Below are 56,382 nucleotides of genomic sequence, written 5' to 3'. Positions count from 1 at the left end.
CGTTTCCGCTCGACTTGCATGTGTTAGGCCTGCCGCCAGCGTTCAATCTGAGCCATGATCAAACTCTTCAATTAAAATTTGATTGCTACATCTAAGTAGCTAAGGTCTCAATGAATACTAGCTTAACCTTCATCTAAATTCGAAAACCTAAATGATGTTACGCTTATCATAACTACAAGTTATTGCTAACTTGTTCGTGTAGACATATTCAATTAAGTACCTTGATACTCAACTTCAAATGCCCACACAGTTTATTTGAATACTAATTGTTAAAGAACGTTTTAGCTCGATTAACCTAAGGTTAAGAGCAGCGCCTCAAACCTTGTGGTTTGTTGCGTCTAGGGCTGCGCATTCTACGCAATCCTGATTTGAAGTCAACAGTTAATTTTAAAAAATTTAAAACTCTTTAAAATAACCTTGTTTTCTTCTCTAACCCTTACCAACGTTACTTCTAAGAAGCTCGTTGTCCGTGTCAGTGGTTGCGCATTATAGGGAGTTCAGAATCAGTTGCAAGCGCTTTTTTAACTTTTATTACTAAGCGGTCAAAAAACACTCTTAGTAAGTTTATCTTTACGATAAAGAGCCAAAAAGCAGCCATAATGGCTGCTTTTTATACTGTAGCGCGATAATACATACTAGAAGTCTTTATTATCTAGTTTAATACTATATTTCGTTAAAGAAGCGTGACTCTTCTTTAACGGTAACTCTTTCACCGGAAGGTAATATTGTAGTTGCGCTAAACTCAACCTTTGCAATGTGCTTTTTAAGATTATACGGATCAATAGAAATACTCATCGGTAAAGTAAGCACTTCACCAGCTTTCACAGGTACGTTCTTTGGCCCATTCCATTGATAACCTTCAATTCCGTCAAAATCTAATTGATAGACGAGGTCTTGCTCAGTTTTGTTAAGGACCTTTAATGTATATACGTTTTCAACTAAGCCCTCACTACTAATCCGATAGAGCTGATTACGATCTCTAATAATATCTAACTTTGCAGGTTGGATGCTCATTAAGAAATAAACAAATACACCACACATTACTAGTAATACAGCACTGTAACCTAAAAGCTTAGAACGGACGATGTGAGTTTTTTTGCCTTCCAATTGTCGTTCTGTAGTATAGCTAATTAGCTTTTTATCATAACCCATTTTAACCATGACATCATCACAAGCATCGACACATGCACCGCAATTAATACATTCATATTGTAGGCCGTCCCTAATATCTATCCCCGTCGGACAAACTTGAACACACAAATTACAATCTATACAGTCACCTAAACCTAACTCTTTTGGGTCTTTCTTCCTTGAGCGGGGACCTCGATCTTCACCTCGGCCTGCATCATAAGCAACAGTATAAGTGTCCTTATCAAACATCGCAGACTGGAAACGAGCATATGGACACATATGTAAACACATAATTTCACGCATCCACCCTGCATTGCCATATGTGCAAAATGTAAAGAATAATACCCAAAAGACAATTATCCCACTTGAGTTCCAGGTGAAGAAATCAATATACAACTGTTGCACAGGGACAAAAAACGCAACGAAAGTTAATGACGTAATCAATGAGATAAACAACCATACGGTGTGTTTAAGTGTTTTCTTCCAAAACTTTTCTAACGTCAGTGGCTGCTGATCTAACTTTTTTCGCTTATTAAACTTACCTTCTATTTTTTCCTCAAACCAAATAAAGATAAAGGTCCAAATGGTTTGCGGGCAAGTATAGCCACACCATACCCGGCCAATAAAGGTGGTAACAAGGAATAGTGCATAAGCAGATATCATTAACAGTGCAGCAAATAACACTAAATCTTGCGGCCAGATTATTAAGCCAAAGATATGAAACTTCTGCTCAACCAGATCAAAAAGTATAGCCTGTCGATCGCCATAAGGTATCCATGGGAGAATGAAAAAACCTAGCATTAAGATCCAATTAATACGTTGCCTAATCTGAGTGAAAAAACCATCCACTGCACGCACATAAATTTTTCGTCCAACGCGATTATCTTCAGGTGGTTTATTTTTGCCCTTCCTATCACTTTTTTTGGGGTCGATCACTTTTACCGCGATTTTATTGTCCATCGAACTTCCTAAATTAGCTATTGCTTTGCGAACTATGTAATATTGGTCTATGAACCCAATAACTTAACCGATGATTAAAATTATATCAGTTCAACTTTGTTATAAATACATTTAAAGGCTGTCGCTTTGATGTGGGATAAATATGAAAAAACTATTTATTTTTATTTTATTACTAATGCTTCTTTTTCAATTTCGAACACACCCGCTTGTGGAACCACACTTGTCTACAGTGAAGCAATTAGTCTTAAATAAAGCTGAATTCACTATGGGTATTGATAACTTCAATCATTTACAGACTGATCTTCGTAAATTGAATAGTAAAATATCGAGTTATGAAGTTGATTACATCGTACAACATATTACCAATTATGAGTCTGCCAACCAATTTTGGGACGCTAGATGCAGTGACCACACATTATCACATTCTGTGTTAACCGGTTATGCCATCGAAAATATATGTCAGGTCTTAGAAAAGCACCTGCAATAAAAAAGCCGATAACTAAATTATCGGCTTCATATCTATTACCTTTCAGGTCCTACTTACTCAACAGTCACCGACTTAGCGAGGTTTCTTGGCTGGTCAACGTCCGTCCCTTTGATAATTGCTACATAATATGACAATAACTGTAATGGTATTGTGTATAGAATTGGGGCAACTATTTCTTCAATAGCAGGAACATCAACAACACGCATTGTGTCGTCACTAATAAATTCACTAGCCGCGTCAGCGAAGACATACAAGATACCGCCACGAGCACGTACTTCTTCAACGTTGGACTGCAGCTTTTCAAGTAACTCATTATTTGGAGCAACAACTATAATCGGCATTTCTGCATCAATTAACGCCAAGGGTCCATGCTTAAGCTCACCGGCAGCATAAGCTTCAGCATGAATATAGGAAATTTCTTTAAGCTTTAAAGCACCTTCCATTGCAATTGGATACTGATCTCCTCGACCCAAGAATAAAGAATGATTCTTATCGGCAAACTCAGGTGCAAGCGCTTCAATTGAATCACTAAGAGATAAGCTTTCTTCAATCTTCGCTGGCAGAGCATTTAAGCCATCCACAATAGCTTTTTGCGTTTCATCACTCATACCACGCTTCTGACCGATAGCTAGTACCATCAGCAAAAGACCAACTAACTGAGTAGTGAACGCTTTTGTTGATGCAACACCAATTTCTGCGCCAGCTTTAGTCATAAACGCTAAATCAGACTCACGAACCAGCGACGAACCATCAACGTTACATAGCACCAACGATGACATGTAGCCAATGTCTTGCGCTAAGCGTAATGCTGCTAATGTATCTGCTGTTTCACCAGATTGAGATATGGTTACAAGCAAACTATTTGGCTGAACAAATGAACGACGGTATCTAAACTCAGAGGCAATTTCTACATTACATGAGATACCTGCTAAACCTTCTAGCCAATAACGAGCAACCATTGCTGCATGGTAACTAGTACCACAAGCGATAATTTGAATATGCTCAACTTTTTCAAAAACAGTTGATGAACCAGCACCAAATGTATCTTCGACAACAACACCATCGGTAAGACGTCCAGCTAGAGTATTACGTACTGCTAGAGGCTGCTCGTAAATTTCTTTCAACATGTAATGGCGATACTCACCTTTACCGTCGGACTCAACAGAAATATCAGTTACTTTTGCTTCTCGCTCAACCGGGTTGCCTTTGTTATCAAAAACATTTATCTCAAAGCGAGAAACCTCAGCGACATCCCCTTCTTCAAGGTACATAAAGTTATGTGTTACTGGGAGCAAAGCACGTAAGTCAGATGCTATAAAGTTTTCACCAAGACCCAAGCCAATCACTAAAGGGCTACCAGAACGAGCAACAACCACTTTCTCTGGTTGTTTGACATCCATTATTACCGTGCCATATGCACCGCGCACCATTTTAGTGGTTGCTTGAACAGCCTCTAATAAGCTATCAGCGCTCTTGAGGTTTTCAGCAACAAGGTGAGTTAGTACTTCTGTATCTGTATCAGAAAGAAATACATAACCTTTTGCCGTCAGCTCTTGACGTAATTCAGCATGATTTTCAATAATGCCATTGTGTACTACAACAATATCACTACCAGAAGCATGAGGGTGGGCATTAGCTTCCGTTACACCGCCATGTGTCGCCCAACGTGTATGAGCTATACCAGTGCCGCCAGTCACGTCATAGTCACGAACTTTATTTTGTAATGACTGTACTTTACCAACACTACGAACTCGTGAAAACGTTCCTGGTTGAGCAACAACAGCTAAACCTGCAGAGTCATAGCCACGATATTCAAGACGCTTTAGGCCTTCGAGTAAAATTTCACTAACATCACGCTGTGCAACAGCGCCAACAATCCCACACATTACTTATTCCTTTCTATTTGATCTTCTGTGGACGCGGCCAATTTTTAATATGACGTTGTTTAACACGTGTGATAACCAATTCACCATCAGCAACTTCACTTGTTACTGTAGAGCCAGCACCCACAGTGACATCACGGCCAATTTTAACAGGAGCAACCAATTGACTATCAGAGCCAATAAAGGCGTTATCACCAATTTCAGTTAAATGCTTATTCGCACCATCATAATTGCAAGTTATAGTGCCCGCACCAATGTTCACTTCGGTACCTATAACAGCATCGCCAAGATAAGCTAGGTGACCAGCTTTTGAACCTCGACCTAGTTGCACTTTCTTCATCTCAACAAAATTACCAACATGAGAATCATCAGCCATTTGACTCTGCGGTCTTAGGCGGGCAAATGGTCCAACTGAACAGCCTTTACCAACAATCGATTGTTCAATAATTGAATTTGGCTTAATTTCAGTGTTATCAGCGATAGTACAATCTTGTAAAATGCAATTAGCGCCAATTGTCACGTTATTACCTAAAATGACTTTACCTTCAACAATGAGGTTTACATCAATCTCAACATCTTGACCCACCGTTAAACTACCACGAATATCAACACGAGAAGGATCACGCAAGGTTGCGCCCGCAACCATTAAGGCATGCGCTTGTTCTAATTGATACGCGCGCTCTAATTGAGCTAGTTGCAGTTTATTATTGACCCCTTCAACTTCAATCGCCGATGCAGGGTGCGCAGCAATAATCTCTTTACCTTGCTGGTGAGCCATCTCGATAATATCAGTTAGGTAGTATTCTTTTTGCGCATTATCGTTGCTCAAGTTACTTAACCAATACTTCAAGTCAGTTGCATCAGCAACCAAAATACCCGTATTAATCTCTTTAATAGATAATTGCTCAGGGAGTGCATCTTTTTGTTCAACAATACCGACAATCTTACCTTGCTCTCTCACAATTCGTCCGTATCCAGTAGGATCAGGAAGAGAGACCGTTAATAATCCAATACCGCCTTGTGGCTGTGCTGCAATTAAACGCTCAAGGGTTGCGGTATGAATAAGCGGAACATCACCATATAGAATTAACACTTTGCCACTATCAGGTAACTCAGGCATTGCTTGAGCGACGGCATGACCAGTACCTAACTGCTCAGCTTGAAGAGCCCAACTAACATCTCTGTGAGCTAATGCTTGTTGCATTTGATCACCGCCATGACCATACACTAACTGGGTGCTTGAAATGTTTGGCAGCTGTACTGCCGCATCGATCACATGCTCAACCATTGGTTTAGCAGCTATTTTATGAAGAACTTTTGGCAAAGCAGAACGCATTCGGGTGCCTTTGCCCGCTGCCAATATAACAAGATGTAATTCCATATAGATATGTTATGTAAAATTTTTGGAAACTGCATTGTAGTCAAAATAACCAGCAGTGTCGAGGTAAGGATTTAAAATGAAATGTGCTTCATGTAACAAAGTTCGTTAACTTTCATCCTTTATTACAATACTACCGTTAGAACGTTCAAAGAGCTCTTTTGTAAAATTTTCAACTTCTCTAATATCTAGCTCAACTTGATATTGAATGAGAGCCCCATATTCACTTTCACATCTAACAACATCATATTGCTTAACGAGTTGTTCAATTAAACGAGTCCACTGATAATCGGTTGAAAAGCTCAACCTTTGACAAACTACCTTCTCTATCGTAGTTGCCTGTGCAAGCGCTGCATTAACAGCCGCGCCATAAGCACGTGCCATACCACCAGTACCCAACTTTATTCCTCCGAAATAACGGCTGACAACCACCGTAATCTCCCCAATATCACTACCTTGTAACACATTGAGCATTGGACGCCCTGCACACCCCGAAGGCTCGCCATCATCAGAGAAGCCAATGTCGATCGAATTGTCAGGACGGCCAGCAACAAATGCCCAGCAATTATGATTTGCATCGGGGTGCAACTTTTTGACGCTCGCAATAAACTCCTTAGCTTGTTTAACACCAGATGTAGGCGCTAGATACGCTAAGAATTTACTGCGCTTAACTTCTGTCTGCACCATTAACGGCGCAGACAGCGTCTGATAAGGACTATCTTTCATTGAGGTGACTAGCTCAGCCCATTATCTCGTGTCATATTCTCAACATGTGTCGCATGCACAATGACATTATCTTCAATTCGAATACCACCGAACGGTTTAAACTGTGCAACTTTCTCCCAGTTAACATACTGTCCATTCTCAGTAGCTTTTAGTTCAGCTAATAAGCTCTCGATAAAATATAGACCAGGTTCAATAGTCATTACTTGTCGTGCTTCAATGGTTCTTGTACAGCGTAAAAACGGGTGGTCATCAGGAGCAGCGATATGGGTACCTCGTTCGTCAGCCATGAAGCCCCCCATGTCATGTACTTGCAAACCAATGAAGTGACCTAAACCGTGAGGAAAGAATGTGTTGGTAATTTTCTTATCAAAAATATCAGTAGCAGGAAGATTAACAATATTGAAGTCCGATAATACTTCGGCTAGCATTTTGTGCATTTCAATATGCAAGTCGATGTAACTCACTCCTGGCTTGATTTGTTCAATAATAGCTAGCTGTTTTTGATCAACCGCAGCAATCAGTTCAGCAAACTCATCATCAGCAAACGAATAGGTCCGGGTAATGTCAGAAGCGAAGCCATTGCAGTTGGCCCCAGCATCAATCAAAAATGATTTAAACTGTTGCGGCACTTGCTGCTCAAGAATCGTGTAATGCAAAATTGCAGCATTTTCATTTAGGGCAACAATGTTGCCATATGGCACTTCATTTTCTGTATGCTGTATAGCTTTAAGGTAACTCAGTTGAATACCATATTCAGATTTCTGTGCCATAAATGCTTGTTTAGCGGCTTGATGCCCTTTCACTGCAAGCTTATTGGCCTCTCGTAAACAATACATTTCATAATCTGTCTTATAAGCACGATGATAATGGAAGTATGATAAGACTTCTTCTGGGTTTAAAATCCCAATATTAAGTACTTCAGCAACGTCAATATGCTCACCTAAATAGGCAGCCCGTTCAAGTGATTTTGGTAAATGGTCAGCAATTTGATCGGCTTTTTTAAGTAAAATAATATCAAAAGCATCAGTCCAAAAATCATTAGGCTCATCAGGAACTTTATGCCAAAAGTCTACTGGTCGATAAAAAACTAACTTTGGTTTTGACTCTCCATCGACGATCACCCAACAGTTCGGGTTATCAGTCACCGGTACCCATGCTTTGAAATGAGGATTTACTTTAAATGGATAATCCATATCATCCAAAAACTGGCGATGAGCTTGACCAGAATGAATGATTAGGCTCTCAATATTTTCACGCGCTAATATTGTTTTAGCTCGTGCATTTAGTTCACTAATATGTTGCGCGAACAAGGTGTTTAATTGAGTCATGAGTACTCCGAAAGAATGATTTACATGCATCATACCCCACCGCACTCTATATTAAAAAACTCTTACTTTAAAAACTTACTAAGCCGACTTCAAATAATGGTCACTTTACTGCTTTAGCATGAAAAAAGAACTATTCGATATTTATTAAAAAACAGCAAGAAACAACCTAAGCAATTTATTTTAAAGAATAAAAAAACAAACCACCCAACAAAACAAACACTAGGTTAAAACATTTGTTTGAATTATTGGTTGATATTTCGTTCAACACAAGCGAAACTTAGAAGTTGCTGTAAACAAACAATTACATGATCAGCCATTTTAATCCTACACTAAGTGATGGGTTAACCAATGTTATCGACGAGGGAACAAACAAATGATTTATCAATCTAGCACCCTCTCTGTAAGCTTCATAAAAGAGGGTATTGCAGAGTTAAAATTTGACGCAACTGATGGTTCTGTTAATAAATTTGACCAACAAACGTTAAAATCATTCGAAGAAGCAGTAAATGCACTTAGTAACCAAGATGGTTTACAAGGTGTTGTAATGACCAGCGGTAAATCTGCATTTATAGTTGGCGCAGATATTACTGAGTTTATGACCCATTTTGATGCACCTGAGCAACAATTAAGTGAATGGTTAACTCAGGTCAATTCAACATTTAATGCTTTTGAAGATCTCCCTTGCCCTACCATCTCAGCGATTAATGGCTATGCCCTCGGTGGTGGTTGCGAGGTTGTCCTCTCAAGTGATTATCGTATAGCCGATACAACTGCTGTCATTGGCTTACCGGAAACTAAGCTGGGTATCATGCCAGGCTGGGGTGGTTCAGTTCGTTTACCAAGATTAATTGGTTGCGATAATGCACTCATGTGGATAACAGCAGCAACAACTAACAAAGCCGAAAAAGCATTAAAAGATGGTGCAATCGATGCCGTTGTAGCGCCAGAGAAATTAAAACAAGCAGCAATTGAAATGCTTGAAGATGCAATTGCCGGTAAATTCGACTGGCAAGCACGCCGCGCAGAGAAATTAGCCCCTCTAACACTCTCGCCAATTGAAAGCATGATGTCATTTACTACGGCTAAAGGTATGGTCGCTTCTAAAGCAGGCAAACATTATCCAGCACCGATGATGGCTTTGAAATGTATCGAAAAAAGTGCAGCGATGACACGTGATGACGCGCTAAAAGTTGAAACGGCAGGTTTTGTAAAACTAGCGAAAACAGATGTTGCTCGCTCATTAGTTGGTATCTTTCTAAATGACCAGTTAATCAAAAGCAATGCAAAAAAAGCATCAAAACAAGCACAGCCAATTAACCAAGCAGCAGTATTAGGCGCTGGTATCATGGGTGGTGGTATAGCTTACCAATCGGCAAGTAAAGGTACGCCGATTGTGATGAAAGATATTGCACAATCAGCATTAGACTTAGGCTTGAATGAAGCGTCAGGCATTTTAAATAAGCAGCTGAAACGCGGTCGTATTGACGGTAAAAAGTTAGCCAAAGTATTAAATAATATTACTCCAACGCTAAACTACGAATCAGTTAAAGATGTTGATATTGTCGTTGAAGCAGTTGTTGAAAATCCAAAAGTTAAAGCGATGGTATTAGCAGAAGTAGAAAACCACGTTACTGAAGACGCAATTGTAACTTCAAATACCTCAACTATTTCAATTAATGAATTAGCAAAAAGCGTTAAGCGCCCAGAAAAGTTCTGTGGTATGCACTTCTTTAACCCTGTACATAGAATGCCTTTAGTTGAAATTATCCGTGGTGAAAAAACGTCAGATGAAACGATTGCAACCGTAGTCGCTTACGCTGCCAAAATGGGTAAGTCCCCTATCGTTGTTAACGACTGTCCAGGCTTCTTCATTAACCGCGTCTTATTCCCGTATTTCGGTGGCTTTGCAAAATTGATTAGCGATGGCGCAGACTTTGCCAAAGTTGATAAGGTAATGGAAAAAGAATTTGGCTGGCCAATGGGTCCAGCTTACTTACTTGATGTTGTTGGTATGGATACAGCACACCATGCTCAAGATGTAATGGCTCAGGGCTTCCCTGATCGCATGGCAAAAAATGGCAAAGACTCAATCGATGCTATGTTTGAAGCTGACCGTTACGGTCAGAAGAACGGTAAAGGTTTCTATAATCACAGTGTTGATCGCCGTGGTAAACCGAAAAAAGACGTGGCGCCTGAAGCACAAGAATTAATTGCTGCTATTAGTAGTGAGGCAAAAGACTTTAGCAGTGATGAAATCATTGCTCGCACGATGATTCCTATGGTTATTGAAACGGTTCGCTGTTTAGAAGAAGGAATTATTGCAACGCCAAACGAAGCTGATATGGGCTTAGTCTTTGGTTTAGGCTTCCCTCCATTCCGTGGTGGTGTATTCCAATATATTGATACCATGGGAGTTTCAGCCTTTGTAGAGTTAGCAGATAACTATGCTCACTTAGGTGAAATGTACAAAGTAACTGACGCTATGCGCGAAAAAGCCGCTGCTGGCACAACCTACTACAACGCTTAGGCAATTGGAGATTAATATTATGAAAGAAGTTGTCGTAATCGATTGTATTCGTACCCCTATGGGCCGTTCAAAAAATGGTGTTTTTCGTAACGTACGTGCCGAAGAACTTTCTGCACATTTAATGAAAGGGTTATTAGAACGTAACCCTAGCGTTGATCCTGAGCAAATCGAAGATGTGATTTGGGGCTGTGTACAACAAACATTAGAGCAAGGTTTTAATATTGCACGTAACGCATCAATTCTTGCTGGATTACCAAAAAGTATTGGCGCAACAACGGTTAATCGCCTTTGTGGTTCATCAATGCAAGCGTTACACGATGCCGCCCGTTCTATTCAAGTGGGTGATGGAGATATTTTTATTGTCGGGGGTGTTGAACATATGGGACACGTACCGATGAATCACGGTGTGGATTTTCACCCTGCAATGGCCAAAAAAATAGCTTCAGCCGCTGGTATGATGGGACTAACTGCAGAAATGCTAGGTCGCATGCACGGTATTACACGCGAACAACAAGATGAGTTTGGTGCTCGTTCACATCGCTTAGCGCATCAAGCAACAGTTGAGGGCCGCTTCAAAAGTGAGATATTACCAATCAATGGTCACGATGCTGACGGGAAACTCGTTCTAGTTGAAGATGATGAGGTTATTCGTCCTGAAACAACAGTTGAAACATTAAGCACACTGCGTCCTGTATTTGATCCAGTAAACGGAACCGTAACAGCAGGCACATCTTCAGCATTATCAGATGGAGCATCAGCAATGCTCGTAATGTCTGCGGAAAAAGCTCAAGAACTAGGCTTAACACCGCGAGCTAAGGTACGTTCTATGGCAATTGCTGGCTGTGATCCATCAATCATGGGTTATGGCCCCGTGCCAGCGACTCAAAAAGCGTTAGTTCGTGCTGGTATTACGATGGAAGATATCGATATTGTTGAGTTAAATGAAGCATTTGCTGCTCAGTCGCTACCGTGTGCAAAAGACCTTGGTCTACTCGATAATTTTGATGACCGTGTCAACCTTAATGGTGGTGCTATCGCACTGGGCCACCCGTTAGGTTGTTCTGGTACACGCATCTCAACGTCTCTGATCAATATAATGGAAGAAAAAGGTGCTAAATTAGGCTTAGCAACGATGTGTATTGGTTTAGGTCAGGGCATCGCAACAATCTTCGAACGTCCATAATACAACTAGTACTTTGCACGTTACTTACTTAAAGCCGATAAATTTTATTATCGGCTTATTTATTGGCTTATTTACATGGTCAAGATCAAATAAGTTATAATCTACTCTCTTGCTATTGGCAATCAAGTTACTGAGTCGCTAAAATAAGCCTTTTTAGATTTTGGAAATAACCATAGTGAGCAATTTTGAATCGCAACATCAACTTGATGCTATCGGCTTACGCTGTCCAGAGCCAGTGATGATGGTTAGGCAAGCAATCAGAAAAATTAACAGCGGCGAGACTCTTTTAGTTACTGCAGACGACCCTTCAACGACTCGCGACATTCCTAGCTTTTGCCGCTTTATGGACCACACATTAGTAAGCTCTGACATAGAGAAACCGCCGTTTCGATATTTAATAAAGAAAGGTTAACGAACTCTAACCCCCTATCAAGATATACCTGCATCTCGATTAATATGAATCGCGCACAAAATCCAGTTACAACTAATCGCTATATTTCAAAAAATATATGGGTATGATAGTGAATCGCACCATCATACCTAACAACAATTATAATCATTAGGAGATCAAATGAACTTCCGCCTAGCTAAACCACTCATCGTAGCCGGTTTATCTTTAGCGCTTTCTAGCCAAGCGTTAGCTAAAGAAACAACAGACAAGAAAGAGTGGGATGTAAACTCTCCTCAAGGTGTTTTTGAAACAATTAATATTAATGTTTCAGAAGGTACTTGGATGAATGTCGATGTGAGTCCAAATGGTAAAGAAATTGTTTTCGATCTTTTAGGTGACATCTATAAAATGTCAATCAAAGGCGGTGAAGCTATACCACTTGCTAAAGGGATTGCGTGGAATATGCAACCAAAATTCAGCCCCGATGGTAGACATATCGCTTTTACTTCGGATCAAGGTGGTGGTGATAATATTTGGATAATGAATAGCGATGGTTCTAACCAACGCGCTGTAACTAAAGAAACTTTTAGGCTTCTTAACAGTCCAGCATGGAGCCCTGATGGCAACTATATTGTCGCAAGAAAACACTTCACCTCATCTCGCTCTTTAGGTGCGGGTGAAGTATGGATGTACCATAAAACCGGTGGCAGTGGTGTAAAACTAACAAAGCGCCCAAATGACCAAAAAGATTTAGGTGAACCAGCATTTTCACCTGATGGTAAATACGTTTATTTTAGCCAAGATGCAACTCCAGGTAAGACCTTCCATTACAGCAAAGACTCCGTGAAGGGTATATACAAAATAAAACGTCTTGACCGCGAGTCAGGTGAGATAAAAACCATCATTAGTGGAATGGGTGGTGCTATTCGCCCTACGCCTAGCCCTGATGGTAAAAAGCTAGCTTACATTTCAAGAGATGACTTCCAGTCATCAATTTATATTTACGATTTAGAGACTGGCGAACACACAAAAGTGTATGGCAAGCTTGATCGTGATATGCAAGAAACTTGGGCTATTCATGGTGTATATCCAACCATTGATTGGACCCCTAACAATAAATCGTTAGTCTTTTGGGCTGGCGGTAAAATTAACAAGCTTGATTTAAAGAAGAGTGATAGCAAAGTAATTCCTTTCAGCATTACAACAACGAAACAAGTTCAACAAGCATTACGCTTTAAACAAAATATTGAACAGTCCGAATTTGATGTAAAAATGCTACGTAATGTTCAGGTTTCACCAAATGGCGAAAAAGTCATTTACGAAGCTCTAGGCAAATTATGGGTGAAATCATTACCTAATGGCAAACCAAAGCGCTTAACCAAACAAGATGACAATTTTGAACTAAACCCGCAATGGTCGCGAGATGGGAAAAAGATTGTTTATGCAACTTGGAATGATAAAGAACAAGGTAGTTTACGTGTAGTTTCATCTCGCAGCGGTAAAGGAAGAACTATCACGACAGAACCAGGAAAATATGTTGAGCCTACCTTTTCTCCAGATGGTAAGACCGTCGTTTTCCGCAAAGCTGGTAGTGGTAGGATTTTACCGCGAACATGGTCCTTAAACACGGGGTTATATCAAGTCGCTGTTAATGACGGTGAGCCGAAGCTGATTACCGAGTCTGGTTTTATGCCGCAATTTGGCGCTGACAATGACCGTGTATTCTTTATGGCTTATGGAAAAAACCAACAATTTCATAGTATCAAATTAGACGGTAGCCAGAAGCATAAGCATTATGAAAGTAAGCTCGCTACTGAGTTTAAAATCAGTCCAGACGGTGAATATGTTGCATTTGCAGAACGTTTCAAAGTTTATGTAACGCCATTCACGCCAACGGTTGAGCCTCTAACAATTGCGCCATCAGCAAAGAATTTGCCTGTAAAAGAGCTATCAAAGCGTGCTGGTGAGAATATTAGCTGGACTCAAGACAATCAAAATTTATATTGGTCTCTAGGCCCTGAACTCTACAGTCATAATGTTGGCAAGTTATTCGAATTATCGGCGTCGACTGAAGATAAGCCAACCGTCATGCCAACTGAAGATGGCATTAACATTGGTTTCACACAAAAAGTGGATGTTCCACGTGGAACAATTGCCTTTGTAGGTGGACAAGTGATCACCATGAAGGGTGAGCAGGTTATCAAAAATGGTACTGTCATTGTCGAAGGTAATGTCATTAAAGCTGTTGGAAGCGCTAACGTCATTGATGTACCTAAAAACGCTAAAGTTATAGACCTAAAAGGAAAATCAGTGATGCCTGGTCTAATTGATGTGCATCATCATAGTAGCCAAGGTAGTAATGAAATCATCCCACAACAAAACTGGGCTAACTACGCTGAGTTAACATTTGGTGTCACAACAACACATGACCCATCAAATGACACTACTGAGATATTCGCGGCCAGTGAATTACAAAAAGCAGGAGAAATAGTCGGACCTCGATTATTCTCAACAGGTACTATTGTCTACGGTGCGCATGGTGCAGGTTATACCTCTCACGTTGATAGTTTAGATGATGCTAAGTTTCATATCGAGCGGCTAAAGAAAGTGGGGGCATTTAGTATAAAGAGCTATAATCAACCACGACGTAATCAGCGCCAACAATTAGTTGAAGCGGCGAGACAGCTTGAAATGATGGTTGTTCCTGAAGGTGGCTCATTACTACAACATAATTTATCAATGGTGGCAGATGGTCATACAGGAATTGAACACTCAATTCCGCCAGCTAAAATCTATGATGATATAAAGCAATTATGGAGCCAAACTGATGTTGGTTATACACCAACATTGGTAGTTGCCTATGGCGGTATCTGGGGCGAAAACTATTGGTATGATAAAACCGATGTTTGGACGAATCAAAAATTAAACAGCTTTGTTCCAGGTGATGTATTTAAACCGCGTTCAATGCGACGTCCAAAAGCACCCGATCATCACTATAATCACATAAGTAGTGCAGCTGTAGCTAAAGAGTTACGCGATCTCGGTGTGAAGGCTAACATTGGTGCTCATGGACAACGTGAAGGTTTAGGTGCCCATTGGGAAATGTGGATGTTCGAGCAAGGTGGTATGTCTCCACTCGAAGCTATTCGTACCGCGACTATAGATCCGGCACATTACATTGGTATGGACCATGCGATTGGTTCGATTGAACAAGGTAAATTAGCGGACATTATCGTCATAGACGGTAATCCATTAGAAGATATCCGTGTTACAGAGAAAGTGATTTACACCATGGTTAATGGACGTTTATATAACGCTAATACTATGAATGAAGTTGGCCATGCTAATAAGAAGCGCCAACCATTTTTCTTTGAGGAAAAATAATATCTCTTAGTATCAGAGATTGAAATAGAAGCCAGCTTCTCTTATAGATAAGTTGGCTTTTTATTGAGAGCCAACGTTGCCTTCATAATAATCACAACCAACGAGGTGATCATTAACCATTCCTACTGCTTGCATAAATGCATAGCAAATTGTCGGACCAACAAAATTAAAGCCAAGTTTCTTTAATGCTTTTGACATAGCAACCGACTGCTCTGTTTGTGTTGGGACCTCATCCATTGTTTTGAATTGATTAACCTTAGGTTTCCCACCAACAAACTGCCACAAGAACTGGCTGAAATCTTCTCCTTGTTCGATAAACTTTACATAAGCCTGAGCATTTCTGACGATAGAGTTAATTTTAAGTTTGTTACGTATTATCTGTGAATTATCCAACTGACCATCTAAATACTCAGGGCTTAATTCGATGATCTTATAGGGATCAAAGTTACAAAATGCGTCGCGGTAGCCTTGCTTCTTTTTCAAAATAGTTATCCATGATAAACCCGCTTGCTGCCCATCGAGACACAACTTTTCAAACAATTCTAATGCGTCATATACGGGGCGCCCCCATTCCTCATTATGGTAATCGATATAAACCTGTTCGTGATTGACCCAAGGACAGATCGTTTCGTTAGACTTTGGCATAGTTATTTACTCAAGTTTTAATATTGTCGTTAAATTACCCTACTATCAAAGCACTTGTCGGTGCTATAATCAAAACCATTTTTCAATCATCGGCAAGAGTTATAATTTAAATTATGCCTAAATACGATACAAAGACATTCCAGGGTTTAATCCTTGCATTGCAAGACTACTGGTCACGCCAAGGCTGCGTTATAGTTCAGCCGTTAGATATGGAAGTAGGTGCTGGCACATTCCATCCTCAAACATTTTTACGTTCATTAGGTCCGGAACCAATGAGTAGTGCTTATGTTCAACCTTGTCGCCGTCCAACGGATGGTCGCTATGGCGAGAACCCTAATCGCCTTCAGCACTATTATCAATTTCAAGTTGTGCTAAAGCCAAACCCAGATAACATTCAGGAACTATACCTTGAGTCTCTAAAAGAGCTAGGGGTTGACCCGCTTGTTCACGATATTCGATTTGTTGAAGATAACTGGGAATCACCAACCTTAGGTGCTTGGGGTTTAGGCTGGGAGATCTGGCTTAACGGTATGGAAATATCTCAATTCACTTACTTCCAACAAGTTGGGGGATTAGAGTGTACTCCAGTAACTGGTGAAATCACTTACGGCCTAGAACGTCTAGCAATGTACATTCAAGGTGTGGATAGTATTTATGATTTAGTATGGACAGATGGTCCATTAGGCAAAGTATCTTACGGTGATGTTTTCCACCAAAATGAAGTTGAGCAATCGGCTTACAACTTTGAACATGCCGATGTTCCAGCTTTATTTGCACAATTTGATCAGTGCGAAAAAGATAGCCAAAAGTTAATTGAAGCGGGCCTAGCACTACCAGCTTACGAGCAAGTAATGAAAGCATCACATGCATTCAACCTGCTCGATGCTCGCCACGCTATATCAGTGACTGAGCGTCAGCGTTATATCCTTCGTGTGCGTACATTATCTAAAGCTGTTGCCGAGGCTTACTACGCCACACGTGAAGCTCTAGGCTTCCCTTTATGCAAGCAAGACAGTACAGAGGATAAATAAGCATGTCAGTTGAAAATTTAATTATTGAATTAGGTACTGAAGAGCTACCACCAAAATCATTACGTACTTTAGCCACAGCATTTAGCGATAGTATTCAAGCACAGTTAGAAAAAGCTGATATCGACTTTGACACAGTCAAGTTTCTTGCCTCACCGCGTCGTTTAGCCGTGTCAGTAACAGCATTAGCTACGGGCCAAGCAGATAAGATTGTTGAGAAGCGTGGGCCTGCAATTTCTTCTGCATTTGATGCTGATGGTAACCCGACTAAAGCAGCCCAAGGCTGGGCTCGCTCAAATGGGATTACGGTTGAGCAAGCTGAGCGTTTAAAAACAGACAAAGGCGAATGGCTACTTTATAAGGCTGAAGTAAAAGGCCAAGCAACTGTTGAGCTTATCCCTACGATGGTAGAGCAAGCCTTAACTAAGTTACCAATCGCAAAGCCAATGCGTTGGGGTAATAACTCAATGCAGTTTATTCGCCCAACCAAAACACTCACTATTTTATTTGGTGACCAGTTAGTTGACGCGACGGTTTTAGGCTGTAAATCTGACCGTATTATCCGTGGTCATCGCTTCCATTGTGACCAAGAGCTAATCTTAGATCATGCAGATAACTACACGAGCCTGTTACGTGAACAAGGTTTTGTTATTGCTGACTACGAAGAACGAAAAGCACTAGTAAAAGAACAAGTCATTGCAGCAGCGACGAAGGAAAACGGTGTTGCTGAAATCGATGATGACTTACTTGAAGAAGTCAGTTCGCTTGTAGAATGGCCGGTCACTTTTGTTGGTAGTTTTGAGGATAAGTTCCTTGATGTTCCTGCTGAAGCACTCATCTACACCATGAAAGACAATCAAAAATACTTCCCGCTTTTAGATAATGACGGTAAGTTAATGGCGCGCTTTATTTTCGTTTCAAACATCGACAGTAAAGAGCCAGAACAAGTGATTTCAGGTAACGAAAAAGTGGTTCGCCCTCGCCTTGCTGATGCTGAGTTTTTCTATAACCAAGATCAAAAGTCAACGTTAGAAAGTCGTATCGATAGCTTAGATAGCATCTTATTCCAAAAGCAGTTAGGTACACTTAAAGAAAAGTCTCAACGTATCGCTGCGCTTGCTAAAGTTATTGCAACCAAAATTGGTGCTAATGATGCAGATGCCGAGCGTGCAGGCTTACTGTGTAAGACTGACTTAATGACAGATATGGTTCTAGAGTTTCCTGATGTTCAAGGTGTCATGGGAATGCACTATGCCCGCTTTGATGGAGAGTCAGAAGATGTTGCGGTTGCATTAAACGAGCAATACATGCCTCGTTTTGCTGGTGACAAGCTACCAGGGTCATTAGTGAGCTGCTCTGTCGCTTTGGCTGATAAATTTGACACTCTAGTTGGTATTTTCGGCATAGGCCAAATACCTAAAGGTGATAAAGACCCATTTGCACTTCGCCGTGCAGCCATCGGTGCATTACGTATTATCGTTGAAAAAGACTTAGACCTTGATTTAGTTGACCTAGTTAAAGCGTCTGCAGAATTATACGGTGAGAAGCTAAGTAATGAAGTTGAAGTAACTGTTGTCGACTTTATGTTAGGCCGCTTCAATGCATGGTATCAAGATCAAAACGTTGATACCAACGTCGTTAAAGCAGTAATGGCACGCCGCCCAACTCGCCCTAGTGATTTCAACAAACGTATTGAGGCTGTGACAGCGTTTAGGGCTTTAGAAGCTTCTAAATCACTTGCAGCAGCTAATAAACGTGTTGGTAATATACTTGCTAAGACAGAAGCTAATATTGCTGAATCTGTCAATGAAGCACTACTCTCTGAGGATGCAGAAAAACAACTGGCTAATGTTGTTGCTGAAGTAACTACTCAATTAGTTCCGGTATTTGCAGCAAGTGATTACAATGAGGCATTGACTCAACTGGCCCAATTAAAAGACCCTGTTGATGCATTCTTCGACAACGTGATGGTCATGTGTGATGATGAAGCTGTTAAGTTAAATCGTTTGGCTTTACTAAACATTTTACGTAATCAATTTTTAAACGTTGCTGATATTTCATTATTGCAATAATAAAGATTGAATAAACTACAAAGTAACAAGCCTCAACAGCGAAAGCAGTTGAGGCTTTTTATTTATATCACATCGTATTCAAGTAAAATTTCTTTATAAGAACCATTAGCAATAATTTTGGCTAACCCTTTATTAAACTCATCACGTAGTGTCCTATTGGTAAACTTCACATCTCTAGCAGATTTTTCAAAAAGCTTATAATACTTTGTATCACTGCTTTCATGACCATTTAATTTTCTTTGCCAATAATCAAAAATTCGTTTATCAGAGATCACCACATCAAACTCTCCGGCGTGTAATAACTGGGCATGCTTTGCTTGATTAGGTAACTCGACATAGCTAAATCGATTAGACTCTATAGCATCGTTAAATGCTTGCCCTAAATACGTTCTCGCGCCAAGAAATGCTACAACTTTTAACCCAGCTAATTCATCTAATGAAGTGATTCGTTTAAAGCCTAGGGTAATTGCATAATTATGATAAAAAAACGTATTACGTGAGGCGTAAACATCAATCGCTAATGATTCAATTAATGAGCTCTGTTTATTTTGTGCGACACCATCGACAGCACCAGAAGATAATTCGCTAGAAAGTGCTAAGGTATTACTTAGCTTAAAGGAAGTACGATAGCCTTGCGTATGAAACGCAGCATTAATGATTGCTATTTCAAGGCCACTGATCTGCTGCTCAAAGACATAGGGCGGCATTGGTGAGTTGATAGCGATGGTGACTTGCTTTGCACTCGCAATAAAGCTAAGGCATAGCAGCGTTAAAAACGCTAATAACTTGCTCATAGTTCCCTCTACGACAAAAGTTAACATGTTAAAAAGTGGGCGCTATTTTATACACAAAGACAACATAAACTCAACAAACTTATTTTAAAAATCAATAGCATAAAAAAAGGGCCTTTAGGGCCCTTTTACAAATAGTCTTCGATACCGATTAAACGTCTAAGTTAACCACTTTTAATGCGTTATCTTCGATGAAGTTACGACGCGGCTCTACCTGATCACCCATTAATGTAGTAAACAGTTGATCAGCTGCAATAGCATCCTCAATAGTCACTTGCAACATACGACGGTTTTCAGGACACATTGTCGTTTCCCATAATTGCTCTGGGTTCATCTCACCCAAACCTTTATAGCGTTGGATGTATAAACCACGTTTTGACTCATGCATTAACCATTCAAGTGCTTCGATAAAGCTAGTTACTGGCTTCTTACGCTCACCTCGTTTCACGAACGCGCCATCTTCTAATAGGTCATTAATATCTTTACCTAAAGCAACGATCTTAGCGTAATCTGCCGAAGCAAAATAATCTTTTCTTAGTGTATAAACAGTATCAATACCATGCATACGAACGGTAATTTGAGGAACATGCAATTGAGTATCCTCGTCAATAATTACCTCACCAGAATAAATGGTGCCTGACGCATCTTGGTCGTTTAATACATTAACCAATGTCGATAACCAACCCGTTACCTGAGCGTTATCAGTCAATGCTTCAACACTTAACTCATCTTGGTAAATTAGTTGGTTAAGAATAACTTCTGGGTAACGTCGAGATAAACGAGCAATGCTTGACTCAACTTCACGGTACTCTTTAACTAAACCTTCTAATGCAGGGCCTGAAATACCAGGTGCACTTGGGTTAACGTGTAGTGAACTGTTATCTAAAGCGATAGTCGTCAGGTACTCTGTTAATACTTCATCATCTTTGATATAACGCTCTTGCTTACCTTTTTTCACTTTATATAACGGTGGCTGAGCGATATAGATAAAGCCATTCTCAACCATCTCTGACATTTGACGATAGAAAAATGTCAGTAGTAATGTACGAATGTGAGAACCATCGACGTCGGCATCGGTCATGATGATGATTTTGTGATAGCGGATTTTTTCCGGGTTATATTCTTCACGGCCAATACCACAACCTAAAGCAGTGATTAATGTAGCAACCTCTTGTGAAGAAAGCATCTTATCAAAGCGGGCTTTTTCAACATTAAGAATCTTACCTTTCAACGGTAAAATTGCCTGATTCTTACGATTACGCCCCTGCTTAGCACTACCGCCAGCAGAGTCCCCTTCCACTATATATAGTTCAGATAACGCAGGATCTTTTTCCTGACAATCTGCTAACTTACCCGGTAAACCGCCAAGATCGAGCGCCCCTTTACGACGCGTCATTTCACGCGCTTTACGAGCCGCTTCACGAGCACGAGCAGCATCAATGATTTTACCAACAACATCTTTTGCTACGTTAGGGTTTTCTAGCATGAAATCAGCTAAGTGCGTACCCATGCTTTGCTCAACAGCAGACTTAACTTCACTCGATACTAGTTTATCTTTAGTTTGAGAACTGAATTTAGGATCAGGTACTTTAACTGATATAACTGCAGTTAGACCTTCACGAGCATCATCACCAGTCGCATTGGTTTTAGCTTTTTTATTAAAACCTTCTTTTTCCATGTAGTTATTAAGCGTACGCGTTAATGCACCACGGAAACCAGCTAAGTGAGTACCACCATCGCGCTGTGGAATGTTATTAGTGAAACAGAAGATGTTCTCTTGGAAGCCATCATTCCATTGCATCGACACTTCAACTGTTGTGCCATCTTCACGTTCTTCACTAAAATGAAAGACCTCTGGATGTACTGGAGTTTTATTTTGGTTAAGATACTCAACAAAAGCACTAATACCACCTTCGTAACAGAAGTTTTCACTCTTACCTTCTTCACGCTCGTCCACTAGAGTAATGGATACGCCAGAGTTTAAAAATGACAGTTCACGAACACGTTTAGCTAAAATATCATAATGAAATAATGTATCAGTAAATGTTAAAGCACTTGGCCAGAAACGCATTTGCGTACCTGTTTTTTCACTATCACCAATTTGTTTTAATGGCTCAACAGGTTCACCGTGTACATAAGATTGAGTATATACATGGCCTTGACGGTGAATAGTAATTTCAAGCTTTTCAGACAATGCATTTACTACAGAAACACCTACACCATGTAAACCGCCTGATACTTTATATGAATTATCATCGAATTTACCACCGGCATGCAATACTGTCATGATAACTTCAGCCGCTGATACACCTTCTTCAGGGTGAATATCAACAGGAATACCACGACCATCATCTTTAACTGAAACAGAACCATCTAAATGGATAGTAATTGTAATATCACTACAGTGTCCAGCTAAGGCCTCATCTATCGAGTTATCTACTACTTCAAATACCATGTGGTGTAGACCGGTACCATCATCGGTATCACCAATATACATTCCAGGGCGCTTACGCACCGCATCAAGTCCTTTAAGAACTTTAATACTCGACGAATCGTAACTATTCTCTGACATATATTATTCTCGTTCTATTTAATCCTGTTTAATCACCCCATGTTCCACGTGAAACATTTGGGTATGATATTGACTGGTTTGTTGTATTATTTGTTGCTTATCAATCACTGATAAAAATAATTGCGCACCAGTTTCCACTAACTCTGCAATCAAAATTTGGCGTTTTTGTTCATCTAGTTCCGATGATAAATCATCAACCAAATATATCGTTTTTTTGTTCACCAACGATTGCAGATGAACTCCCTGTGCAATACGTAATGCACACACTAAAAGTTTTAACTGCCCACGTGATAAAGCGTCATTAACGGGGACCTTGCCCCATCGCAATTTTAAATCCGCTTTATGCGGTCCTGCTGTGGTATAACCTAACGTAAGATCACGTGGATAATTTTTCTCAAGCAATTGAGTTAAATCACTTTTATTATCCCACCCCTGATAATAGTTAATACTTATCTCAGTATCAGGTAGAAAACGCTCTATTATACCTTGTAAAACAGGATTAAACGAATTTATATACTGGTTTCTCAGCTCACTCAATTGCTGTGCATTGTGCACTAATTCCCTATCCCAATACGAAATTTCCTTATAGGACGCTTTGCGTTTGAGCAGTGAATTACGCTGTTTAAGTAACCGCTTGCAGTTACCCCATAATTGATAAAAACTATCATCAATATGGAACACGCCCCAGTCGACAAATTCACGCCGAGTTTTAGGACCACCGGTTAATAAATTAAAACTGTCAGGGGTAATTAACTGTAATGGCAAATGCTCAAGAAGCTCGGTCAACTTCTTCGCTTTTTCACCATCTATTTTGACTTGAACTTCGCCACTACGAAAACGTTGTAAACCAATCGAGTGGCCACTGGCTTTACCCCATAAAATAAAATCATCATGCTCGTAGTTAATCACCCTACTCGCTAAATGAGTACGGAATGAACGTCCTAGCGCTAGATAATGAATGGCTTCAAGCACACTGGTTTTTCCACTGCCATTGTCGCCGTAAATAACATTAAGTTGAGAAAAGGTCAGTTTAGTTTCAGCTAAGTTTCTTAGCCTATGAATAGATAGCTGCTCAAGTAACATCGATTAACCACAGGTAACTTAAAGGAAGGGAAACTGCTACTAGAATAAGAAAAGTAGCAGTTAAATGTTATTTTGCCCTTATAAACGCATCGGCATTACAACATACATCGACTCAGATGAGTCAGCAGCTTCTATTAAACCACTTGAATTTGCATCACCTAAGGTTAACTTGATTTCATCACTCTTTAATGCATTTAGCGCGTCTAAAACATAACTGACATTAAAGCCTATTTCTAAATCATCATACGCATAATTTAAATCAACTATCTCTTGTGATTCTTCTTGCTCTGGATTATTCGCCGTAATTTTTAACTCATTCGTTGAGAAATTAAAGCGAACACCACGAAATTTCTCATTTGATAAGATTGAGGCTCGAGCCAACGCTTGCTTTAACTCTACGCGCGAAGTGATAATTTCTTTATCACCGCCACGAGGTAAAACACGCTGATAGTCAGGGAAACGGCCATCAACTAGCTTAGTTGTAAATACAGCATTGTTAATGTTGGCCCGTAAATGGCTATCTCCAATTTGAACCGTCACAGGCTCATCAGAAGCCTCTATTAAACGTAGAAGTTCAACAACACCCTTACGTGGCACAATCACTTGATTGCTCGGCAACTCAGCATTTATGCTGCGACTACTCACCGCTAAACGGTGCCCGTCAGTGGCTACAGTGCGAAACTGATCATTATTTGTCTCAAATAACATGCCATTTAAGTAATAACGAACATCTTGATTAGCCATTGAGAACTGAGTACTTTCGATGACCGATCGTAATAGGTGTTGTGGTAAAACGAACTCAGTTTCACTTTGCCAATTGTCAATATTAGGGAAATCATCAGCCGGTAGTGTACTCAAAGAGAAGCGGCTGCGCCCAGAACGAATAATCATTCGTTCACCATCAACATCAATTAAGATATCAGCGCCATCAGGCAAACCTTTACAGATATCTAAAAATTTCTTTGCGGGTACTGTGGTACGCCCAGGATTGACCTCACCTTCAAGTGGCGTTAAACCAATTAACTCCACTTCAAGGTCACTACCGGTCATGCGTAAAGCGTTAGGTTCAACCTCTAACATCACATTAGACAATACCGCTAACGTATGGCGGCGTTCGACAGCGCCAGACACTAACGTTAGTGGCTTTAATAATTGCTCTCTTGAGATAGTAAATTTCATGGCTAGCTACAATCCTAATCTTTTTATCAGCTAAGTTACGACGAAAGTGTACGAATTAAGTTTGAGTAGTCTTCTTTAATATCATGACTCTCTTCTCTTAACTCAACAATCTTACGACAAGCGTGTAATACCGTAGTATGGTCACGCCCACCAAATGCTTCACCTATCTCCGGTAAGCTATGGTTAGTTAACTCTTTCGATAACGCCATCGCCATTTGACGAGGGCGAGCTACAGAGCGAGTACGACGCTTAGATAATAAGTCAGAGACTTTAATTTTATAATACTCAGCAACAGTCTTTTGAATATTATCAATTGTTACTAACTTCGCCTGCAAAGCAAGTAAATCACGTAAGGCTTCTTTTACAAAATCAATCGTTATAGGACGGCCTGTAAAGTTAGCGTTAGCAATAACACGATTTAATGCCCCTTCTAACTCACGAACATTTGAACGTAGGCGCTTAGCAATAAAGAAAGCAACCTCATCAGGTAGATGAACCTTGCTCTCATCAGCCTTACGCTGCAAGATCGCAACACGTGTTTCTAATTCAGGCGGCTCAATCGCTACGGTTAAGCCCCAGCCAAAGCGAGATTTGAGACGTTCTTCAACCCCAGTAATCTCTTTTGGGTACTTATCACTAGTTAAGATAACTTGATGGTTACCCTCTAGCAACGCATTAAAGGTATGAAAGAACTCTTCTTGAGACCGGTCTTTGTTAGCAAAAAATTGAATATCATCAATTAATAACGCATCGACACTGCGGTAATAGCGCTTAAACTCTTCAATGGCATTATTACGCAGTGCTTTAACCATATCCTGAACAAAACGTTCAGAATGCATATAAACCACTTTTGCATTCGGCTTATTAGCGATAATGCCATTACCGACGGCGTGCAATAAATGCGTTTTACCTAAACCTGTCCCACCATATAGAAATAATGGGTTATAGGCACCACCTGGGTTTTGAGCCACCTGAATCGCTGCGGCGCGGCCGAGTTGATTCGACTTACCCTCAACGAAATTATCAAACTGATAAGTGCGATTAATATTTGATGCTAATACCGCTTGGGGCGCATCTGACTCTTGCTCCCAGCTTGGTTTAATTGGCGTGTTAGGTTGTGCTTGATTAGTCGGCGCCGCTTTTTGTTCGCGAGGCGCAGCCTGTGCAACAGGCTTACTGCCAATATCAAATCGTAATGTTGGACTATCATTTCCCATGACATCAACAAGAAAATTGTTGATATTATCTAAGTATTTATCGCGAACCCAATCAAGAACAAATCGGTTTGGCGCATAGAGGGTAAGTGTATCGTCTTCATGAACCGCTTGTAACGGTCTAATCCACATGCTGTACTGCGTTGCAGGTAATTCTTCCTGTAACCTATCTAAGCACTGTTGCCAAATCCAAGCAGTCACTATTCACTCCAAACCCACAATAAAAGACTCCACATTCTAGCGCTTGAGAGCCAAAATCGCTAGTTAATCCCGAGTAAATTGTGAATAAATTTAGTTATTTTTGATCTTATCAACATTCCTCAATTTTAATACCAAGATCCCTTAATGAAACCCCTAAGGATCCTCGTAAGATCAACAACGCAAGACAAATAAAATCAACAACTTAACCACATATCAACAATATACCTTCCATTAACAACATGGTAATTGTGATCTGGCGCGTAATTATTAAGCATTGCACCATCTATTTTAATTGACAAATAGGCTGTAATTATCTAAGATCTCGCGTCCTTTAATTAGGGTGTGTTTGTTTGTAATGATGCAGCAAGCGCAATACTGTACAGTTTAATTTCGATCGAGTTAATACTATGAAACGTACTTTTCAACCTAGCGTTTTAAAACGCAAGCGCAACCACGGATTCCGTGCACGCTCGGCAACTAAGGGCGGTCGTGCCGTTCTTGCTCGTCGTCGCGCAAAAGGCCGTGCTAAGTTAAGCGCGTAATAATTGACCCATGGTTAATTATTCTTATTCTCGGGAGTTAAGACTTTTAACTCCCGCGAATTTTCAAAAAGTCTTCAAAAACCCTCTTCGTGCTGGTTCACCACAACTGACCATTTTAGCCTGCCCTAATGATTTAGATCATCCAAGATTAGGCTTAGTCATTCCAAAAAAACAATTAAAGTTAGCAGTTGATCGCAATCAAGTTAAACGCGTTATCCGTGATAACTTTCGTTTAAAGCAACATAACCTACAATCTCTTGATTACGTTATTATTGCTAAAGGTGGTATTGGTAAACTAACAAACGATGAGCTAAACAAACTAACCAATAAGCTATGGAAAAAAATCGCTCGCCGCTACAAAGAGCAGCAACAGCGATAATTCGTGGCTATCAGCTATTCATTAGCCCACTCATTGGTCCTCGCTGTCGCTTCACTCCAACATGCTCTCAATATGGTATTGAGGCAATAAATAGTCACGGATTGATAAAAGGTGCTTGGTTAACAAGCAAACGTCTATTAAAATGTCATCCTTTTAATCCTGGCGGTAGTGACCCTGTGCCAGATAAAAAACATTCTAACAACCAGAGAAGAAATTAACGCCTTATGGAATCACAACGTAATTTATTGATTTTGGGATTGCTGTTTGTGTCATTTTTGCTTTTTCAACAATGGCAAACTGATACAGCTCCAGCACCTCAACAAATAGAAGAAACAGCCAACGCCGCTAACGCAGAAATTCCAGCAAGCACAACCTCAAACGCGCCTGCCACGTTAAGCAATGACTCAGAACGTAAGATTATTACGGTTAAGACCGACTTAATTGAACTGGCTATCGATACTCTCGGTGGTGATATTGTCGAATCGACATTATTAGAGTACCCCGTCAAACTTGATGGCACAAAAAGACTAAACCTCCTAGAACAACAAGCGAATTATCAATTTGTTGCTCAAAGTGGATTAATTGGTGCTAATGGTCCAGATGCTAGCTCAACAGGGCGTCCTCTTTATCAAGTGGCGCAAGATAGCTACACTTTAGCTGATGGCCAAGATTCTCTGGATGTTACCTTAACTTATCAAGACCAAAACGGTGTTGTATTTGAAAAAGTATTTAGCTTTGCTCGCGATAAATATAACGTCAAAGTTAATTACCATATCAACAACACTTCTAGCCAAAACATTCAATTACAAATGTATGGTCAGCTAAAACAAAGCGTTGTGCGTCCTAACGAAGAAAGTAGCATGATGATGCAATTGTATCGCGGTGCTGCATATTCGACGCAAGAAGAAAAATACGACAAGTTTAGCTATGGCGATATGGAAGATAGCAATCTAAAACTACTAACCACTGGTGGTTGGGTTGCTATGATTCAGCATTACTTTGTGACCGCTTGGGTACCAACGGCTGAAGATGAAAACCATATCTACTCTAAGCTAGTTAATGAAGAGCAAGGTATCATAGGCTACAAAGGTTCACCTGTGACGGTTGCAGCCAATAGCTCAGCAACATTAGGTGCTACTCTATATACAGGTCCAAAACTGCAAGATCGTTTAGAAGCGCTATCTGAAACACTATACTTAACCGTAGATTACGGTTTCCTATGGTGGTTGGCGAAGCCATTACATATGGCACTAACCTTTTTCCACGGTTTAGTTGGTAACTGGGGTTTTGCTATTATCCTATTAACCTTTGCGGTTCGTGGTTTAATGTACCCATTGACGAAGAAGCAATACACTTCAATGGCGAAAATGCGTCAGTTACAGCCAAAAATGGCACAACTAAAAGAACGTTTTGGTGATGACCGTCAGAAGATGGGTCAAGCAACTATGGAGCTTTACAAGAAAGAAAAAGTAAACCCATTAGGTGGTTGTTTACCGTTGTTATTACAGATGCCTATTTTCATTGGCCTCTTCTGGATGCTTCAAGAGTCTGTTGAACTACGTCACGCACCATTTATGTTATGGATTGATGACCTGTCAGCCCTTGACCCATATTACGTATTGCCGCTATTAATGGGTGCAAGTATGTGGTTAATGGCCAAGATGCAACCTTCAATGTCTGCTGACCCAATGCAGCAAAAGATGATGCAATTTATGCCAGTTATCTTTACCGTATTCTTCTTATGGTTCCCATCAGGTCTGGTTTTATACTGGGTTGTCAGTAACGTGGTTACCTTAATTCAGCAAACAATTATCTATCGTGCTATTGATAAAGCTGAAGCGAAAGGTAAAAAGTCATAAGCTAAATCCAAAGCATTAACAAAAAAGTCCGCTTAATCTCATTAAGCGGACTTTTTTTTTATTCTAATTTCATCGATGTGTTAAAATCGCACTAATTCACCTTATCAAGATATTATTATGAGCTTTGAAACAGACACTATCGTTGCCCAAGCAACTCCTCCGGGACGTGGCGGTGTAGGCATTGTACGTATTTCGGGTCCTCTCGCGCGCCAAGCAGCTGAGACCATTTTAGGTAAGGTACCAACCCCTCGCCTTGCTGATTATTGTGCATTCTTAAATGGAGACGGTAGCGAATTAGATCAAGGCATCGCCCTATTCTTTAATAATCCCAATTCATTCACTGGAGAAGATGTCCTTGAGCTACAAGGCCATGGCGGTCCAGTCATTGTGGATATGCTGATTAAGCGTGTTTTAACCATCAAAGGTATTCGTACAGCCCGCCCTGGGGAGTTCTCAGAGCGCGCCTTTATGAATGACAAAATGGATTTAGCACAAGCCGAGGCTATCGCTGATTTAATTGATGCAACCTCAGAACAAGCAGCAAAGTCAGCCGTGCAATCAATGAAAGGCGAGTTTTCACAACATATAAATCAACTAGTAGAAGGTTTAATCCGTTTACGCATCTACGTAGAGGCAGCCATCGACTTCCCTGAAGAAGAAATCGACTTTCTATCAGATGGCAAAGTGCTTGGCGACCTCAATGCGATCATCGAACACCTAGATAGAGTACGCCAACAAGCACGTCAAGGCAGTTTATTACGTGAAGGGATGCGTGTGGTTATCGCTGGTCGACCTAATGCAGGTAAGTCATCATTATTAAACGCCCTTTCAGGTCAAGAGTTAGCGATTGTCACTGACATCGCTGGAACGACTCGTGATGTATTAAGAGAGCATATACATATCGACGGTATGCCTTTACATATAATCGATACTGCAGGGTTACGTGAAAGCCCAGATAAGATTGAACAAATCGGCATTAAACGCGCTTGGGAAGAAATCAATCAAGCAGATCGCGTGTTATTTATGGTTGATGGCACTGAAACAAGTCATAGCGACCCTCACATGATTTGGCCTGAATTTATGGATAAACTACCACCTGGTATCGGTTTATCAGTGATTCGAAACAAAGCGGATTTAAGCGGTGATAACACTGGTGAATCAACAGAAAATGATTACCCGATTTTTAAGATCTCAGCTAAAACAGGTGATGGTGTTTCAGCGCTAAAATCTCACCTAAAAGACTGTATGGGTTACCAAAGTGTTGGTGAAGGCAGTTTTATGGCACGAGCACGTCATATAGAAGCACTAGAGCAAGCAAGCCAGCATATTGATATTGGTAAAGATCAATTAGTCGGTTTTAATGCCGGAGAATTGCTAGCTGAAGAGCTACGCATTGCACAGAATCATTTAAGTGAGATCACTGGAGAGTTCACTTCCGATGACTTATTAAGCCGTATATTTACCTCATTCTGTATCGGTAAATAAAAACAAAAAACACTTAATGCTCAACTGCAGTTTCAGCATTAAGTGTTTTTATTATTACACCACACCAAAACAATAACGATTTTTGCTATAAAACGATTGTTGCGGTGTTAATAAGGTATTAGCGAGTGAAGGACCATACTCACGATTATTAGCCCGTTGTGGCTCAAGGCATAACGCAGCACGCTGCTGATAGGTGAAATTATTTTTACCCACATGGCTACCGTCAATATAGTTAGCTGTATATAAAATGATGCTCGGTTGATCGGTATAAATCGTTAATGAACGACCAGTATCAGGATCGACAACCCTAGCTGAAAAAGTATCACCTGACAGAGCGTCAGTATTTGTTAGCCAATAATTATCGTAGCCTAAGCCAATCTTAATCTGCTCATCATCACCATCAATATCTTCAGCCAATGTTTTTAGCTTTGTAAAATCATGAACAGTCCCAGCAACAGACTTAATTTGCCCAGTTGGGTATGCCCGTTCAGTCATTGGCAAAAAACTATCCGCATTGATTTGCACCTGATGATTATGAATATTACCCGAGTTATGGCCAGCTAGATTAAAATAGCTATGCTGGGTTAGATTAAGTAATGTCGCTTTATTAGTGACCCCAGTATATTCAACGGTTAGCTCATTATCGTCAGTTAATGTATATAAAACTTTAACAGTAACGTCACCAGGAAAGCCATTGTCACCATCAGGACTTACCAAAGTGAAACAAACGGCACTACTGCAATCATTTTGATTAGATTTAGCTTGCCATAGTTGCTTGTTAAACGCGTTAGGCCCACCGTGAAGCTGGCTATCTGGTGCATTTAACGTGAGTTGATGTGTTTGCCCTTCAACTTCAATAACCCCGTTTTCAATACGGCCAGCATAACGACCCACAACAGCACCCAGATAATAACTATCCTCTTCATAATCAGCAGCACAATCGTAACCTAAAACAACATCAGCCATACGCCCCGTCCGATCAGGTGTAAATACAGAGACAACAATTGCACCATAATTAGTCACAGAAACCTGCATTCCATGACGGTTTGTTAGGGTATAGAGTGTTGTTGCTTGACCCGTTGATAATTGCCCAAAAGAGCGTTGCGTAACACGTTGATAAATTGAATTAGCTACTTGAGACATAAAAGTCATCCCTAACGATATGGAAAACACAAACTTAAAAATTTCGCACTATATTAACTATGTTACGTAATGAAGCAAGTACCTTATCAGAAATATCATATCCACCCCGAAACACGTTATTAGCTCCAGATTAGCTTTGCTGAACCTCCCAATTAGTCACACCAAGTTTCTTTAAAAAAGCACCGAGGTTATCTAAACGCCATGTTCGTAATTCATCATTTCGACCATGGCGTACAATATAAGCTAACTTTTGCTGGTGGTTTATACCAACTAATGAAAACTTTAACGGATAAATTTCACTCTCCTGTGCAATAAATTTTGTGATAGACTGAGTTTCTACCAACCGTGAAAACTCACCTTCTTTCACTCGATAAAACGTTACACCCATACATATAAACACTTTGTAATCGACATTTCGTCATAATGTCGAAACATTCTGCGAATATCAATATAATTATTAGCCAATTTTAAGCTTAGTTGTTTTCATTACTCGGCAATTGTTAACTAACATCCCATATAGAGAAAATTGTTTTACTTTGTAAGTAATTGCGGTTTAATCGTCACATCACTAATTTACGAATACGCATAAAATGGCTTATCGAGCGACAGATAAAACTCGGGCACACATGGCAAAGCAGCGATTAAAACTATTAACCGCTGCTCAAGAAATTGTCAGTAAAGGGGGGTTCAAAGCACTAACCATTGTTAATATTGCAACTCACTCTGGCCTTGCAGTTGGCTCTGTTTATAAACACTTTAAATCAAAAGACTTTCTGTTGGAGCAGGTTTATCGCGAATTAACCGATCAAGATTTATTATTGGATGTACCACAGATTAGAGTATCTTTAGAAGCCAAAGAACAGCTAAAAACAGCGCTAGAGCAATTTTTTGCGCGTGCATTAATGGCTGATAAATTGGCTTATGCCCTATTCTCTGAGCCTATAACACCTCATATAGAACTTATTAGACGCCAATTTAAGAAGCAATTTAGTCAAGTGTTCATTGAAATTATAGAGTTAGGAATAGAACAAAATATTTTTCAAGCGCAAGATCCATCACTAAGTGCAAACGCGATCGTTGGTATTCTAGTTGAGTCATTATTGATTCCATTACATTGGGAACATCAAAATATGCCAACATTTGAACGTATAAACCTAATTCAACAATGCCAACAGTTTTGTCTTCGTGCTATCGCTTTTAGTGGTGACGAATCAACCTTTTTCGAATAATCATATAAATATCAGGATATTAAATGAGTAACATATCAATTTTAATCGGAACAATGCTCGGTGCTAGTGAATATGTCGCCGATCACTTAACATCTATATTGGAGTCTGAGCATCAGGTCACCAACTACTTAACCCCAGACTTAAATGAGCTTGATCTCAACCAGCCACAGCTCTGGATTGTCTGTACATCAACCCATGGTGCTGGAGACTTCCCTGATAGTATCGCTCCTTTTGTTGAACAATTAACACAGCAAAAACCAGATTTATCGAATATAAAATTTGCGGTATGTGCACTTGGTGACAGTAGCTACGATACTTTTTGCCAAGCAGGTAAAGACATAGATAACTTATTGAGTGAGTTAAACGCACAACGTGAAACAAACATAAATCTTATTGATGTTAGCCTTGGAGAACTACCAGAAGACAGTGCAGAGCAATGGTTATTAGCCTGGAAAGATCAATTAATAGATTAAAGCTTATCGATCACACCAGCGACACCGATCGAGATCCAGATCACCTCTAGCGATCTCAACATAAAAATGCACTCGATCACTCTCTAAATTAAAGTAGATCCAGACCACAGATCTTACGATCTGCTTTAATAGATCGTGCCATATACACCTGCCATTATAGCTAATCGATCACCTTTTATTGGCGCTGGATCAGTTAAAACTTATCCAATATAACAATATTTAACCAATTAAACATGTGGATAACGTACGTATATCAGGCCTTAAAAAAAAACTTATTACTGAATAACTATCCAAGATAAAACCGCTGTGGATAACTAGCTTATTTATACACAAGCTACTCCCAAGTAGGATCAGGATCATATAACAGATTGTGATCAACAATTAGATCTTGATCATCATGATCTTAGATCAGTTACTAACAGATCATGCCGATCATTAATAATAAGAGATAATAAAGATCTTTAAATAATCTTATATATATTATGTGAAATGATCAGTGAAATTGATCGTTTTAGATCCGATAAAAAATTGATAGAATATCCGCCCTTTTAAAAGATAGTAATTCTGGTGAGTAATGTTATTTAGTAAACAATTTGATGTCATTGTTATCGGTGGTGGTCATGCTGGTACCGAAGCAGCATTAGCTGCTGCCCGAATGGGTCAACAAACCCTATTGCTTACTCAAAATATCGATACTTTGGGTCAGATGTCTTGTAATCCAGCCATCGGTGGTATTGGTAAAGGTCATTTGGTAAAAGAAATCGATGCATTGGGCGGTTATATGGCTCAAGCAACAGATTTATCAGGTATCCAGTTTCGTACCTTAAATTCAAGTAAGGGCCCTGCGGTTCGAGCAACACGAGCTCAAACCGATCGTGCACTCTACAAAGCCGCTGTACGAAGCAAGTTAGAAAATCAGCCGAACTTAACTATTTTTCAACAATCTTGTGATGATCTCATTGTTGAAAATGATCAGGTCACAGGCGTAGTTACCCAAATGGGGATTAAGTTCAGTGCCAAAGCCGTAGTGTTAACCGTAGGCACATTCTTAGGTGGTTGTATCCATATAGGTCTGCAGAATCATTCAGGCGGAAGAGCTGGTGACCCTGCTTCAATTCGTTTAGCGGATCGTTTAAGGGAATTGCCGCTGCGTGTTGATCGTTTAAAAACAGGCACTCCACCACGAATTGATGCTCGGACCATTGACTTCTCTCAACTAGAAGCTCAACCAGGAGATACACCTTTACCAGTATTTTCATTTATTGGTCAACAAAGTGATCACCCTGAACAGATCCCATGTTATATCACTCATACTAATGAAAATACTCACGACATTATTCGTAATGGTTTAGATCGTAGCCCAATGTTTACTGGTGTTATTGAAGGCGTTGGTCCACGTTACTGCCCTTCTATTGAAGATAAAGTGACCCGCTTTGCTGATAAAAACTCACATCAAATTTTTGTAGAGCCAGAAGGTTTAACGACTAATGAAATTTACCCAAATGGTATTTCAACCAGTTTACCATTTGATGTACAAGTTAAACTTGTTCATTCAATGAAAGGGTTTGAAAATGCATTTATTACTCGTCCTGGCTATGCCATCGAATATGATTATTTCGATCCTCGAGATTTAAAACCAAGCTTAGAAAATAAATTCATAAATGGCTTATTCTTTGCTGGTCAAATCAATGGTACCACAGGCTATGAAGAAGCTGGTGCGCAAGGCTTAATTGCTGGTTTAAACGCTGCTAGACAAGCACAAGAGCTTGATCCGTGGTCACCACAGCGCAATCAAGCGTATATGGGTGTTTTAATTGATGATTTATCAACGTTAGGTACCAAAGAGCCATACCGTATGTTTACAAGTCGTGCTGAATACCGTTTATTATTACGTGAAGATAATGCAGATATTCGCCTAACAGAAATGGGTCGTAAAATGGGCTTAGTTGATGATCATCGTTGGCAGTTATTTAATCAAAAAGTTGAGAGCGTCGAGCAAGAAAAGCAGCGTTTATCATCAACTTGGATTCAGGCTAAAAGTGATCAAGCTGAGCAACTAAATGCGACATTAAAAACGCCAATGAGCCGAGAAGCGAGCTTGGAAGAGTTGTTACGCAGGCCTGAATTAGATTATAAGACATTAATGACAATTGATGGCTGTGGACCTGGTCTAGAGAAAGAAGATGCGGCTTATCAGGTACAAACTCAAGTTAAATACGCAGGTTACATTGCTCGTCAAATGGATGAGGTTGAAAAACAACAACGTAATGAGAATACATTATTACCAGTTGATTTAGACTATAGCCAAGTTTCTGGTTTATCAAATGAAGTGGTCGCTAAGCTGACTGAGGCTCGTCCAGCGACCTTGGGTATGGCTAGCCGTATTTCTGGTATTACTCCAGCAGCGGTTTCGCTATTGCTGGTATATATGAAAAAGAAAGGCATTTTAAAGAAAGCGTAACCCCTGAGCACTATCAATACATTACTTTATTACAGCCCACTTAGATTGTTAAGTGGGCTGTTTATTTTGTACTGCATTTAATCACCATTCATCCCTTAAATAAACCGCTTGTCATTTTTTTCCCCATCATTCAGCTCTTCTTTTTTATGATGTAACCATCAGCAACCTAATTATTAATGCTATGGAAGAATACGTTGTTTTTATGGAGTTTATTGCTTATTTAAAAAGTGGGATTTTAATAATCACAACTTTTGAATTCTCTGTATTGATATTAAGTTCAATACTCTTTTTCATTTTATATTTTTGCTTGGGTGTAATAACTTCGCTCTCTAAACGACTAATAAAGTTAGGACATCGCAAGGAGGGTGAAATGAGCCAAGATACATCTACATGGAACACAAATATAAAACTAGCGACAACGACATGGTGGCACGGAAAAACAATCGAAGAAAAGACTGATTTAGAGTCTTCCTTCGTTATCGTTATTAATAGCATCGGCATGGCTGTCCCCATGCTTTTATTCACATTGGTATAAATATTTACCTAGTTCGTATTATCGAAAACGCAGCACTGGCAAGACGTAAAGAATAAGACTTAATGAGTTTATGTGTCTTATTCCGCTTAATAAACCTTACATAGTCACTTAAGGTGACATAAATACTATAAAAGGACTTCTTTATGAATACCCTAACGACTAACCCTACAACACCTATGACTTTACTTGATGTATTTGTCGCACCTAAAACGGTTTTTGAACAATTGCAATCAGCAAAAAAATGGAGCTGGCTTGCTTTAGTGTTGTTAATTAGTGTGACATCTGCGAGCTTGTTAGCTTTTTTCAGTAACATGACTCCTGAATGGATTGTCGAACAACAGTTAATGCAAATGGGGGATGTGAGTGCTTCTGAGCGTGCAGCAGCAACAGAAGCTTTGGAGTTAACAGCGGAATACACAGGAGTTATTGGGGCTGTTTTTACTGTGATTGCACAGGTAATCATGATTTCGATTTTAGCCGGTTTTTACTTAGCCATCGGTAAGTTTGCTGCCAAACAATCCCCACAGTATAGCTACGGTGACTGGTTTAGTTTTGCTATTTGGACTCAAATGCCAGCATTAATAAATATGATCGGGTTTACTATTTTATTTACAACCGCTGCTGTATCAGACTTACCGTTAACATTAACGAACTATGCATCATTAAATCAGTTGGTATTAAATCTAGCCCCAACAGAAGCTCTATATACATGGGCTGAATCGATTAATATTTTCTCTGTTTGGTCAATCATCATTGCAATGATTGGTTTACAACATTGCTGCAAAATGACTACGGTTAAGGCTTTTACCTTCGCTACATTACCTTATATTACCGTTTTTGGTAGCTGGTTCATTTTAGCGTAATTGAAAAGGCTAGCAGACTTATTTTTGCTAGCCTTTTTATAATTAACTCTAGCTTATTTGAGTAAATCTTATGAAAAAAGTTATCATTTTTGCATTGATTATTGTCGGTGTTGTAGCACTTGTTAGTTGGAATAAGAGTAAAAGCACGCAGAATAAAGTTGTCGTCAATAGCGAGCAAGTTAGTGAACAAGTGCTCGCCGATAGTATTTTGGCATCAGGAAATTTAGTCTTTAATACTCAGATTCAAATTCGCTCTGAAGTGACCGGAATCGTGACCCAAGTGTTGGTCGAAGAGGGGGAGTATGTAAAGCAGGGGCAAATATTAATGCAACTAGACCAAACGGCATTTGCTGCTGATGTTGCGAATAATCAAGCAGCGGTCAATGCACAAAAAATTCAGATTGAGTTTGTGACTGAGCAATATCAAGAAAAGTTACGTCAGTTTGAATTGAAAGAAACATTGTTTCAACAGAAGCTATTGGGTCTCGATGAATTTGAACGTTTTCAGAGCCAATTAACCATTGCTCAAATAAATGTCAAAGCTGCAAACGAACGTTTAAATCAACATTTAGCTTCGTTAGCATTTGCTAAAGATCGATTAAATAAGACTACGTTTAGAGCATCTATGCCCGGTTTAATTGCTGCTGTTGATGTTAAACCAGGTGAAACAGTTATTGCGGGAACGACAAATATTGTTGGCTCAGCCCTGATGACTTTAGCTGATCCTGAGACTATTTTAGCCGAGCTTCGTGTAGATGAAGCTGATATTGCTACGGTTAAACCCGGAATGGCTGTAGAGGTGTTTTCAGCTGCAAATCCTAAGCAAGCACTAACTGGAGAGGTCACAAGTATAGGGACTTCTGCACGTTCTTCAAGGCAAGGGTTAGGGTTGTATTTTCGGGTCAAAGTATTGTTAAGCAGCACAGAAAAGCTCTTTCCCGGCATGAGCTGTCGTGCTGAAATAATAACAACAAAAACAGGGAATGCATTGAGTGTTCCTATCTCTGCGATTCAACAAGATCAAGGGGAAAGCTATGTTTGGCGCATTGAGAACGAGAAAGCGGTTAAACAAGTTGTAACAGTGGGACTTGCAACAGATACAAGACAGCAAGTTTTTTCTGGTTTAAATAAAGAGCATGTCGTGATTACCGGGCCAAGCAGAGTTGTTAATCAGCTAAAAGAGGGCAGTCAAGTGTCCCAAAAGGAGAGCTAATCATGATGACTCCGGTAATTCAGCTTAACCAAATTACGAAAAGTTACCCTATGGCAGAGCAAGATTATTTAGCGTTATCGAAGGTAGATTTAGCCATCGAGAAAAATGATTACGTGGCGATTACCGGACCGTCAGGATCTGGTAAGTCAACTTTGATGAATATTTTGGGCTGTTTAGATCAACCAACATCGGGCGAATATTGGTTAGAGCAACAAAATGTTGCTGAACAAAATGAGGCAACACTTGCAGAAATAAGAAATAAAGGTGTGGGCTTCATTTTTCAAAGCTTTAATTTATTACCGCGGGTTAGTGTATTACATAACGTGATGCAGCCATTGGTTTTTCGTTTTATGCCAAGTGCTCAGCGTAAGCAAAAGGCATTTGAAGCGCTTGAACGAGTTGGCTTAGCTGACAAGGTTAATAGCTTTCCAAATCAGCTCTCAGGTGGTCAGCGACAACGAGTTGCTATTGCTCGGGCGCTCGTGACTAACCCTGCAATAATATTAGGGGATGAGCCGACCGGCAATCTCGATAGTAAAACGACAAAGGACATTATGGCGTTATTTGATGAGCTACATCAACAGGGACATACTATCGTTTTAGTTACTCATGAAGCGGAGATCGCCGCACATTGTCATCGCGTCATTCGACTCGTGGATGGCGAAATAGAGTCTGATATTACTAATGAACAGAGGCGTGCATGTTATGCTTAATACCCTATATTCACTGCTTGAAAGTACTAAAGCAGCCATGCAAGCTGTTGCTGCTCACGGGATGCGTAGTGCGTTAACAACCTTAGGTATTATTATTGGTGTTGCAGCGGTGATTACCGTTGTTGCGGTGATGGAAAGTTTGAGTAGTAACATTACCGAACAGCTTGATGATTTAGGTAGTGATATGGTGACCTTAAGAGCATTTACTAATGCGGAACAGGAGATGTTGGGTTTTAGTAATAAAATAAGTTATGAAGACTTCCTGTTGCTCAAAGGTAAAGTGAATAATGTCAGTGATATGACTGCGACAATGCGCGCATTTAGTTTAGGTTCAAGCGTGCAATTTGGTCGTAATACCACCCAAACTCAAATTATCGGTACAGATAGTAGTTACCAACGAGTGATTCATGTTTATCCTGAGTTGGGCCGGTTTTTATCTGAAAGTGATGATTTAAAACGCCGCCGTGTTGCATTTATCGGTAGTTCGGTGATGAAGAAGCTCAAGATGCCGGATAATCCCGTTGGCGAGTTTATTAATCTAAGTGGTGACTGGTTTCGAGTTATCGGGGTCGCAGAGACTCGAGGCAGTTTATTTGGGTTCGACCAAGACAACTATATTATAGCTCCATTTAGTACGATCAAATCACTTAACGGTAGTCAAGTGACTGATAATATTGATATTATGTTTAGGCCTGAGCAAGGGGCATCATTAAGCGATATTAAAGAGCAAATGAGCCGTTTATTACGGCAAAAACATAAATTAAGTGGTGATGACCCTGATCATTTTGAATTTGTAACCGCTGAAAAAACCAAGCAACAATTTGAGAGCATTACCACATCAGTGACATTAGTGGCTTCTGGGGTCGTGGGGATAAGTCTCTTAGTAGGCGGTATTGGGATTATGAATATTATGTTAGTGTCTGTGACAGAGCGAACGAAAGAGATTGGTATTGCAAAAGCGCTCGGGGCGACGCCGCAATTTATTTTATTTCAATTTTTAATTGAAGCTCTTATTCTATCCTTATTGGGTGGTATTATCGGTCTATTGTTGGGCTATGGTCTAGCCGCATTAGTTGCGATGATGATGCCTGGTTCTGCAGGTGTTATGGTTCCGATGTGGGCCATAGGGCTGTCTTTTGGGTTTACCACCGCTATTGGTGTTATCTTTGGCCTCGCACCAGCAGTTAAGGCCGCACAATTAAATCCCGTTGATGCATTAAGGTATGAATAATAAACATAATGAATAATCTCACTCGCCACATTATAAATACGAGTCTTTCGACTAAGAAGAGTTATAGGATAGTTACGCTGATCACCGCAATTTTATTCTTTGCGTTTCACTTCTCAGTGTTTTCAGTATTTGTTTCTGACTCCGTTAGCATTAAGCATGTAACGTTTAGAGTGTTAGCTGAGGTATTTCTCTTTGTTGTTGTTTGTCACTTTTTTATTCGTACATACCTAAAAATAAAAGTTATTCATTATACTCTATCGTGGGGAGTAATTTGGCCTTTATTAACATATTTGGCTTTAGTTTCAGCTGTTTATTTAGGGTTGTCTGTATTGTTGAGCAAAGTTGAAGTTTTTAAATTTTCAGATGTTAGTGAGATGCAATTTATTAATGATGATGGGGCCTTAGATTTTAAGTTATCTCAATTTGATGCTTACATCATCGCCTTTTTTAATTGTTACTCGATCTTGTTTGTATGGTCGGTAGTGTATCTATTTTGGCTACAACATCTATCTCGAGTTAAGATGAAAAAGCAGATGCATCAGGCTCAAATTCAGCAATTAACCAATCAACTAAATCCTCACTTCTTATTTAATGCATTTAACAGTATCCGTGCGCTTATATATGAAGATCAAGATAAAGCTGCCGATACGGTAACTCAGCTTTCTGAGTTATTTCGTACTCACTTGCAGGCTCACCTAAAGGCGCAGTCAACATTAGCTGACGAGTGGCAAGTAGCAACTCGCTATTTAGCTATTGAGTCTATTCGTTTAGAAGAGCGGCTAAGGTTATCAGTTGAGCTAGATGATGAATTATTACAACAAAACATGCCAACGCTAACATTATTAACGTTAGTTGAAAATGCGATTAAGCATGGTGTTTCTCCAAATAGTGAAGGGGGAACAATTAGTGTTGTTGCTGCAAAAGAGTCGTCATCTAAATGGCGCTTAAGTGTGATTAATAGTGTGAAAGCTCAATCACAAGCTGATGGTACACAAACAGGGATTGTGAATATAAAAAAACGTCTGACCTTGATGTTTGGCAGTGCCTTTACTTGGCAGCAAACACAGCAAGATAATCAATTTATTGTAGAAATGGAGTTACCACTTGATAAAAGTTCTAATCGTTGATGACGAGCGTCTTGCGCGAGTTGAGTTAAAAAGATTATTAAGTACGTGTGAAGGTGTGGAGGTCATTGCTGAAGCTAAAAATGGTCAACAAGCGATCGATTTATTACAACAACATAGTATTGATTTAGTATTTCTAGACATTCAAATGCCTGAGATGACCGGCCTTGAGCTAGCTCAGTATATTGATTCTAATATTCAATTTATATTTTGCACGGCGTTTAATCAACATGCAGTAGATGCATTTGAGTTGAATGCCGCTGACTATATCGTGAAACCGATCAATCGTGAGCGATTACAACAAAGTTTAACCCGCGTTCAACAAACTGCACTTATCGCTACGACTGTTGAACAGCCTGAAAAGGAGTTGATTAGTTATTTACCCGACAACCATGGCTTACTATTAAAATTTGGCGATAGTAGTAAAATTATCCGTTTGCAGGAAGTTGAACGTTTCGAGTCAGTGGGAAACCACGTCGCTGTATTTACTGAGCAGGGGAAATCCTATATTCACTCTTCATTAACGAAGGTCGAAAAAAGGCTAGATCCCGCATTGTTTTTTAAAGCCAGTCGAGGCGAAGTTATTCGGATTGATAGTATTGCTAAAATAGAAGATGGGCTGGCTACAGGTAGTTTATTAGCAATAATGACCTCTGGTCATCAAGTGGATGTCAGCCGACGTCAAGCTCAGGCATTGAAACAGCTTTTTAATGTGTGGTAAAACTCTCGCCCCTATAAATTAAAGTCAATTTCTTGATTAATTAAGTCTTATGTTCATACTTAAGTATGAATTGTCTTTATAGGTGTGTTTTCTTGACCTATGATACTGTTATATTCAACTTTTCTAAATCAAATAGATCTGGGTTATTTGATGTAGATTGTTCGTACAGGGATGTTCTTAGTCAAAGTTAAACAAACGCTTACTGTTTGTTTTCTTAGTGTCGTAATTAAGGTCAAACTCCATGAATATTGAAAACCTATCTGTATCTAAAAAGTTGGCAATCGTACCTGCTGTGATGATTGTTATCTTGATTGCAATTTCTGTTACTAGTTCGAATTTATTATCAAGCCTGGCAAACGATATGAGAACCATTTCATTTGATTTGGCTCCTGATACAGAGCTTGCTGCCGACATCACTGACAGCGTCTATAGTCTGCGCTTAACAGTAAAGAATTATATAAAAACGGGCAAAGAGTCTTTCGTTGATGAGTTTTCTAATAAAGCCAAATTTTGGGATGAAGGTATGAAAAAAACGTTTCAGGAAATTCAAAATCCTGAACGCGTTAAAATTCTCAAATTTGTTGAAGAGAGAAAGTCTACATACACCTCTATATTTACTAATGTCGTGGTAAAAAATCAGCGTTTAAGAAATGAACTGGTCAATGGAATCTTAAATAAGTCAGGACCACAGATCGAGCGTAAGCTAACGCAAGTAATGGATACTGCAGAGAAGGATGGTGACGTTACAGCTGCTTACCATGCGGGTAAGGCTATTCGTGCACTATTGTTAGGACGGCTGTATGTTAGTAAATTCCTTGTAGAGAACCAGCCTGAGCAAGTAACACGATTTAATAAAGAACTCGATGCGTCCTTATACGAAATCGATTATCTTATGGATAACTTAGAAAACCCAACACGACGCCAATTGACAACCGATGCTAAAGCATTAATCACAGATTATATTAGCGCTGCAAACAAAACTAGTGAACTCATCTATTCTCGTAATAAGGGAATTAAAGAGCTTGATACCATCGGACCTATTGTTGCTGAAAATATTGCAAAACTAAGAGAGTCCATTTCTGGTTCAATGAAAGAAGCAGCAAATACCGCTAATAGCAATACTGAGACTGCATCGAACATGTTATTTATCTTTGCTGCTATTGCTGTCATTGTTGGTGTAATCGTATCATTCTTTATTACACGTGCTATCACCTCGAAGTTATTTGAAACCAACGCTGTGTTATCTGATATTGCGCAGGGTGAAGGTGACTTAACGATTAGAATCCCATCATCTGGAACGGATGAATTGGCTCAACTTGCTGACAATTACAATATTTTTGCAGAAAAGATGCAGCAAACTGTGTTGAAAGTTAATTCTGCAATTAGTAGTTTATTAAGCTCCTCGGCATCTTTAATTGATAAAGCAAATAGCGCACAGAACGAAGTTAGAGAACAGCAAACTCAAGCGCAACAAGCAGCGTCTTGTATGACTGAAATGTCTGCAAGTGCTCAAGAGGTCAGCTCTAGCGCAACTCAAGCGGCAGAGTTATCAGTATCAACTGCTGAAGCGGCTTCTCAAGGTAGTAATGTGGTGGTTGCTGCAGCAAGTTCAATGCAAGATCTATCGAACCAAATTACTGAGGCGAGTACAATTGTTGATGCGGTCTGTGCTGATAGTGAAAAAATAGGTACTGTGCTTGATGTTATACGTAGTATTGCCGAGCAAACAAACTTACTTGCCTTAAATGCTGCGATTGAAGCCGCACGAGCTGGTGAGCAAGGTCGTGGTTTTGCTGTTGTGGCCGATGAGGTCCGCTCACTCGCATCGCGTACTCAGGAATCAACGGAAGAGATACAAAATATTATTGTTAGCTTGCAACAACGCTCAGAGCAAGCGAGTCAAGAAATGACGAAGAGTAAGTCAAATGCAGAACAGACTGCTGAGCAAGTGCAGTCAGCTGAACAAGCATTGATATCGATAGATCGCTTCATTGTGGAAATTAATGATGCAATTGGTTTAATTTCTAATGCAGCGAATGAACAAGCTATCGCATCAAATGAAGTCAGCTCAAATGTGAACTCTATGTCTGAAATTTCAGATCGTACATTAGAGCAGTCACTAGAAACAACTAACTCGGCAGAAGAGCTTAACCATTTAGGAAATGATGTTAATAAGCTACTGAGTCAGTTTAAAGTTTAAAAAGCAACGTTATGATATTAAAAAAGCAACCTTATAAGGTTGCTTTTTTTTGTTAGGCTCGGTCTGGCCTTGCTCCTAGTGCTGGTTTCCCAGTGGTATTAGGGCGTTTTCGAGTTTTGTTCGGTGTTGCTTTTTTCACTTTAGGTTTGGCTTTCGTTGTTAATGTGGGCTCGGTTCCCTTTGGCTTTTTAGCTTTATTTTTACTAAACGTCGGCTTATCTTTTCTGATGTCCGGTTGTTTAGGGTGCTTCGTCGCAAAACGTTTATTACCATGTCGACTCGACTCACGACTACGTTTAGTCGCAGCGACTCTTTCCTCTTCAAATTCACTTGGCACAAGACAGTGGCTCTTTGTACCGATTAAATACTTCATGCCCATGCGGGTTAACGCCTGTCGGATTAGTGGCCAGTTTGCTGGATCATGGTAGCGTAAGAGGGCTTTATGTAGGCGGCGTTGACGTTCACCTTTTGCTACAAATAGCTCTTCGCCTTTCTTCTTGTATTTAACGCGCTTTAACGGGTTGGTTTCAGAATGATACATGGCTGTGGCATTACACATTGGTGATGGATAAAAGTTTTGTACTTGGTCACACTCAAAGTCATTACTTTTTAGCCATAAAGCCAAGTTCAACATATCTTCATCGGTACTACCTGGGTGAGCTGAAATGAAGTAAGGGATCATGTACTGTTTTTTCCCTGCCTGCTCACTAAACTCATAGAACATGTCTTTGAATTTATCGTAGGCACCCATTCCTGGCTTCATCATCAAGTCTAGTGTCTTTTTTTCTGTATGCTCAGGCGCTATTTTCAAATAACCCCCAACATGGTGTGACACTAATTCTTTGACATATTCCGGTGACTCAACGGCTAAGTCATAACGTACACCAGAAGCGATTAATATTTTCTTTATCCCTTTAACTTTGCGCGCTTCACGGTATAAATCGATCGTGTGTTTATGATCGGTGTCGAGTTTGCTACAGATTTTAGGGAATACACAAGAGGGGTGTCGGCAGTTAATTTCTGCTTTGGGATCAGAACAACCCAAACGATACATGTTCGCTGTTGGGCCTCCGAGATCTGAAATAGTACCTGTGAAGCCTGGTACTTTATCGCGGATTTGCTCTAGCTCGTTAAGAATTGACTCTTTCGAGCGGTTTTGAATGATGCGCCCTTCATGTTCGGTGATTGAACAGAAAGAACAACCCCCAAAACAGCCACGCATAATATTAACTGATGTTTTGATCATATCGTAAGCCGGTATTTTGGCTTTGCCATATGATGGATGTGGTACGCGGGCATAATCTAAACCAAAGACAAAATCCATTTCTTCGGTAGTCAATGGGATCGGTGGCGTATTCACCCATAACTCTCTATCACCGTGTTTCTGAATTAACGCGCGTGCGGAATAAGGGTTGGTTTCTAGGTGCATAACACGGGCGGCATGAGCATACAGTACACGATCGCCTTTTAACTTTTCAAATGACGGCAAGCGCACTGCGGTTGTTTTACTGTCATGGCGAGAAGGGCGTACCGTAACCACTTGTGCCTGTGCTGCCGCTTTTTCAGTCGCTTTATCGGTGTCGTTCTTACAATCGGTATCGGTCTCATAAGGGTTAGGCATTTTAGGTACCATCGCCTTATTTGGTTTTTCGATGCGGCTTGAGTCGATTTCTTTATAACCCGGCGGTAACTCTTTAATAATGACTGCTGTTCCAGCAATGTCGGTTATTGTTTCGATAGGTTCTTCATTAGCGACTCGGTAAGCGAACTCAACCAGAGCTCGCTCAGCATTACCAAAGAGTAAGATATCGGCTTTAGCGTCAATAAGTACAGAGCGACGAACTTTATCAGACCAGTAATCATAATGAGCAAGGCGACGCAGACTGGCTTCAATACCACCAAGGATAATAGGCGTATCTTTGTATGCTTCACGACAACGTTGTGAGTAGACTAATACCGCACGGTCAGGGCGTTTACCGCCTTCATTATTTGGTGTGTATGCATCATCGTGACGCAATTTTCGATCGGCGGTATAACGATTAATCATCGAGTCCATGTTGCCAGCGGTGACACCAAAAAACAGGTTGGGTTTTCCAAGCTCCATAAAGGCATCTTTATTATCCCATTTGGGTTGGGAAATAATACCAACACGGTAGCCTTGGGCCTCTAGTACACGACCGATAACTGCCATGCCAAAACTCGGATGATCGACGTAAGCATCACCAGAAACAATGATAATATCGCAGCTATCCCAGCCTAATGCGTCCATTTCCTTACGGGTTGTGGGTAAAAAAGGCGCTGTACCAAAGCATTCTGCCCAGTAAATAGGGTATTGATTGATTGGTTTCGCTGTAGGTTTTGAGACAGTTTTTGACATGAGCCAGACTTCGTTGTTGCGGGGTGCAAATTATAGCCAAGAGCCGTAGTGATAGCCAGTTAATGCGCTTTGTAACGCTACTTTTGTGAGCGAACACAGTGAGTTTTATTTGGTAAGCTGAATGTTTTCTTTGCTGATTTAATGTTTAAATTAAATAGAATAGCCTGCTTGTGTATGAAACAGTAAGAGTGAGTGCTCACTGTTGGTTCTTTTTAGTGTTATGTCATCGAAAATAAAAAGTATCAGTATGACTAATAAAGTTTATCAGCATTTACTGAGATAAAGATAAATGCTGATTGAAACGCTCTCAGGTTAAAACAATGAAGGAACAAAGACCACCATTAAGGTGATAACAGGCGTGACGACAGCCATGATTGGCACTAAATTGAGCTCTTGTTTGTCAAAGACTTCTTGCTTGTTATTCATTGCATAATACCTGTGATTATTAATGTTGTTATTATGAATGAGTGAGCTGAGGGGATTGTTGATTTATATCAAGTCTAATTCAACGATAGATTAGACGATCGGATTAAACCACCAGCAATGATAATTATTCAATATTACTGGTGGCTTAGCATCGTTATTAAGTTTGATTGTCTGCGAGTGTTTGTTCAATGTAATGTTGTATTTGTTGCTCTAATGCTTGCAATGGAATTGAACCTTCTGCAAGTACGCGCTTATGAAACTCTTTGACATTAAACTTATCCCCCAAAGCTTGCTCTGCTTGGCGACGAAGACGCTTAATAGTTAACTCACCCATTTTGTAACTAAGCGCTTGCCCTGGCCATGAGATGTAACGATCTGTTTCTGTTTTCACGTTATGTAATGATAGCGCTGTATTTTGTGCCATATAGTCAAGCACTTGTTGGCGACTCCACCCTTTGGCATGAACTCCGGTATCAACCACAAGGCGACAGGCACGCCACATTTCATAAGTCAAACGACCAAATTGTTCGTAAGGCGTACTGTAATAATCGGTCTCAACACCGAGCCATTCGGCGTATAACCCCCAGCCCTCACCAAACGCTGAGATATAAGAACGGCGGCGAAATTCTGGTAAGTGAGTAAGCTCGCGATTGAGTGATATTTGCAGATGATGTCCTGGCACTGCTTCATGGAGTGTTAATGCAGGTAGCACATATAACGGGCGCTTATCGAGTGCGTAGGTGTTAACCCAGTAATAACCAGCTTCATTGTCATTACTAGCACCTTTATAACGTCCTGTGGTGTATTTAGGTGCAATTGCTGCTGGCACTGCTTCTACACCATACGGTGTCGTAGGTAGTTGGCTAAATAACTTGGGTAAGATGGCATCAGCTTTTTTAGATAACCAAGCTGCTTTTTCTAATAACTGTTGCGGGGTTGTCGCATAAAATTGTGGGTCCGTACGTAGGAAGTGTAAAAAATCACTAAAGCTACCGTCAAAATTTAATGAGGTAATGATTTGATTCATTTCTGCTTTAATTCTAGCTACTTCTTTTAAGCCAAGCTGGTGGACTTGCTCAGCATTTAAATCAAGCGTGGTGTAATATTTAACACGATTATCATAAAAAGCTGCACCATTAGGCAGTTCCGATGCGCCAAAACTGGTGCGAGCTTGCGGGATATATTCTGTGGTCATAAAGTCATAGAACTGCTGATAACTGGCGATAACCTGATCTTTTATGATTTCTTTCGCTTGTTGCTTGAGCTTTAGTTGTTGTGCTTTATCAATCGTGGCAGGGAGTTCTTTGAATGGTTGGTAGAACTCACTTTGCTCAATATCATCAGTGATATAGACTTCGATGCTTTGTTCAAAGCCTTTTAATACTGCTTGAGGCTGTGTCATACCTGAAGCGATCCCTTGGCGCATCCAAAATAGCTGCTGATCAAAGTATTGCGGCACTTGTTGCATTAACGCTAAATAATCTTGATAGTCTTGCGAAGATTGAAAGGCATAACGATAACGGATATTGGCTAAGCCAACATGGAAGCCATACTCAGACGTTAGCGGCATATAATGCTGTTTAAAACGATAATTGTCGGCTAAGTCTTGAATTTGACGACGTAATATCTGCCAATTTAGTTGTTGCGTTGCATCGAGTTGGTTTAAGTTAATTTTATCTAGTTGATTTAAAAAAACTTGATGCTGTTGGTGTTTATTCGCTAATGCTTGCGGCGACAAATCTGATAATTTATTACTCTTTATTGCGTTATTATCTTCATCGAGGTTATTACGGTATTGCCAGCTTCGTTGTGCAATTTGATTAAATCGATCTAACTCGCTGAGCTGATTTTTGGTTAACTTAGCAACGGTTGACTCTGGTGAAGCATTGGTTAACTGACAACCGGTTAATAGACCTGTTAGCGCTATGGGAAGTATATACTTTGTGATCATATTCTTATTCTTATTATTTATTTACTGAAATAGCCTTTCCATAAACGTGCTAACGCAGCTTTCGCGTTCACTTCAAAGCTCGTGTCTGGTAAGCGTGTTTGTTGTTGCCATAGCCCGAGTAACTGAGCATGGCTGTCATTGAGTAAGCTTAAACTTTGTTGATTATTGAGTACCGGAAACTGTTGTACGATTAACTGTGCTAATTCGTCAAATGCTTGATTATACCAATCATAATATTGCTGTTTGAACTCTTTATCACTTGCCGGCTCCAAGGTTGAAGATGATAAGCTCGCGAGGTAGAAAAATACATCACTTTTTACTGGGTAGCTGACAAAACAAGTTAATATTTCGGCTAGACTATGACTTTGGCTAATCGTTTGATTCAACTGATCAAACCATATTTGATAATGTTGTTTTAGCAAGGATAAGTAAATAGTCTCTTTACTTGAAAAGTACAGGTAGACAGTCCCTTTCGCTTGTTCGCTGGTTTTTGCAATGGTGGCAACTGTCGTTAATTGATGTTGTTGCTTAAATAGCTGCTCGGCGGCATCAATGATCAATTGATGTTTAAGCTGCTTATCTTCCTTGGTTTTGGCTCTAGCTGATGTCATGAGTTAACCTTATCTTTACCATTACAAATACGGCATATTTTTGTTTATTCTATTGTAAGCGATTGAAACTTTCCTAGGCATAAATAGTGCTATGAATACCATAGCGGGTCAACTAATGATCGTTCAATTGCGATCGATCAATGTTTAACGTTATTGTTTGTAGAATAATGACGGCCAAATTGAAAATGCATTTAAAGATATGTTAGGTGACACAGTGACAAGACAAGCTCAAGCAAAGATTCAGTGGGATCAAGCTTTAATCGAGAAGTATAATTATAGTGGGCCGCGCTATACCTCTTACCCAACAGCGTTGGAGTTCGATGAGTCTTTTGGTGAGTCTGACTTGGTTAATGCGGTTGCTGATAGTGACAGCGACCGTTTATCGCTATATATCCATATCCCATTTTGTCATATGCTCTGTTATTACTGTGGTTGTAATAAGATTATTACTCGACATTCGCATAAAGCTGATCAATACCTTGAATATCTAGCGGCTGAAATTAAGCAACGAGCGGGATTGTTTAAGCATCAAACGGTCACCCAAATGCATTGGGGTGGTGGAACACCGACATTCTTAACTAAACAACAAATTTCTCAACTCGTTGCGTTATTAAAAGAACAATTTAACTTTGCTGAAGAAGGGGAGTTCTCGATTGAGATTGACCCGCGCGAGATAGAGCTTGATACGCTAGATCATCTACGTGCAGAAGGTTTTAATCGGATTAGCCTTGGGGTACAGGACTTTAATAAAGAGGTTCAAAAAGCGGTAAACCGAGAACAGTCTGAAGAGTTTATCTTTGCAATGATCGAACGTGCTCGTGAACTAGGTTTTGTTTCAACCAGTATTGACCTTATCTATGGCCTACCTCATCAAACGACAGAGTCGTTCGCTCATACGATTGAGCGCGTAATTGAATTATCACCGGACCGACTATCAGTATTTAATTATGCGCATTTACCTAATGTGTTTGCTGCGCAGCGTAAGTTAAAAGAACAGGACATGCCGGCACCGCGTGAAAAATTACAAATTTTAGAAAATACGATTAATCAACTCGTTGATGCGGGCTATCAATATATCGGGATGGATCATTTCGCTAAACCTGACGATGAACTAGCTCAGCTGCAAAATAACGGTAAGTTACATCGCAACTTCCAAGGCTATACCACGCAAGAAGAGTGTGATCTATTGGGGTTAGGCGTTTCATCCATTAGTCAGATCGGCCACTGTTATGCGCAAAACCAAAAAGATATAAAACAATATTACGCAGCGATTGACGCTGAGACGAGTCCGTTGTGGAAAGGGGTTAATCTAAACGAAGATGACTTTATTCGTCGTAAAGTCATTAAACAACTAATTTGCCATTTTGAGCTTGATTTTAGTGCAATTGAAGCACAATGGGATCTTAACTTTGAACAGTACTTCGAAGAGGATCTTAAGTTACTTCAAGTGTTTATTGATGATGAGTTGGTTAAATATGATGACCGTTCATTGTCGGTCACCCCAAAAGGTGAGCTATTGATTCGTAATATCTGTATGTGTTTTGATATTTATTTGCGCGATCGCGCGCGTCAGCAACAATTCTCTCGAGTGATTTAATTAATATTGGATTTATTTGACATTAAGCCGCTGTATATCAGCGGCTTTTTTGTTTTTATGGTGGGTGGTGATACTATCGAACTTATTAAAGCTCAATTGATACCCATTTTATTAATTGTAGTGACCAATTTTGTAACGAAGATAAATAATACAGTTATCACCTGTTTATACCGTTAAAAATGTTCTGGTTAAAAATGCAATTGGTTATGACTGTAAAGGATGACTCACTATGGAATTTTTAATGATTATCGTCATGCTTATCGCCTTATTTACCCTTGGCGGTTGGTGGTTGGTCGCTGTAAGACGATCCCATTTTTTAGTAAGCTTTGAGTTTCCAAGCTCGATCAAGAAAAAAATAGCCACACAGTACCCCCACTTAAGTAATGATGATATTGAATTAGTGTTAGAGACATTACGTTGCTATTTTCAATTAGTGGCGAAAGCTAAATACAAAGCGTTAGCGATGCCATCCCAAGTCGTTGATGTTGCGTGGCATGAGTTTATTTTATTCACTAAAAGCTATCAGCTATTTTGTAAAAAAGGCTTTGGACGCTTTATACATCATACCCCTACTGAAGCAATGTCATCACCAACCGTTGCACAGGAAAGTATTAAGCGGGTATGGCGTTTGGCCTGTATACAAGAAAATATCAACCCGAAGTCCCCAGAACGTTTACCTGCGTTATTCGCTATTGATCAGCAATTAAAAATAAAAGATGGCTTCTTTTATCAGAAAGATTGTAAATCTAATCAACGTGACAATTACTGTGCGACCCATATTGGCTGCGCGTCAGGCTGTAGTGGTTCATCTGCTGACAATGAGAGTAGCTGTAGTGGCGGATGTGGCGGTGGTGATTAGTTTGTTTGGTCTAAGTAATAACTTGTTGTTGAGACAGCATTAAAAAGACGTCACAATACAAGCCTCGATATTTCGTGGTTGGATAAGTACCCTAATGAGTGATGATAATATAAAGCAATACCTAGCAGACTCAGAACTATTACTTAATGCGGTAGGCGAAGGCGTTTATGGCTTCGATCGCCAAGGACATGCTGTTTTTATTAATCCGGCAGCAGAACAAATGACGGGCTGGTCAGCACAAGAGTTGTTAGGAAAAAGCATCCATGAATATCACCATCACAGCCATGCTGATGGTTCTTGTTATCCTGCTCATGAATGTAAAATTTATGGCACGGTGCAAGATGGTATTAGTCGTAAAGTGTCGGGGGAAGTGTTCTGGCGTAAAGATGGTTCAAGTTTTCCGGTCGAATATACCACGACCCCCGTGTATAAAAACAATCAGCTCATTGGTGCTGTGGCTGTATTTAGGGATGTTAGTGAACAACACGCAGCCGACCTCGCATTGCGTCAGGCCTTATCTGAAGTTAAAAAGTTAACTCAGCAATTACAAACAGAAAATACTTATCTAATTAACGAATTACAACAACAATGGTCCGGTAAAGGACTGGTGGGAACTAGTGTTCAATTTGAACAAATGTTGATGCAACTTGAGCTGGTGGCTAAAACACAAAGTACGGTACTAATACTGGGTGAAAATGGTACGGGTAAAGAGTTGGTTGCACGTAATATCCACCGTTTAAGTTCGCGCGCAAATAGCCCGTTGATTAAAGTTAATTGTGCCGCTTTTACCGATAATCTATTAGAGTCGGAGTTATTTGGCCACGAACGAGGCGCTTTTACTGGTGCTGTAGAGGCTCGTAAAGGGCGATTTGAAATTGCTGATAACGGTACTATTTTTCTTGATGAAATCGGTGAGTTATCGTTAGGGGCGCAAAGTAAGTTATTGCAAGTCTTACAGGAGCAGGAGTTTGAACGAGTCGGTGGAAATAAAACCATTAAAGTTGATATTCGTGTGATTGCAGCGACTAATCGTGATCTCGCTAAAATGGTTGATGAAGGGACTTTCAGGATGGATTTGTTTTATCGGCTAAATGTCTTTCCAATTAACCTGCCACCATTACGCGATCGCATTGAAGACTTAGAGCCTCTTTGTCAGGTCATTATCAGTAAGTTAAATGCTAAGTTAGGTAAGAAAATCACCGCAATTAGTAATAAGAGTTTACGTTTATTAAAACAGTATCACTGGCCGGGCAATATTCGCGAGTTGCAAAACATCTTAGAGCATGAAGCTATTTTAGCCACCAGCGACATATTAACGGTCCAGCATAACTTTCTAGAACACAGTGGCGTTAAAGGAGCCAGGAAGTATCAAGCTAATATGAGTTTAGCTGAAGCTGAAAAGCATCATATTACAGCCACGCTAGACGCTCACCAGTGGTTAATTGGTGGTGATAAAGGAGCGGCTAAGGCCTTAGGCGTTCCAGAAAGTACATTACGTTCGAGGATGAAAAAACTAGATATTGTTAGGCCCCAATAGCTAGCGAGCTCTGGTTAGAGAAATGTACCGATGATATATTTTTACGCTGCTTTTGGTTATGATGATTAACCAATGAACAAGAAATGAGATAATTATGAGTGGCCAACACCGTAGTGATATTCAAACGGGTTTACTCGTGAATATCGTATTAAAACAAGACCAACGTAGTGGCAAATTAACTCAGGGTCATGTTAAAGATTTACTAACGAATTCTTCGTTCCACCCACATGGTATAAAAGTGCGTTTAACCTGTGGGGCTGTCGGACGCGTTAAGGAGGTACTAGCCTCGTGAGTCATTTTTGTATTTATCATAAAAACTGCAGTGATGGCTTTGGTTCTGCACTTGCCGTGCATGTCTATTGTCAGCAGCAACAGCTTCAATGTGATTACTTACCAGCGCAATACGGTGATGATGTCCCAGATGTGACAGGGAAAGATGTGCTTATTGTGGATTTCTCTTATGATCGAGAGACTTTAATCAAAATGAAGCAACAGGCTAATTCATTACTGGTTATCGATCACCACAAGAGTGCCATGGAGGCATTAAGTGGCCTCGATTACTGTATCTTTGATATGGACTATTCTGGAGCCGTATTAACGTGGCGTACGTTGCTTCCTCAGCAGCCAGTTCCTTTATTACTTAACTATATTCAAGATCGAGACTTATGGCGCTGGCAACTTGATGAAACCAAGGCCGTATCAGCAGCTTTATTGACTATTAAGCAACAGTTCGAACTGTGGCAGCCCTACCTTGAAGACGCGCTAGTCGTTGAGTTAATAAATAAGGGAAATGCTATTGTCGAGTATCAACAGCAGCAGTTGGCTAAATTGCCAAGTGGCGAAAACATCCCTCTGGCTGAGATTGCTGGTTATACTGTTCCATGTGTTAACTCAACGCACTTAGTCAGTGAAATGGGCGATATCCTTGCCCAAGGACACCCTTTTGCAGCGTTATATTTTGATAAGTTTGATAAGCGCATCTTTTCGTTACGTTCGGCCAAAGATGGTATTGATGTTGCTAAAATTGCACAAAAATATGGTGGAGGAGGGCACTTTCATGCTGCGGGCTTTGCTATTGCTAAAGAGCCTATCAAAATAGATTAATCGTTAGTTCTTTTTCTGTGGCCGCGATATATCGTGCTTCTGCGTGATATATCGTGGTTTTTTGATGTTTATATCTATTGGTTTTTAATTAAGTTATTGTTTTTTATATGTATGTACTTTTGGTATAGAGGTTGCTATAGCTAAGTTATCTTAACTAGTAGAAGTACCTTTTATGTCCGTTATCATTGACCCAAAAGATTTAATAATAGCCCCTGATAGTAATCAATCCTCCGCCATTTATGTGCGTGAGCAACAAGGAAAGTATCAACGAATTCGTCGTAATATCGCTATTGTGCTTATGACGCTGTTTGCAATATTGCCTTGGCTGACGGTTGGTGGCGAACAAGCAATATTGATCGATCTGACAGCCTTACAGCTTCATGTGTTTGGTGCGACGTTATTCCCACAAGATTTTCCAATTGTTGCTGGCTTCTTTATGGTAGCTGCGTTTGCCTTATTCTTTGTTACCACTTGGCTCGGGCGTGTATGGTGTGGCTTTTTGTGTCCACAAACTCATTGGTTGTTTATTTTTGTCTGGTTAGAAGAAAAAATAGAAGGGTCGCGTAATCAGCGAATCAAGTTAGATAAGCAAGCGATGTCTTTGGCTAAAACAACCAAGAAAACATTGAAGCACCTAAGCTGGGGAATTGTGTCATTTCTAACAGCAACAACATTTCTGACTTACTTTGTACCACCGATAACTTTATACAGTGATTTAGTGAGTTGGCAATGGAGTGGTTTAATTACCTTCTGGGTCGCTTTTTTTGCTGTATGTACATACGGTAATGCAGGTTGGCTTAGGGAAAAGATGTGTTTACACATGTGTCCTTACGCTCGGTTCCAATCAGTGATGTTTGATCATGACACTTACGTTGTTGCCTATGATACGCAGCGAGGAGAGTCTCGCGGCCCACGCAAGCGTAAACAAGACCCTAAAGAACTAGGGTTAGGTGATTGTATTGATTGTAATTTATGTGTTGAAGTTTGCCCTGTCGGCATAGATATCAGACATGGTTTGCAATATGAGTGTATCAGTTGTGGGGCTTGTGCTGATGCTTGTGATCAAACGATGTCTCGATTTAATTACCCAGAAAAGCTTATTAGCTTTACGAGTGAAGCTCAATTAGCTGGTGGTATTACTCATTTGTTTAGAGCAAAAATTATCGGTTATGCAATTGCATGTGTATTAATTGTTGTTGCAATGGGCGTTTATTGGGGCGCTCGTGTACCTGCAGAATTATCGGTATTACGTGATAGAAATGTACTTTATCGAGTGAATAATGATGATTTAATTGAAAATAGTTTTCAGCTTAAAATTTTGAATAAATTGCCTTATGCTACCTCTTTTCAAGTTAGTGCCGCTGGTATTGATGGCATACACGTGAGCATTACTGAGCCGGTCATGGTTCAATCCGGTGAATTAACGTCACAAGCACTGACGTTAACGGCGGACCCAGAGGACATTAAGCTGAAAGTGACACCAATTACTTTAACAATCACTTCAGAAGGTCAAGAGCCAGTCACCATTACTCAAGAGTCTCGCTTCTTTAGTGAGTAGGTTTGATAAATAATAAGGTTAGCAGTGT

Annotated in this window: 45 protein-coding genes and 1 rRNA gene; 29 read left to right on the top strand and 17 right to left on the bottom strand. The window is 40.0% G+C overall.

Annotated elements, in window-relative coordinates; genetic code table 11:
* Both Q8W26_RS05105 and ccoG (Q8W26_RS05100) read right to left on the bottom strand, forming a co-directional pair.
* Window positions 1-74: ribosomal RNA gene (locus tag Q8W26_RS05105) — 16S ribosomal RNA — on the bottom strand; the annotation flags it as partial.
* Window positions 75-663: 589 nt separating this feature from the next.
* Window positions 664-2,091, bottom strand: coding sequence for a cytochrome c oxidase accessory protein CcoG (ccoG, locus tag Q8W26_RS05100; RefSeq protein ID WP_101215920.1), 1,428 nt, complete (start codon window positions 2,089-2,091; stop codon window positions 664-666).
* A 142-nt stretch (window positions 2,092-2,233) separates the two neighbouring features.
* Here ccoG (Q8W26_RS05100) and Q8W26_RS05095 point away from each other — a divergent pair, with 142 nt between their 5' ends.
* Window positions 2,234-2,578 (top strand): hypothetical protein, encoded by a 345-nt coding sequence (locus tag Q8W26_RS05095; protein WP_101215921.1) that lies wholly within the window; start codon window positions 2,234-2,236, stop codon window positions 2,576-2,578.
* Window positions 2,579-2,631: 53 nt separating this feature from the next.
* On the opposite strand, the gene glmS is transcribed toward Q8W26_RS05095, so the two are convergent.
* From glmS to pepQ, 4 genes are all read right to left on the bottom strand, one after another.
* Window positions 2,632-4,464, bottom strand: a complete 1,833-nt coding sequence (gene glmS / locus Q8W26_RS05090) for a glutamine--fructose-6-phosphate transaminase (isomerizing) (protein WP_101215922.1) — start codon at window positions 4,462-4,464, stop codon at window positions 2,632-2,634.
* A gap of 13 nt (window positions 4,465-4,477) precedes the next feature.
* Window positions 4,478-5,842, bottom strand: a complete 1,365-nt coding sequence (gene glmU, locus Q8W26_RS05085) for a bifunctional UDP-N-acetylglucosamine diphosphorylase/glucosamine-1-phosphate N-acetyltransferase GlmU (RefSeq protein WP_101215923.1) — start codon at window positions 5,840-5,842, stop codon at window positions 4,478-4,480.
* A 105-nt stretch (window positions 5,843-5,947) separates the two neighbouring features.
* On the bottom strand, window positions 5,948-6,565 hold the full coding sequence (locus tag Q8W26_RS05080; protein ID WP_101215924.1) for a YigZ family protein: 618 nt from the start codon (window positions 6,563-6,565) through the stop codon (window positions 5,948-5,950).
* Window positions 6,566-6,573: 8 nt separating this feature from the next.
* Window positions 6,574-7,893 carry a Xaa-Pro dipeptidase gene (gene pepQ, locus Q8W26_RS05075; RefSeq protein WP_101215925.1) on the bottom strand — a complete coding sequence of 440 codons (1,320 nt, stop codon included), beginning with the start codon at window positions 7,891-7,893 and terminating at the stop codon, window positions 6,574-6,576.
* A gap of 373 nt (window positions 7,894-8,266) precedes the next feature.
* Here pepQ and fadB point away from each other — a divergent pair, with 373 nt between their 5' ends.
* The 4 genes from fadB to Q8W26_RS05055 all read left to right on the top strand — a co-directional run bounded on the left by fadB (window position 8,267) and on the right by Q8W26_RS05055 (window position 15,378).
* Window positions 8,267-10,420 (top strand): fatty acid oxidation complex subunit alpha FadB, encoded by a 2,154-nt coding sequence (fadB, locus tag Q8W26_RS05070; protein WP_101215926.1) that lies wholly within the window; start codon window positions 8,267-8,269, stop codon window positions 10,418-10,420.
* Between the two features lie 19 nt (window positions 10,421-10,439).
* Window positions 10,440-11,603 carry an acetyl-CoA C-acyltransferase FadA gene (gene fadA, locus Q8W26_RS05065; RefSeq protein ID WP_101215927.1) on the top strand — a complete coding sequence of 388 codons (1,164 nt, stop codon included), beginning with the start codon at window positions 10,440-10,442 and terminating at the stop codon, window positions 11,601-11,603.
* A gap of 175 nt (window positions 11,604-11,778) precedes the next feature.
* A complete protein-coding gene (gene tusA, locus Q8W26_RS05060) occupies window positions 11,779-12,015 on the top strand; it encodes a sulfurtransferase TusA (protein WP_101215928.1) in 237 nt (78 codons plus the stop codon).
* Window positions 12,016-12,174: 159 nt separating this feature from the next.
* Window positions 12,175-15,378 (top strand): amidohydrolase family protein, encoded by a 3,204-nt coding sequence (locus Q8W26_RS05055; protein ID WP_305472539.1) that lies wholly within the window; start codon window positions 12,175-12,177, stop codon window positions 15,376-15,378.
* A 60-nt stretch (window positions 15,379-15,438) separates the two neighbouring features.
* Here Q8W26_RS05055 and Q8W26_RS05050 read toward each other — a convergent pair whose 3' ends face one another.
* On the bottom strand, window positions 15,439-16,023 hold the full coding sequence (locus tag Q8W26_RS05050; RefSeq protein WP_305472537.1) for a DNA-3-methyladenine glycosylase I: 585 nt from the start codon (window positions 16,021-16,023) through the stop codon (window positions 15,439-15,441).
* A gap of 113 nt (window positions 16,024-16,136) precedes the next feature.
* Here Q8W26_RS05050 and glyQ point away from each other — a divergent pair, with 113 nt between their 5' ends.
* Together glyQ and glyS are read left to right on the top strand one after the other, a co-directional pair.
* Window positions 16,137-17,054 (top strand): glycine--tRNA ligase subunit alpha, encoded by a 918-nt coding sequence (gene glyQ, locus Q8W26_RS05045; protein ID WP_101215931.1) that lies wholly within the window; start codon window positions 16,137-16,139, stop codon window positions 17,052-17,054.
* 2 nt (window positions 17,055-17,056) lie between these two features.
* On the top strand, window positions 17,057-19,123 hold the full coding sequence (gene glyS, locus Q8W26_RS05040; RefSeq protein WP_305472534.1) for a glycine--tRNA ligase subunit beta: 2,067 nt from the start codon (window positions 17,057-17,059) through the stop codon (window positions 19,121-19,123).
* A 62-nt stretch (window positions 19,124-19,185) separates the two neighbouring features.
* On the opposite strand, the gene Q8W26_RS05035 is transcribed toward glyS, so the two are convergent.
* From Q8W26_RS05035 to dnaA, 5 genes are all read right to left on the bottom strand, one after another.
* Window positions 19,186-19,917, bottom strand: a complete 732-nt coding sequence (locus tag Q8W26_RS05035; protein ID WP_305472532.1) for an ABC transporter substrate-binding protein — start codon at window positions 19,915-19,917, stop codon at window positions 19,186-19,188.
* Between the two features lie 148 nt (window positions 19,918-20,065).
* Entirely contained in the window at window positions 20,066-22,486 is a 2,421-nt protein-coding gene (gyrB, locus tag Q8W26_RS05030) for a DNA topoisomerase (ATP-hydrolyzing) subunit B (RefSeq protein WP_101215280.1), read from the bottom strand.
* 18 nt (window positions 22,487-22,504) lie between these two features.
* On the bottom strand, window positions 22,505-23,569 hold the full coding sequence (recF, locus tag Q8W26_RS05025; protein WP_101215279.1) for a DNA replication/repair protein RecF: 1,065 nt from the start codon (window positions 23,567-23,569) through the stop codon (window positions 22,505-22,507).
* A gap of 78 nt (window positions 23,570-23,647) precedes the next feature.
* Complete coding sequence (gene dnaN / locus Q8W26_RS05020) at window positions 23,648-24,748, bottom strand: DNA polymerase III subunit beta (RefSeq protein WP_101215278.1); 1,101 nt, start codon at window positions 24,746-24,748, stop codon at window positions 23,648-23,650.
* Between the two features lie 35 nt (window positions 24,749-24,783).
* Complete coding sequence (gene dnaA, locus Q8W26_RS05015; RefSeq protein WP_101215277.1) at window positions 24,784-26,163, bottom strand: chromosomal replication initiator protein DnaA; 1,380 nt, start codon at window positions 26,161-26,163, stop codon at window positions 24,784-24,786.
* Between the two features lie 407 nt (window positions 26,164-26,570).
* On the opposite strand from dnaA, the gene rpmH reads away from it, so the two are divergent.
* From rpmH to mnmE, 5 genes are all read left to right on the top strand, one after another.
* Entirely contained in the window at window positions 26,571-26,705 is a 135-nt protein-coding gene (gene rpmH, locus Q8W26_RS05010; RefSeq protein ID WP_101215276.1) for a 50S ribosomal protein L34, read from the top strand.
* Window positions 26,706-26,715: 10 nt separating this feature from the next.
* Window positions 26,716-27,084: a ribonuclease P protein component gene (gene rnpA, locus Q8W26_RS05005; RefSeq protein ID WP_101215275.1), complete on the top strand. Its 369-nt coding sequence runs from the start codon at window positions 26,716-26,718 to the stop codon at window positions 27,082-27,084.
* On the top strand, window positions 27,039-27,302 hold the full coding sequence (yidD, locus tag Q8W26_RS05000) for a membrane protein insertion efficiency factor YidD (protein ID WP_101215274.1): 264 nt from the start codon (window positions 27,039-27,041) through the stop codon (window positions 27,300-27,302). Before rnpA ends, yidD begins: the two co-directional genes overlap by 46 nt.
* A gap of 6 nt (window positions 27,303-27,308) precedes the next feature.
* On the top strand, window positions 27,309-28,943 hold the full coding sequence (yidC, locus tag Q8W26_RS04995; protein ID WP_101215273.1) for a membrane protein insertase YidC: 1,635 nt from the start codon (window positions 27,309-27,311) through the stop codon (window positions 28,941-28,943).
* Between the two features lie 117 nt (window positions 28,944-29,060).
* Window positions 29,061-30,428 (top strand): tRNA uridine-5-carboxymethylaminomethyl(34) synthesis GTPase MnmE, encoded by a 1,368-nt coding sequence (mnmE, locus tag Q8W26_RS04990; RefSeq protein ID WP_101215272.1) that lies wholly within the window; start codon window positions 29,061-29,063, stop codon window positions 30,426-30,428.
* 54 nt (window positions 30,429-30,482) lie between these two features.
* Here the strand turns inward: mnmE and Q8W26_RS04985 are convergent, their stop codons facing one another.
* Window positions 30,483-31,571 (bottom strand): aldose epimerase family protein, encoded by a 1,089-nt coding sequence (locus tag Q8W26_RS04985; protein ID WP_305472522.1) that lies wholly within the window; start codon window positions 31,569-31,571, stop codon window positions 30,483-30,485.
* A 130-nt stretch (window positions 31,572-31,701) separates the two neighbouring features.
* A complete protein-coding gene (locus Q8W26_RS04980) occupies window positions 31,702-31,959 on the bottom strand; it encodes a hypothetical protein (protein WP_101215270.1) in 258 nt (85 codons plus the stop codon).
* Between the two features lie 202 nt (window positions 31,960-32,161).
* Here Q8W26_RS04980 and Q8W26_RS04975 point away from each other — a divergent pair, with 202 nt between their 5' ends.
* The 11 genes from Q8W26_RS04975 (at window position 32,162) to Q8W26_RS04925 (ending at window position 44,334) form a co-directional block, all read left to right on the top strand.
* The gene (locus Q8W26_RS04975; RefSeq protein ID WP_101215269.1) at window positions 32,162-32,800 is read left to right on the top strand and encodes a TetR/AcrR family transcriptional regulator; all 639 of its coding nucleotides are present in this window, start codon (window positions 32,162-32,164) and stop codon (window positions 32,798-32,800) included.
* A gap of 23 nt (window positions 32,801-32,823) precedes the next feature.
* Complete coding sequence (gene mioC, locus Q8W26_RS04970; RefSeq protein ID WP_101215268.1) at window positions 32,824-33,273, top strand: FMN-binding protein MioC; 450 nt, start codon at window positions 32,824-32,826, stop codon at window positions 33,271-33,273.
* Between the two features lie 574 nt (window positions 33,274-33,847).
* Window positions 33,848-35,734, top strand: a complete 1,887-nt coding sequence (gene mnmG / locus Q8W26_RS04965; RefSeq protein ID WP_101215267.1) for a tRNA uridine-5-carboxymethylaminomethyl(34) synthesis enzyme MnmG — start codon at window positions 33,848-33,850, stop codon at window positions 35,732-35,734.
* Between the two features lie 370 nt (window positions 35,735-36,104).
* Window positions 36,105-36,269 (top strand): hypothetical protein, encoded by a 165-nt coding sequence (locus tag Q8W26_RS04960; protein ID WP_305472518.1) that lies wholly within the window; start codon window positions 36,105-36,107, stop codon window positions 36,267-36,269.
* A 143-nt stretch (window positions 36,270-36,412) separates the two neighbouring features.
* Window positions 36,413-37,132: a YIP1 family protein gene (locus Q8W26_RS04955; protein ID WP_101215266.1), complete on the top strand. Its 720-nt coding sequence runs from the start codon at window positions 36,413-36,415 to the stop codon at window positions 37,130-37,132.
* Window positions 37,133-37,202: 70 nt separating this feature from the next.
* Window positions 37,203-38,345, top strand: coding sequence for an efflux RND transporter periplasmic adaptor subunit (locus tag Q8W26_RS04950; protein ID WP_101215265.1), 1,143 nt, complete (start codon window positions 37,203-37,205; stop codon window positions 38,343-38,345).
* A gap of 5 nt (window positions 38,346-38,350) precedes the next feature.
* Window positions 38,351-39,058, top strand: a complete 708-nt coding sequence (locus tag Q8W26_RS04945; protein ID WP_101215281.1) for an ABC transporter ATP-binding protein — start codon at window positions 38,351-38,353, stop codon at window positions 39,056-39,058.
* On the top strand, window positions 39,051-40,289 hold the full coding sequence (locus Q8W26_RS04940; RefSeq protein ID WP_101215264.1) for an ABC transporter permease: 1,239 nt from the start codon (window positions 39,051-39,053) through the stop codon (window positions 40,287-40,289). Before Q8W26_RS04945 ends, Q8W26_RS04940 begins: the two co-directional genes overlap by 8 nt.
* A 332-nt stretch (window positions 40,290-40,621) precedes the next feature.
* Window positions 40,622-41,416, top strand: coding sequence for a sensor histidine kinase (locus Q8W26_RS04935; RefSeq protein ID WP_305472515.1), 795 nt, complete (start codon window positions 40,622-40,624; stop codon window positions 41,414-41,416).
* A complete protein-coding gene (locus Q8W26_RS04930; protein ID WP_101215262.1) occupies window positions 41,394-42,134 on the top strand; it encodes a LytTR family DNA-binding domain-containing protein in 741 nt (246 codons plus the stop codon). The genes Q8W26_RS04935 and Q8W26_RS04930 overlap by 23 nt, the downstream gene beginning before the upstream one ends.
* Window positions 42,135-42,375: 241 nt before the next feature.
* Window positions 42,376-44,334 (top strand): methyl-accepting chemotaxis protein, encoded by a 1,959-nt coding sequence (locus tag Q8W26_RS04925; RefSeq protein WP_305472511.1) that lies wholly within the window; start codon window positions 42,376-42,378, stop codon window positions 44,332-44,334.
* 52 nt (window positions 44,335-44,386) lie between these two features.
* On the opposite strand, the gene Q8W26_RS04920 is transcribed toward Q8W26_RS04925, so the two are convergent.
* The 3 genes from Q8W26_RS04920 to Q8W26_RS04910 all read right to left on the bottom strand — a co-directional run bounded on the left by Q8W26_RS04920 (window position 44,387) and on the right by Q8W26_RS04910 (window position 49,699).
* The gene (locus tag Q8W26_RS04920) at window positions 44,387-46,711 is read right to left on the bottom strand and encodes a YgiQ family radical SAM protein (RefSeq protein WP_101213521.1); all 2,325 of its coding nucleotides are present in this window, start codon (window positions 46,709-46,711) and stop codon (window positions 44,387-44,389) included.
* 583 nt (window positions 46,712-47,294) lie between these two features.
* A complete protein-coding gene (locus Q8W26_RS04915) occupies window positions 47,295-49,088 on the bottom strand; it encodes a DUF885 family protein (RefSeq protein ID WP_101213522.1) in 1,794 nt (597 codons plus the stop codon).
* A 17-nt stretch (window positions 49,089-49,105) separates the two neighbouring features.
* Window positions 49,106-49,699: a TetR/AcrR family transcriptional regulator gene (locus Q8W26_RS04910; RefSeq protein WP_101213523.1), complete on the bottom strand. Its 594-nt coding sequence runs from the start codon at window positions 49,697-49,699 to the stop codon at window positions 49,106-49,108.
* Window positions 49,700-49,913: 214 nt separating this feature from the next.
* Between Q8W26_RS04910 and hemN the strand changes: the two genes are divergently transcribed.
* The 6 genes from hemN (at window position 49,914) to ccoG (Q8W26_RS04880) (ending at window position 56,354) form a co-directional block, all read left to right on the top strand.
* Window positions 49,914-51,296 carry an oxygen-independent coproporphyrinogen III oxidase gene (gene hemN, locus Q8W26_RS04905; RefSeq protein WP_305472507.1) on the top strand — a complete coding sequence of 461 codons (1,383 nt, stop codon included), beginning with the start codon at window positions 49,914-49,916 and terminating at the stop codon, window positions 51,294-51,296.
* Between the two features lie 229 nt (window positions 51,297-51,525).
* A complete protein-coding gene (locus tag Q8W26_RS04900; protein ID WP_101213525.1) occupies window positions 51,526-52,155 on the top strand; it encodes a hypothetical protein in 630 nt (209 codons plus the stop codon).
* 94 nt (window positions 52,156-52,249) lie between these two features.
* Window positions 52,250-53,692, top strand: coding sequence for a sigma-54-dependent Fis family transcriptional regulator (locus tag Q8W26_RS04895; RefSeq protein WP_101213526.1), 1,443 nt, complete (start codon window positions 52,250-52,252; stop codon window positions 53,690-53,692).
* Window positions 53,693-53,786: 94 nt separating this feature from the next.
* Window positions 53,787-53,984, top strand: coding sequence for a YwbE family protein (locus Q8W26_RS04890; RefSeq protein WP_101213527.1), 198 nt, complete (start codon window positions 53,787-53,789; stop codon window positions 53,982-53,984).
* Window positions 53,981-54,796: a DHHA1 domain-containing protein gene (locus Q8W26_RS04885; protein WP_101213528.1), complete on the top strand. Its 816-nt coding sequence runs from the start codon at window positions 53,981-53,983 to the stop codon at window positions 54,794-54,796. Before Q8W26_RS04890 ends, Q8W26_RS04885 begins: the two co-directional genes overlap by 4 nt.
* A gap of 172 nt (window positions 54,797-54,968) precedes the next feature.
* Window positions 54,969-56,354 carry a cytochrome c oxidase accessory protein CcoG gene (ccoG, locus tag Q8W26_RS04880; RefSeq protein ID WP_305472503.1) on the top strand — a complete coding sequence of 462 codons (1,386 nt, stop codon included), beginning with the start codon at window positions 54,969-54,971 and terminating at the stop codon, window positions 56,352-56,354.
* Window positions 56,355-56,382 lie beyond the last annotated feature (28 nt).

Origin of the sequence: Psychrobium sp. 1_MG-2023 (genome assembly GCF_030689115.1) — a bacterium.
Taxonomy (GTDB): Bacteria; Pseudomonadota; Gammaproteobacteria; order Enterobacterales; family Psychrobiaceae; genus Psychrobium.
This window is presented reverse-complemented; position numbering and strand designations above follow the sequence as displayed.

Coding starts and splice junctions, on each gene's coding strand:
- ccoG (WP_101215920.1), bottom strand. CDS start 2,091: ATGGACAATAAAATCGCGGTAAAAGTGATCGACCCCAAAAAAAGTGAT.
- Q8W26_RS05095 (WP_101215921.1), top strand. CDS start 2,234: ATGAAAAAACTATTTATTTTTATTTTATTACTAATGCTTCTTTTTCAA.
- glmS (WP_101215922.1), bottom strand. CDS start 4,464: ATGTGTGGGATTGTTGGCGCTGTTGCACAGCGTGATGTTAGTGAAATT.
- glmU (WP_101215923.1), bottom strand. CDS start 5,842: ATGGAATTACATCTTGTTATATTGGCAGCGGGCAAAGGCACCCGAATG.
- Q8W26_RS05080 (WP_101215924.1), bottom strand. CDS start 6,565: ATGAAAGATAGTCCTTATCAGACGCTGTCTGCGCCGTTAATGGTGCAG.
- pepQ (WP_101215925.1), bottom strand. CDS start 7,893: ATGACTCAATTAAACACCTTGTTCGCGCAACATATTAGTGAACTAAAT.
- fadB (WP_101215926.1), top strand. CDS start 8,267: ATGATTTATCAATCTAGCACCCTCTCTGTAAGCTTCATAAAAGAGGGT.
- fadA (WP_101215927.1), top strand. CDS start 10,440: ATGAAAGAAGTTGTCGTAATCGATTGTATTCGTACCCCTATGGGCCGT.
- Q8W26_RS05055 (WP_305472539.1), top strand. CDS start 12,175: ATGAACTTCCGCCTAGCTAAACCACTCATCGTAGCCGGTTTATCTTTA.
- Q8W26_RS05050 (WP_305472537.1), bottom strand. CDS start 16,023: ATGCCAAAGTCTAACGAAACGATCTGTCCTTGGGTCAATCACGAACAG.
- glyQ (WP_101215931.1), top strand. CDS start 16,137: ATGCCTAAATACGATACAAAGACATTCCAGGGTTTAATCCTTGCATTG.
- glyS (WP_305472534.1), top strand. CDS start 17,057: ATGTCAGTTGAAAATTTAATTATTGAATTAGGTACTGAAGAGCTACCA.
- Q8W26_RS05035 (WP_305472532.1), bottom strand. CDS start 19,917: ATGAGCAAGTTATTAGCGTTTTTAACGCTGCTATGCCTTAGCTTTATT.
- gyrB (WP_101215280.1), bottom strand. CDS start 22,486: ATGTCAGAGAATAGTTACGATTCGTCGAGTATTAAAGTTCTTAAAGGA.
- recF (WP_101215279.1), bottom strand. CDS start 23,569: ATGTTACTTGAGCAGCTATCTATTCATAGGCTAAGAAACTTAGCTGAA.
- dnaN (WP_101215278.1), bottom strand. CDS start 24,748: ATGAAATTTACTATCTCAAGAGAGCAATTATTAAAGCCACTAACGTTA.
- rpmH (WP_101215276.1), top strand. CDS start 26,571: ATGAAACGTACTTTTCAACCTAGCGTTTTAAAACGCAAGCGCAACCAC.
- rnpA (WP_101215275.1), top strand. CDS start 26,716: ATGGTTAATTATTCTTATTCTCGGGAGTTAAGACTTTTAACTCCCGCG.
- yidD (WP_101215274.1), top strand. CDS start 27,039: ATGGAAAAAAATCGCTCGCCGCTACAAAGAGCAGCAACAGCGATAATT.
- yidC (WP_101215273.1), top strand. CDS start 27,309: ATGGAATCACAACGTAATTTATTGATTTTGGGATTGCTGTTTGTGTCA.
- mnmE (WP_101215272.1), top strand. CDS start 29,061: ATGAGCTTTGAAACAGACACTATCGTTGCCCAAGCAACTCCTCCGGGA.
- Q8W26_RS04985 (WP_305472522.1), bottom strand. CDS start 31,571: ATGTCTCAAGTAGCTAATTCAATTTATCAACGTGTTACGCAACGCTCT.
- Q8W26_RS04980 (WP_101215270.1), bottom strand. CDS start 31,959: ATGGGTGTAACGTTTTATCGAGTGAAAGAAGGTGAGTTTTCACGGTTG.
- Q8W26_RS04975 (WP_101215269.1), top strand. CDS start 32,162: ATGGCTTATCGAGCGACAGATAAAACTCGGGCACACATGGCAAAGCAG.
- mioC (WP_101215268.1), top strand. CDS start 32,824: ATGAGTAACATATCAATTTTAATCGGAACAATGCTCGGTGCTAGTGAA.
- mnmG (WP_101215267.1), top strand. CDS start 33,848: ATGTTATTTAGTAAACAATTTGATGTCATTGTTATCGGTGGTGGTCAT.
- Q8W26_RS04960 (WP_305472518.1), top strand. CDS start 36,105: ATGAGCCAAGATACATCTACATGGAACACAAATATAAAACTAGCGACA.
- Q8W26_RS04955 (WP_101215266.1), top strand. CDS start 36,413: ATGAATACCCTAACGACTAACCCTACAACACCTATGACTTTACTTGAT.
- Q8W26_RS04950 (WP_101215265.1), top strand. CDS start 37,203: ATGAAAAAAGTTATCATTTTTGCATTGATTATTGTCGGTGTTGTAGCA.
- Q8W26_RS04945 (WP_101215281.1), top strand. CDS start 38,351: ATGACTCCGGTAATTCAGCTTAACCAAATTACGAAAAGTTACCCTATG.
- Q8W26_RS04940 (WP_101215264.1), top strand. CDS start 39,051: ATGCTTAATACCCTATATTCACTGCTTGAAAGTACTAAAGCAGCCATG.
- Q8W26_RS04925 (WP_305472511.1), top strand. CDS start 42,376: ATGAATATTGAAAACCTATCTGTATCTAAAAAGTTGGCAATCGTACCT.
- Q8W26_RS04920 (WP_101213521.1), bottom strand. CDS start 46,711: ATGTCAAAAACTGTCTCAAAACCTACAGCGAAACCAATCAATCAATAC.
- Q8W26_RS04915 (WP_101213522.1), bottom strand. CDS start 49,088: ATGATCACAAAGTATATACTTCCCATAGCGCTAACAGGTCTATTAACC.
- Q8W26_RS04910 (WP_101213523.1), bottom strand. CDS start 49,699: ATGACATCAGCTAGAGCCAAAACCAAGGAAGATAAGCAGCTTAAACAT.
- Q8W26_RS04900 (WP_101213525.1), top strand. CDS start 51,526: ATGGAATTTTTAATGATTATCGTCATGCTTATCGCCTTATTTACCCTT.
- Q8W26_RS04895 (WP_101213526.1), top strand. CDS start 52,250: ATGAGTGATGATAATATAAAGCAATACCTAGCAGACTCAGAACTATTA.
- Q8W26_RS04890 (WP_101213527.1), top strand. CDS start 53,787: ATGAGTGGCCAACACCGTAGTGATATTCAAACGGGTTTACTCGTGAAT.
- ccoG (WP_305472503.1), top strand. CDS start 54,969: ATGTCCGTTATCATTGACCCAAAAGATTTAATAATAGCCCCTGATAGT.